Here is a 41,018-nt window from a genome sequence, read left to right as displayed (position 1 = left end):
CAGAATCGTCGTTGGTCTGGTAACTTGAGGCACTGATTGGCAAGTTGCCTAAAGTTGATACGATGAAGAAACTCTTGGAACAAAACGAGCCCGGCGTCATTTGAAAGTTGACCGCCGTCGGCGGTCACAGTCACATTGGTATTGCATTGCAGGGATAAGCTGGTTAAAGTTGAGATGGTGTGAAGCCTCGCTTTCGTGATGGTTTTTGTCGACTTAACCTTAGCATATAGGCGCACCCAATGGGTGAAACACCAAAGCAGCGCAGTCCCGTGTGAATCATGGGATTGCGCTGCTTTTTTGAAATTCTATGAATAATCCAGGATAAAATTGTTAAGACTATATAATAAAAGAAGTTCAATTCATCTTGTACTACTTGTACCACAGTTCCTAGCCCTTGCTGTATCAGCATTCTTCTAGTACAAGATGATGTTGTACCGGTACAAGATAGTATCTTGTACTTAGGCTATTTTGGTCACTATAAGCAACAATCAACGCTGATTTTATTCGTGATTTTACGAAAAAAGTAGCCTTTTTTCGTGATTTCACGACTTATTGCTTTGGCTTTCGGTTTTAACAAACACTTGGCGTTTCTTGTTGTCAATTTTCTGCTGTTTCGTTCTTAGCCCCTTTAGCCGACACACCTCACGACTAAAAACAATATTCGACAGTGATCTAACATTGTTATCTGCACACCAAACGGTATAAGCCAAATAACAGTCCTTTGTATTTTCATTGATGAACTTAGGCTCTTCGTTAAGGTAAAGAAGTAAAGGATTGTTCTCTTGGCTGTAGTCTTGTAATTGCGCATCGGAAACTTTGGACTTTGTAAACCGATGGTTATTAAGCAGCCTTTGTAATCCCTTCAACCCAAGCAACAACAGATAATCTAGTGACGCCTGTGTTTGAAGCTTTTCATCAATAAACGGATCATAGTCAGGATCATCTTCGCTGAATACGGCACGGAATGGGATAAACAATAGTCGCCGAGTCAATCCATTTGAATGATCGTTAATATGCGGTGTTTCATTCGCACTAAAAATCAGTTTTGCATGATTTTTGAAATCAAACGGGTCTTTACCTTTACGTTCGATATTTAGCGACTCGCCGGTAACAAGTTTCTTGAATGCACTATTGGTCTTGATATATTCATTTGAAATATCATCCCCGATATTCGCCAACTTGCCCACAAGTTCCGCAGGTTTAAAACGTGCGTCAAGATCCTTTAGTTCGACGGATGCAAAGTTCTCTTCACCCAACAACAATTTCAGCATATCTAGGAACGAGGATTTGCCATGGCCACCATCACCAGTAAGAATAGCCGCCTTACTGAACGAATTCTTACGAAACAAGGTGTACCCGACAAATTCCTCAATAACGGCACGCAACTGTCCATCTCCACAGGTGAGTTTATCCAACACCTTATCAGTTACTTCGTTGTAAGCGTCGGGGATGTAAGCAGCATGCACCTTATTAGTGATAACGATGTTTGGCGTGAATGGAATCAGCTTACACGTTTCGATATCAAAGACACCGTTAGCTACTAAAATATATTTACTATCCGATTCTTCTGCTTGCGGCGCCACGATATTCAAATAGCTTAGCACTTCGCGGCGTTTCGCCATCGTTAGACTTGATATATGCTTAATCATAACGTGCTCAATATCGTTAGGGTCACCGCTATAAACACCATCTTTGTATACGTGTAAAATGCCATCAATCTTCTTGATATGATGTTCATTTATCAAAAATTTAGCGAATTTGTCGTGTAGAAATCCACCGCTTTTACTGAAAAATGTTTGCTTCAGAAACGCTTCATCGCGGAGAATTGTTTCGACTTCCTTATCCGGCAACGGATCATCGAGAATAAACTTATTGACAATGCGGATGGTCTCGCGGATTTCCTCACGACTCAAGCCAGTCCTTTGCAGGGTCAGAATATAATTGAACAGACCTTGATTACGTTCACCATTGCTGATATCGTCAATCCCATTTTCATGGTTGCTAACCGGAATTAGCCACTTTGGCAATGAATCAAACGTCTTTGACTTGTGTAGCCAGTGGCGTGATTTACCGTCAATTCGTATTGGATCAGCGGTGTTTTTGATGCCCAATTTGAAATCTGCCTTTAATCCTATCGGGGTATACCAACCGATTTTGTTGGTGGAGAGGGTATAACCTTTGAAATAAAAATGCATCCCGTGATTAGTCTGCAAGATTGAACATTGTATCCTAGAATCCGTTACGATTTTGTATAGCTTCTTGGCTTCACTCATATCATCTAGATCTACCATGATATAGTCATCGCTAAGTACGCCGACAACATTAGGTTCAGTCGTTGCTGATTTTAGCGTTTCCCAGCTAAGCAATCTAGAGTTGATGACTTTGGTGCTAGCATGCTTACCATCCCCGCGTAAATAGCCTTTATACATTGAGATTTGTATTCACCACCGTTCTTCTTGAAATGAGCTGCTGCTTTGTTCATAAGACACCACCATTCGCATTATTTACACGGTGATAACGAGCCAACGCAGTGTCGAGTTTTTCAACCCACTGACGTGCTACCTGGTCAGTGATCGCACCATAAACCGTCGCGTTAATGACCGTTCCGCCATCCAAGTTAAGATTGTCCGCTATACCACGGCCGATAGCCGCAAACGTCTTATCGTTCAAAGGAATTACACCCTCTGGCCCAGCTTCGCCAACACCATGTAAACCACTTGGCGTATTAAATAACGTTGGCTTGTTAAAAATACCACCGGCAGCATGCCAAGAAATAGACAAATGAGGGATGGAACCTTTGAGCAGGTCACCGATTTTCCACCCACTTGGGCTGATGCCAAAAGATGGCATCGGGATATGCGGCCAGCTAATATGAAAGTTAAAGAAACCTTTGATGGCATTAATGGCACGTTGTACAATCGACTTTGCCGCATTGATTGGTGTCGAGATAGCATTTTTAATACCATTCCACACACTCGATGTGACTGACTTAATCGCGTTCCATGCGCTTGAAACAGCAGATTTGACACCATTGACAGCCCTAGAAACAGTAGATTTAATACCGTTCCACACGCTTGAAGCAATGGACTTAATCGCGTTAAATACCGATGACGTAATGGATTTAATACCATTCCATGCTGATGTGACAACAGATTTTGCAGCATTTACAGCACTAGTGACTGCCGACTTAATACTTTTCCAGACTGATGAAATAAATGACTTAACCGCATTAAAGACAGAGGTTGTTACTGACTTGATCGCGTTCCAAACGTTCGTGATAACGGTCTTGATGCCGTTAATAATTGGTGTAATAGCAGCCTTGATCGCATTCCATACTGTGGTCAAAAATGACTTTATCGCAATAAAAACCGTTGTCGTGAATGTCTGAATTTTTTTCCATGCCGCCGAAATTACGTTACCGATAGCGGCCAGAATTGGCCCAAAGAAAGATTTAATCGCATTCCAAACCGTCGTGATAACAGTTTTGATTAAGTTCATGGCCGTCGTGATGATTGTCTTCCAGATCTCGATTTGAGTCCCAATGATCACGGCAATTGCGGTAATCGCAACGGTGAAGATAACTTTTATACCATCCCAGATAGCGCTAAAGAAAGTTTTTAAACCATTCCATACCGTCTTGATGACATTTATCGTTGCATCAAACGCGGGCTGCAAATAGTTTACAATCCCCGTCACGGCGCTAGTAAAAATGTTTTGTATTCCAGTCCAAAGATTAGTAAAGAAAGTCGACACACCAGTCCATACCGATGTTATAAACGCAGATATGGCAGTCATTGATGTGGTAAACACGTTTTGAATACCCGTCCATAATCCACTGAAAAAACTAGTAATGCCGTTCCATACACCCTTGAGCCAATTTACTATGTCGCCCCAGTGCGTCACCGCCATTACGATCAACGCAACACCTGCAGCTACACCAGCCGCAACCAGACTAATAGTCGTGTCCATCGTCACAAACGTTGCAATGATCGGAGCTAAAATGCCAAGAACCGCAGTCACACCACCGAGAATAATGATGAACTGCCGTACTGGGCCAGGCAGTGACAAAAAGCCATCAACTAAATCTTTGATGAATTTCGCGAATTCCGTCATTGCAGGCGCAACTTGCTCAAGAATTTCACCACCGATTTTGGCCATCGATTGCTGAAACTTTTTGGATGCTTGATTGGCTTTATCGATCGGGTCTAGTGTCTGATTAAATGTCTTGTTTACTGTGCCACCAGTATTACCGGCCGCCTTACTCAAATCATCAAGACTGACCTTACCATCACGGATCGCCTGAGCCATTTGTGGTCCAGACTTAGCACCAAAAGTCTCAATAGCGATATTAAACGCATCTTGATCTGTCTTAGCATTTTTGATGCCGTTAAAAGCATCGGCAATGCCTTTTTTAAAACCTCCGGCAGAATCTTTGGTTGCTGAAAATGCCTTCTGCATCCCTTTGAGCACTGTGGATGAGTCAATCCCTGACTTCGACCACGCGGCCAGCATCGGAATGCCATCAGTCAAGCTGATACCCAACTGCTTAAAAGCTGGGTATGCCTTACTTACCGATTGCTCAAGGTCGGCAACTGGTACCCCAGTCGCCTGGCTAGCAGCAGTAAATGCATCCAGAACGGCAGGAATTTCTTTTGCCGATACATTAAATTGAGCCATTGAAGTGTGTAAAGCATCAACAGCATCAGTGCCTGATTGACCAGTTACAGCGCTGAACTTAGCCACCGCCTCAGATGTTGACTCCAAAGCTTTACCACTAAGTCCAAACTGCGAGTATAGCGCAGCCATCGTGCCAGAAAGGTCTTCCGACTCCATCTGAGAGCCAGCCATTGAAGCTTCAACTTTTTCATAAGCTTCACTCAGTTGATTAGCTGCCTCACCGGTAGCACCGGTCTTTGACGTCAGATTATCAACGGCATCATCCATCTCTGACCATGAATCAACAGCTTTTTCACCAAACTCTTGAACCTTTGCACCGGCGTCAGACAACCCATCACCAATGTTTTGCAGTTTTTCACTCAAGGTGTTTTTCGAGATCTCATCGAGGGCATCATCGGCTTGATGCGATTTAGCCTCAAGGTCTGTCAGGTCATTTTTCAGAGCATCGATTGAGCCACCATCATCAATTTTTTTCAGCGACGCACTAAACTGATTAAAGTCTTCTTCGTTATCAGTCACTGTGCGACCGATTTTATTGATAGCTTCGTTGAGTTGAGTGCTTGAAGCTCGACCTTCTTTAATCGCTGAAGTTAAGCGTGGCCCCAAAATGTCAGCATAGTCATCAACAGACTTTCCTGATGCTTCAAAATAGGCACCCAGTTGCTTAGTTGACGACTCTAATGCAGCTTGAGACGTCTTGCTGGCCGATAACTGACCTTGATAAGACTTGAGTTTACCCTCAGTCGCAACAACTTCGCGCTGAAACGATCGATACTCTTCTTCGCCCAGATCACCAGATTTAAATTGCGCATCAACTTGCGCTTGGACTTGCTTTAAAGTGCCCAAACGTTCGCTGGTATTTTGGATCTGTTTTGCCAAAAGCTGTTGTTTTTGCGCAATCAGATCAGTATTCCCTGGATTAAACTTCAGCAAACTATCGACTTGCCGTAACTCCTTATTGACGTTGTTAGTCTGCTTATCGACATCACTTAAGGCTTTATCAAGCTTGGTGGTGTTGCCATCAAAATCAATCGTGATACCTTTAATGTTACCTTTTGCCATGGTTTACCTCCTATGATTTTTGTTTGTAAAAAGCGGGGTTGCATAAACGTGCTGAATCAGTACTGGCAAAATATCAACCATTTCCACAAGTGGGAATTCGTCAAAATCATCCAGCCACTTACTAAGGTTTTTAATGCCGCCGTTTGCACTTTTGGCAAATACCCAACTCATCCGATAAACCAACTGCATATCGGGTGATTTTGGATCGATTTTAGATATCCGCATCACATCACGCAAGAAGTCAGCATTAAATGCTGCGTGATAGATATAAGGTGTCCGCCCGTTGGCAGCCAGATCTATCGTACGTTTATCTTTTAAGACGATTGTTTTTCTCATTAAGATCACCTCCTTTCAAATTTGAATCACTGAAATTCACAATTTCATTAGCTTTTTGATTAAGGTCCCCAATGCGATCTTCCACAACTGTTAACAGTGCCCTTAGAATTGGCGCAGTCATCGTCATTGAGCATGCGACTCTATCTGCGTTACATCTTTGATTGTGATAAAGCGTCAGATCTTCGTTAATGCTGTCGAGTTCATGGAGCGCAGCAATTACTAGGTTTTTTGTGTCGCATGTATCCGCGAATACTTCGTAGAATCTGTTCTGTAAATCAATAACGGTATCCATTATGAAAGTCCCCCAAATAATTAGTTGTTTGCAAATTTTGTATATAAGCGTAGATGCTAGACTGTCGTGCACAGGGGTTTAACGCTAAGCGAATCTCACCTCACGCCAGAGCTTTGAGATTCCTTTTCTTTGCCGCTGCATTCCATCCACATTTCGAAAACGCAGCCTAGCAAGAACGCCAGTAGCAGCCCCGCGCAAGTTGGCCCGTGGGTGATGATCCAATAGGCGAAGCCAGCCAATAAGTCAGCCATGGCGCTCGCCTCCGCCCCACAAAGGTAAATCTGCTAGTACCAGCGACAATTCATCGCCAGCCTCATGCACTTGGCGTAACAGTGTGCGCGGCACTTCTACCACGTCCGCCGGTTCGCCTTGCGCATCCCATTCAACTTCTGCGCCCAATTCCAGTTCATCGGCTGCGTCGTGCAACTGCTGCCAGATGCCCGCGCGTACCGGGTCACCGTTAGCGTCTGTGAGGCTTTCGGGGATGGCCTTAGATAGAATCACTAGGCCGGTGAAATACTCGCCTAATGTCGCCTTATTCAGCATTACATTCAGTCCTTTCCTGTTTGCCCGCCGTCGATCCTGGCGGCTTGCCTATTCTTGTTTCGACATGTGAGGCTGATTGGCCTCGATGGTTTATCCCTGCCCGCAAGACTCGGATTAATATTGATGTGACAGAAGCCAGCTATCGACTTCTGATTTTTTGAACATGGTCAGACTGTCTACAGTGATAGTGGGCATCCCCAACCGCACTAACTTTGAAACCGTCCCGCCACTGCATCCTAGATAGGCAGCGCAGCGGGTGGCATTCATGTACTCACTAAACGCATGCTTACCCGCGACAGATTGAAATGCCTCAATAGCTGCCGCGCGCATCTCCTGCTTTAGTCCTTCCTCGAACTCATCGGGGACGGGTAGCGTGATTGTTTTTGGCATGTTGCATCACCTTCTTTTTCTTGAACTGATTGGTGCCATCATTAGTCCTGTAATCAAGCATCTTTTACCTCCTTGGCGATATCAGCGAAGTGATCTCGCATGAAACTACTAAACGCCGTTGGTTCAAACCGCCAACCGATACGGCCCTGATAGTTGAAAGCAAATCCGTCGAGCATCTTTTGAAATTTCGGAACGCTTAGGATATTCGCCGACAGCCAGGTTGGTGTAATACCGTAACGCTCCTGGACTTCACTTGCTGACCACCAGCACCGATAATCTGTGCTGACTTTCTGTTCACGCTCTTCCAGTTGTCTGTCTACTTCCGCTTTGACTAGTGGTGCCAGAATGTCAGATAGAGTAGCAGACAGAATGTCGTCGATATTTTTAGCCATGCTTTCATCCTTTCTTTGACGCTTATCCCCAAGGCTTTATACATGCTGGTAAAGCCACGACGATTCGCCTTGCTTTTCCAGTTATCGTCATGCGAGTTGGTATTGCGCCAGATACTTCTGAATCTTACGATATGTCTCACCTCGAACAATTCGCTGTTTACCACGCATGATCTGTGCAAGAGTAAATCGGTTAACACCGACTGCTTGTGCTAGATCGTCCATTGTTTGCATTCCCTTGCTTTGATTGAGTTGCGCAATTGCTGATTGATCAAGTATTTCCATGAGTAATCCTCCTTGTATATCTAATTTTCTTAGATTTAATGGTGCAAGCATATCATCTAAGTTTCTTAGACGCAAGCATAAATCTAAAAAAATTAGATATTAATTTCCCAACGTGCTAAACTAGCATCAACAAAGAGGTGGTGAGTTAATGACAAATAGAATTAAAGAATTACGAAACAGGAAGGGTTACACCCTAGATGACCTTGCCAAATTAACAGATATAAAGCGCGGGACTCTGAACAACTATGAGAATGAAAAGACTGAGCCTAAACTAGAAACTTGGCAAAAATTAGCTGAAGCTCTTGATGTTTCCGTTCCATACCTACAAGGAATAAGCAACGCGCCATCCGATAACCCAACATCAGGTGATTTGTTAAGATGGGATCAAGAGCTTTCAGAATCACAAGCCAAAGAAGCTATGCGAATTTTTGAAGCAATTCAACCTAAGGCCATGAGTTCACTTGATGCAGAGGATCGTGGCAATCTACTTGGTGTTTTGAGTGAGGCTTTAGCGTACAGTCAGTCTCATCCCGCAGACGCGTTGGATTTATTAATCCTACTGGCTAATCTGAACAGTTCCGACGACGCGACTGAATATCCATCTCCAGATGTATCAGAGAGCTTTAAGAATCGCGTGTTGAAAGCTTTAGGATAGAGATACGGCCCCGCCCGTGTTGAACGAGCGGTGTTACACCTTATGGTCGAGTAATCGACCGCCATTGAACCAAACTACCCTGCCCGCAAGCTGGTACGGAGGGAAAACAATGGCATATATTACTGATTACAAGAACGCGAAGGGTAAGACGCTGTATGATGCACGCGTATACCTGGGCCGCGATGAATTGACTGGCACTAAGAAGTATTGGCATAAGCGTGGCTTTACAAGTAAAAAAGAGGCCACCCTAGCAGCTTCCAGACTGACCCTGGATGCTGACAAGGATGACCTTACCAAACGGAAACGCATTAAGTTTAAGACGGTGTACGAAGCCTGGTACACCGGTTATATCAACACCGTGCGCGAATCAACTTACGCACGCACGGCGGGGATGTTCGACAATCATATCTTACCTTACTTGAAAGACAAACGGGTAGATGAGATTACCGTAGCGCAGCTACAACGGATCGTTAACGCCTGGGCCAAAGAAGCCACGCGAAACTATAAGCGCTGGTTCAACTATGTTATTAGCGTGCTAGACTACGCGAAGCAGCAAGGGTATATCGGCGAGAACCCCGCCGAGAAAGTGATTGTACCCAAGCGCCAGGCGACTGCTGGGGATGAGCCTGAAAACTTCTGGGATAAGAACGAACTGGCACAGTTCTTTAGCTATATTGATCCGCGACGTGAACCAGAAAAGTATACGCTGTTCCGCATCCTGGCCTTTGGTGGGTTACGGCGTGGCGAGTGTCTCGCACTGACCTGGGCGGATGTGTCGTTCACTAACAACACCGTGCGGATTAATAAGACGCTCACGCAAGGCTTGAAGGGCCGCCAGATTGTCCAGGCACCAAAGACTGAAAAAGGGCGCCGCACTGTGCCGCTTGATCTGGCTACCATGAACGCGCTGAAACATTGGCGAATCGCTCAAATGCAGAAGTATATGGCGCTGGGGATCAACACAAACACGCCTGAACAACTTGTATTCGCTACTCGGAACAATACACACAAGTATCTGAACCAGCCTGAGAAGTGGCTTAAAGCCATTGAGGATGAAGACGAAGCCAGCGGTAAGGCCAAGTTGCCGCACCGGATTACCGTTCACGGTTTCCGCCACAGCCATGCCAGTGCGCTATTCGCCGCTGGGGTGTCGATCAAGGAAGCCCAGGAACGGCTGGGGCATGAGGATGCACAGACCACGTTAAACGTCTATGCGCACGTGACGAAGTTCCAGAATGAAGAAGCTGCCGATAAGGTGGCGGGTTACCTTGGATTTTAATGTTCGTGTTCTAAACTGGTCGATTTCGACTAGTTTAGAATTGAAGGTGTGGATAAGAATGAACCTGTTTTTGGTAATCCAGGGATGACCAGAGATGACCACGGATTACCAGAAAAATACGGCCAAAAGTCGTGATTCTGAGAAAAGATGACCAAAAGGATGACCAAAGACCCATTTTAGGCCTTGTGAAATGGCGCTGAACCGCGTCACTACGGTGTTCTGGTGTTAGATGGGTGCAAACCCCTGACCACCCATCAAAGGTTTACCCAAAAAGCCGTCACAAATTGTGACGGCTTTTTGTTTTGCTATTGATTAAAGAACGAATCCGCTTTACCGCGAGTGATGATCTGTGCCAAAGTGCCATCCATCATCAATTCAGCCTTGCGGATCATCGACTCTTGCGATTCTTGCAAGTCCGCCACCAGCCACTGGGTCACTTGCGCGGTGATCGCCCACCCATAGAAGTTGGTGATCGCTGCGCGCACCCGCGGCGGCGTCTGCGGATCAATGCTGGACACCACCATGTCCACCATTTCTGCGGCGTGTTGATACAACAAATCGTCCAACACATCGCGATTCAACGAGTGGAACGTGTTCAAGCAGAACTGCTGATGCGCGGCGATATACGAAAGCATCAGCTGATAGGCTTCTTGCCAATGCTTGATGTCGCTGCGCTGCTTTAAGGCTTCGACCACATCTTGTTCATACACCCACGCCAACAGCGAATGAATGTCGGCGAAGTGGTAGTAGAAGGTGTTGCGGTTGATATGCGCCGCTTCAGCCAGCCGATCGATCGTGATATGATCCAGGCTGGTCGTTTGCATCAAGTCTTTGAGCGTCTGTGCAAGCACATGTTTCGTGTCAGGGCTGGTCATCGTGTCACCTCCGAAGATATCTTCAGTATACCGCGTTTGCCGCCATGATCGCCAAGCATCGACTGCGCCCTTGTGGCACAAGGCTTTGGGCCAATTGTTTCACGTGAAACATTATTAGTGCCGTCGCAGGTGCGCGCTTGTTTGTCACTCAACCGGTTGCATCTGCGCAAGCTGTTTCTTTACAGCCGCGTATTTCTGCCACACCCCAGCGTCTGAGTCGGGATGCTGGTATTCGGCCCCGTCGTCAGTCCCTCGGATCGTGCCTTGACCATACAAATAAGTCCCATTCTTCTGGAATAATTGCATTGTCTTTGGAAAAGGCGTTGCGCTGAGCCGCTCATATCTGCCATCATGTACGTTAGCATATAACTTGCCGCGCTTCGTATAGGTCAGATTGATCCGTTTGTTTGCGGCATCGATATCATAAGTGCCTTCCGCAAGCGCCGCGCTGATTTTAGAACCATCACTGGTTATTTTCTGTAACACGTCATAGAACTTGCCATTGCGAAAAAGCAGATCCTCAGTGACGTTTCCGTCTGCGATTGGGTAGGCGGTGGCGCTGAAACGTTTGCCTGAGATCAGTGCTTCAGCATGGCGGCGCTGTACCGCGTTCTTCTGCACCACTGACCACGTTCCGCCGCCAATGACAACAATTAAGCTCACAAGAATGCCGATCAACCAGAACCGGCGGCGGTGAGTCGGCCGCTGTTTCTGCTGCAATTGCGCTTCTAACGCTTTGATTTGTGCTTGAAGCGCCGTTTGATCCGCTGATTGTGTGGTTTGCGCCTCTAACGACTTGGCGAGTTGCTTGATTGCTTCATCATTTGGCACTTGATGCTCACTCATTATGATCCTCCATTAGTTTAACGCTGCCTTGTGTGATCATTGATCGTTAAGGCAATCCTTCTTTAATCCATGGCAAACAAAAAGACCGGCCGTTACCACAAGTGGTAATTCGAGAACCGCTCAGCGCCTTTGCATATTTGCAAAAGCGGATTTGAGCGAACATCTCGAAGCGATCGGCCGATCTCTTTTTTCGAAATATTTGGCATTGATTGGTTATCATTATGCCTGAATAAGCCTTTAGCGTCAAGGTTTGACAAGGATTAAGCTAACGGCTGCTGCCATATAAATTAAGCACCACGACGCCGGCCATAATCAGCGCGATCCCCAACACGCTGGCTGAATTCAGCGGCTCTTTCCACACCGTCACAGCAATCAGCGTGGTCAACAACACGCCAAGCCCCGCCCATAACGCATAAGCGACACTTAAGTTGATCGTCTTCAAAGCCAACGACAAGCAGTAGAAGCACACCAGATATGCCAGCAGCGAGCCAAGCGTTGGCCACAGCACCGTAAACCCATTTGCCGCTTTCAACAAATTGGTCCCAATCAACTCACCAACAATGGCTAACATCAAGAATACATATCCCATGCAATTTGCTCCTTCTTCAACAACAGTGAAAACAAAAAACCGCCACCCACTCGGGATGACGGTTACTATTCTGGGTGGTCAGGGGATCGAACCCTGGACCCACGGATTAAGAGTCCGTTGCTCTGCCAGCTGAGCTAACCACCCATGCTTGCTTGTCGCCTTGACGACTTAAATATCATAGCATGCGGGGCTTACTCGCGCAAGGGTTTTGCACAAAAAAATCCCAACCGTGTTTTGCACAAAAAAATCCCAACCGCAGCCGGGATTTCCGAAGATATGAGCACAATGATGCGTGCTTTGTGCAACATTTGTTAATTCATTTCAAAACCTTCATGGCGCAATCGATAATTGGAGGCTAGGTGTTGCGTAGGCGCGTGGGGAAAGCGGCGGTCAGGCCGTGAAAAGTGTGGCGTCTAGCAAGACTCGCTTCGACGCAAGCGCAGCGCCGCTAGAGGCGAGTCTTGCTAGACGCCACACGCGGCAAGTTTAAAGACCGCGTTGAGCGCAGCGATACGGGCTTTAAACTTAGGCGGAAACCGCGCTGCACTTTGCGCGGTTGAAGCCGGCCGCACCGCCTGCGCCGCCGCTTTCCCCGCGCGCCGGAGCAACACCTGGCCGGGCCTGACAAAGAAAGACCAAGTCCCCGCTTGTTACGCTGTGGTCTTCGTCGAGCTGCGCAAAGCAACGCGGGTACAATTAGCTACGCCCCCGCACTCGCGGCAAAATACGCCGCAAGTACGAGGGCTAGGCTAATTGACCCGCTAAATACGCTTTGCTCCGCTCTGGGTTTCTTCGTCGAGCTGCGTGGCGCAACGCGGCGTGATATAAGTCGTGACGCCACTTGGGCAAAGAACGCCCAAATGTCATCCCGCCTTATATCCACCGCTAAGAGCGCGCCACTCCGCTCTGGTTTAATCTAAATCAAACAACGGATGAATCGACTGGTTCGTGGCGATCAATTGGATCGCTTGGCCGATCATCGGGCCGACAGACAGGATCTGCATGTTTGGCAGACGCTTGGCGGCAGGCATTTCGATCGTATCAGTCAACACGATCTGCTTCAGCGGCAGCTTGCTCAAACGCGTTGCGGCGCCTTGGGACAACACCGCATGGGTAGCAGCAGCGTAAATATCTTTGACCCCAGCATCTTGCAAAGCTTCAACTGATTCCGCCACCCGCGAACCGGTGTCGATCATGTCGTCAACCACGATCGCATGCTTACCGACGACATCCCCGATCACGCCGCTGTGGGTGTTGACTTGACGCTTGTCGACAATGGCGATTGGCAAACCCAACAGCTCTGCAAGCTGGCGCGCATGCTTGGTGCCGGAATGATCCGGCGCCACCACCACCGTGTCATCGCCAAGGCGCAAGTTGCGGAAATAGCGGCCAAACAGCGCCACTGACTTGAGGTGATCCACCGGAACATCGAAGAAGCCTTGCAGCTGGTCGGCATGCAAGTCGACAGTCACGATACGATCAATGCCGTCCATTTGCAACAAGTTGGCCACCAACTTGGCAGTGATCGGTTCCCGCGAGCGCGCTTTGCGATCGGCCCGAGCATAACCATAATACGGCACCACCACGTTGATGTGGTGTGCTGAAGCGCGGCGCAAAGCGTCGATCATGATCATCAATTCCATGAAGTTCTCATTGACCGGATCAGACACTGGCTGGATCACGTACACATCCGCCCCGCGCACTGAGTCATCTAAATCGATTTGAATCTCGCCGTCTGCAAAGTGCTTCACCGAAGCCGGTGACAGCGGCAAGCCTAACTCCGCTGCGATTCGTTGCGCCAGTGGCTTATTGCCATTCAATGTGAAAAGTTTCAGTCCCGCCATGATGATCTCCTTAAATTTTGCCTGTGTTGCCTTTATTATACGCAACTTCGCGCCTGGTGAAAACTCTTGGCGTAAACAAACGTGTATAATAAAGACAAATCATTCGGAGGTGGACTATGAACCCGCAACGCCTGTTACCCATTCCCCATGCCATCAATTTGCGCGAACTCGGCGGCTACCCCACTGTGGATGGCCAATATATTGCTTGGAAGAAACTGCTGCGTTCAGGCTCCTTAGGCCATTTGCGTCCGGAAGGCAGCGCGATGCTTGCCGAATACGGCGTGATTTTTGATATCGACTTGCGTTCTGATAACGAAGTGGCTAACCGGCGCGACCGCTTGCCGCAAGGGATCGCTTATCAGAACTTATCGGTATACCCTTTTGTCGATCGCACCAGCTTGTTTACCAAGCTGCGTCAGAAACTGCGCGGTTCAAGCATCGAAGACACCATGGCTGACACCTATTGCCAAATGCTGACAGACAGCCACGCCAACGGGGTTTATCGCCAGCTGTTTGACATTCTGTTAAGCAATACGCACCCAGATGAGTCGGTGCTTTTTCACTGCACCGCCGGCAAAGACCGCACCGGCGTTGGCGCAATGATGATCGAAGGCGCGCTTGGTGTGCCTGAAGCCACCATTCGAGAAGATTACCTGCTCACCAACTTGGTGTTGGAAGACCCGCAACAAATGGCGCATGCTGATTTGCGCCATGGCGCCGACGCCTTCGTCAACCAAATGAACGCCCACCAAGCCGAAATCAGCAACTACGACGCCATCAAACGGCTTGTCACCAACACTTATGGCGATTGGGCAGGCTATTTGACCAAGCAGCTGCGCTTATCTGCTGGCGACTTGGCCGATTTGCACAAACTATATCTCACCGATTCCCCAACTTATCAAGGAGGCCAAGCATGAAGAAACGTCGCCTCGTCGGCTTCTCACTGCCGATCTTACTCACCGCCGGCACCATGGCCGCCGCTGAAGCCTTATATACCTACGCTTTCAAGCGCATCAACTATGTCCCAGACGCCAGCGACGCCATGCAGAAATACGCCGATGATTACTACTATCACGTCGATTGGGTCGAACACCAGCATCCAGACGTGTGGCATTTGGACACGCCTGATGATCAGCACCTGGCCGGCTTGTGGCTAAAGCACCCCAATTCCAACAAGGCGGTGATCATCGGCCACGGCTACAAAGGCACCGGCATCACCATGAGCAATTATGCCCACATGTTCTATGACATGGGCTTTTCCGTGTTGTTGCCTGACGATCGCGGCCATGGCCGCTCTGATGGGACTTACATCAGTTTCGGCTGGCTGGATCGGCTGGACTACCTGCAATGGCTGCAGCAAATGATCGCTTATTTAGGTGACGATTGTGAACTGTTGTTATTTGGCACCTCAATGGGCGGCGCCACCGTCAGCCTCGTCGCTGGCGAAGCCACTTTGCCTAAACAAGTCAAAGCCGTGGTAGAAGATTGCGGCTACACCAGCTTGGATGATGAAGTAACCTATTTGATGAAACAGATCTTTCACATGCCTAAGCGGCCCTTGGTGCCGCTGGCCAGCTTTATTAATTACCGCCGCTTAGGCTTTCGCATCGGCCAAGTCGATGTCCAAGCCGCCTTGCGCAAAAATACTCGCCCGATCCTGGTGATCCACGGCGCCAAAGACGTTTACGTGCCCACTTGGATGGGCGAAGCCAACTACCGCGCTGCCAATGCGCCTAAAGCTTTGTGGCTGGTCCCTAACGCGATCCACGCCGAAAGTTATTGGGTAGATCCAGCGGCATACGCCAAGCATATCCACGACTTCATCGCGCCATATTTTCATTAAGCTCCAACCGCTGATTAAACGCTCTATCCCGCGTCACTGTTGGGTTTAGATCATGTCGCTAGCAAAAGTTTGCGTAAGCGCTATCGCCATGCTATATTATCCTTGCAACCTGCAGTGGGGTGTTGAGACTGGCAAAGTACAAGTTGGTCTGTACCCGGCATCCCTACACGAGCTGATCTGAGGGTGTCATGTGTAACGGCATGCACCGCGGCTCGTGCGTTCAAAGCGCCAGAGCGCCATGAAGCCCAATGTCCGCAGTCTTGGGCAATGCCAGGACGTTATCAGATTGCACCACGACCACCCCAGCGCACGTAGGCTTACGGTGCTGGGTACTTAACTGAATACCAGAGCGGAGCAAAGCGTATTTAGCGATGTGTATAAGACAGCCTGAGTCAATGGCGGTCTTGGCCATGGACTCGGGATGGCTTATACGCAATCGCGTTGCTTTGCGCAGCTCGACGAAACCAGAGCGAAGCAGCCCGCACTTATATCACGCCGCGTTGGGCTGCGCAGCTCGACGCCGAGGCCAGAGCGAAGTGGCGCGCATTTAGCGGGTCGGGTAGCCTAGCCATTGTGCGTAAGGCGATCTTTGCCACAAGTGCAATGGCGTAGCTAGCCGCACCCGCGTTGCGCCATGCAGCTCGCCGAAGCCCAACGGGCAGAGCCTAACATAGCCTGTTGCGACAAATACACGATAGCGAATACGCTGATCGTTTATTTGTCGTGTCTGGCAGCTCAGTCGCGGTATCGCAGAAGTGTTAATCGGTAACACAAATACCCCTGCCGTCCTGACCAGATCGGTCAAACGGCAGGGGTATGATACGTTAAAATAACAAAATCACGTGATGACTTTTCACAATAATGGTCGCAATCAACCCTGTTCTTTAGTATCATCATTACTGGTAAGGAAAAGCCGGATGGTGGCTAGCTGCTTTCACAAAGAAGGGAGTGATGCCTATGGTTTTGGTTGTCGCTCTGAAAGGAGCCAACATGAGCGTTTTTGAAACGCTGTCCTTGATGATTGCCTTTGGCAGTCTGATCGTGGCGATCATGAAAGACCAAAATAAATAACCGTCCACGCTTGGCGGCCGAGACGGTTATCTCTGCGTAACTTAGTCTAAAGCTGGCCACCGGATAATCCGGCCTTGCCTTGCCGGTGGTGCATTTGCGCCATCGGCCTTTTATATGTTCAGTATACAGGGAAATCTGTCCGCCTGCAATCCAACCACACAACGGATTGTCGGCATAAAAAGCGGATCATGAAAGACCAAAATAAATAACCGTCCATGCTTTCGCCGGCTCGACGGTTATCTCTGTGTAACTTAGTCTAAAGCTGGCCACCGGATAATCCGGCCTTGCCTTGCCGGTGGTGCATTTGCGCCATCGACCTTTTATATGTTCAGTATACAGACAAACCCGTTTTCCTGCAATCACACCGAGTTGCGGGTGGACCATGCTGCTTGGCAGGATTTTTTGTGGATACCGGTAATACCGCTTGCATCAGTTTGCTGCGAATTGCATACTATTTGCGAGCTGGTGACCACCATTTACCACACAAGCAAAACCTCGTGATCGCTTGTACGGTGTTGGCAGCGTTTGGGACCGTGCGCAAAAGCGGTCAAACATGCCGCTTTTGCAACACGGTTCACAATAAAGTTAGCCCTTGGCTGATCTTGGAGGTGCCCAAATGGATCCATTCACAATTACCAATGCTGACAAGCAGCATTGGCCGCTGGTCGTGAGTCTGCCGCATAGTGGCACGGCAATTCCCGAGGAAATGCGCCAAGCACTGATTGCAGGCGTGCTGATGCCGAATACCGATTGGTTCTTGCCCGACCTGTATGCTTTCTTGCCGGAACTTGGCGTCACCATGATCGAAAATCGCATGAGCCGCTATGTCGCCGATCCCAATCGCGAAACCAAAGAAGCGGCTGACGGCAACTATCTCGGCAGCGTCGTTTACCAGCAAAATACCTGGCGGCGGCCGCTTTATGCCAAACCGCTGACGGCAGCACAAATCCAAGCGCGCCTGACCAAATATTACTGGCCGTATCATCAAGCGTTGACCGAATTACTCGCTGCCAAAGTTGCACAGTTTGGTCACTGTGTGCTGATCGACTTGCACAGCTTTGCCGAATACACGCATACTGATGGCGCAAGCCTTGTCAGGTGGTGCTAGGCAACCGCAATGATACTGCCAGCCCCAGGGATTTGCGAAAGACCGCAGCTGAGCAATTTAAGGCTCAAGGCTTTACTGTTGAGCACAATTTCCCGTTTCCCGGCGGCTATATTACTCGACATTTTGGCGCTGACGAGCACATTGCGGCACTGCAAATCGAACTGCGCTACAACGCTTATATCGACCAGCGCTTTTTTGGCGAGGAAGAATTGCAAGCCCCGAATCCGGCTGTCTTTAACTCTACCCAGAAACAGCTGCAAAAGGTGTGGCGGCCATTGTTAACTGCATTAGCCTGACCTGCCGAAAAAATACCCCTGCTGTACGACTGGTTCAGTCGCACAACAGGGGCATTATTGATTAACGCTGCTTTGATTCGACGCTGGCTTTGACTTCAGCGATCAAGTCTTCGTCTTTCAAGCCGGTAACTTCTTTGATCACATCGACCAAAGGCTTCTCTTTCAACAAAGCTTGCAGCTTCACGGATTCGTCGTCGGCAGGTTCGTCGTAAGCGAAGATCATGCCAACCGTATCCAGCAAAGTCTTGTAGCTTAAGCCATGCGCCTTGAGTTCGCGAATTGGGCGAATGAAGCGTTCGTTAAAGCCTAACTTGCGAATTGGCGTGCGGGCCACGCGAGAAATATCATCGGAGATGTATGGGTTCTTGAAGCGATTAAGGACGCTTTCCTGATACTGCGTCAATTCAGCTTCAGTGAAGTTCTTGAATTGGGCCAACAACAAGGAGCGCGTTTCGGCCAAAGCACCTTGGGCTTGCTTGAAGACTTTCTCGTCTTTAACCGCATCGCCAATGGTGGTGTAGCCTAAATACTTGCCAGTGTAAGCCGTGGTAGCATGGCCGGTGTTAACAGAGAAGAGCTTGCGTTCGATGTATGGTTCCAGATCCGGTACATAATGGACAGAATCCAAGTGCACGGCATGGTTCTTCATTTGTGAGGAATCAATGACCCATTCCTTGAAGTCTTCAACGGATACCGCCAGCGGATCGTCATGGTGTTGGATCGGCACGATACGGTCAACGGCGGCGTTAGGGAAGCCGATGTATTCATCAGCATAAGCCTTGTCAGCGTCAGCCAGCTTGCCATAAACTTGTTCCTTCAAGAACTGGGAACCGCCGATCATGTTCTCGCAAGCCACAACATCAAGCGGGGCCTTCAAGCCGGCTGCTTGGCGAGCTTGGATACCTTGGGCGATCAGTGGTGCGATGAAAGGCAAGATCTTTGGGCCGATGGCAGTGGTGACCAAGTCAGCTTTGGTGATGGCTTTGACGACAGCTTCTGGATCCTTGCCGTTGTTGATACCGTCAACGTTTTCGACATGGATCTTGGCTTCGCCAGGCGCGGCCAAGGTGATGGTATATTCACCGCGTTGGTTTAACGCATCGATGATGGTTTCGTTGACATCTACGAAATTGATCTTAAAGCCGTTAGCAGCTAAAGTTTCCCCAATAAAGCCGCGACCAATGTTACCTGCACCAAAATGTACTGCTTCCACGTTACTCAACCTCTTTCAATAAGTTAATGACTTCTTGAGCCGACTGTGCGTCAGCCAACTTCTGCACGTTCTCGACATCGCTGCAATAAAGGGCGATCTGCGACAGCAGTTGCAGATGTTCGCCGTTTAACCCAGCGATCCCAAAGACGACAGTGACTAAATTCTCTTGGGCCGGATCGTCAGAGAAATCAACACCCCATGGGTATTGGGCAATGGCGATACCGGTTTTTTTGATATATTTCATCCCGTCTTCTTGACCATGCGGGATCGCGATGAAGTTGCCCATATAGACGGACACGTCGCGGTTTCTGGCGATCATGGAATCGATGTATTCCGGTTCCACGTTGCCGTTGTCAACTAACAACTGGCCGACTTGGCGGATCGCTTCTTCTTTGGTTTTAGCTTGTTGGTTCAAGGCAATGGTTTTCACATCTAGTGCCTTCATGTCGTCACCTTCGATCGATTTTTTGGATTTCTTTAAGCATTGCGTCTGTGATCAATGGATAGATCTGGCTGTAGTTGCCGGATTCAAAGCTGCGCAATGACTGTTCATCTTGGACCATCATGGCGCTGACTGCCGATAGCAGCTGCAAAGCGCTGCTAGGCGTTGCCGCCGGCGTCAGCAATAACAACACCCGGCGTAATTGGATCTGTTTCATGTCCATGGCTGCCAGCTCAACTGGTTCAGCAAGGTCAAACACCCCGATAAACGGTTGGCTGACGCCGGCATTGGCGGTATGGATCAGCGCCAAGCTCGTATCTGGGATCCCCACCGGCGCTAGCGCCAAGCGTTTCAATAAGGCGCTCAACACCGCGGTTTTGTCTTTAACCACTTGCGGAAGCTCCGCCAGAATGGCTTTCAGCGCTTCTTGGATCGTGGCGTCTACCGGCGTCACTGCATAGGTATCAAAGCCTTTCAACAAGGCGCTGGCCGCCGAAACCATACTGTGCAGTGCTTCAAAAGTCGTCACCGACTGATCAAGCGCCCGCGTATCCCGCGCGGCTTTGGCCGGATGGGACTGCTTCAAGGCGCGGCGCACGGCATTGAGTTCAGCCGGTGTCATCAAGGGGCTGACCACCAAGTATTGGTGAGCGAACCCTGGCAGCTGCACCGTGGACAAGATCAAGGCATATTTATCAAAGTCGATCGTCGGCAAATCAGCGATGCGCACCGTGTACACATCTTGGATCATCGGCAAGGCTTGCTTGAGCTTCTCAGCCACCAGCCTGCCGGTGCCCGGCCCGTCAGTTGTAACCAACAAGACCTTCGCTGCCAACTGAACGTCGCCGCCATTGACCTTCGAGGCAAAATACAACACCAGATACGCCAGCTCGTTGCCGACAAACGCGCCTTGCCCAAAAACTTGATCCGCCGCATTCTTCACCGCTTGATAAAGCTTGGGATAGTCGGCCCCTAAGTGATCCAACACTGGATTGGCCAATTCAGGTGCCGCAGTCCCGGCAGTGGCGCGCTGGATATGCGCCAGCAGCGACGTATACAGCGACCCTTGCGCAGAGAAGGGATAATCGACTTGCGCTTCGACGGCGCGGATCAAAGATTGCACCTGCAAGTTTACCGTCAAGTCGAACAAGTCGACCCGTTCGCCCACCAGGCCCCCCCGGATCCCGTTGAGCTGCACCGCCAAGAATTGATAGTCGCCGACGCGCACCTGCGTCCGCACAGCGGCATCCATCTCAGCAAAGAACTGTAAGGCTAATTGTTGATCTTGAAACAGGCGTTCTTGATTGAAGTCCCGCAACGGCTGCACATGATAACCGGCTAACACCCGCATCGCATGCACCGTCACGGTCAACAACAGCGTTTTGCGCTGATTGTCAGAGAAGTTGGCCAGACTGGTGGTCCGTTTGAACACCACATTAGCCGCTTGTAATTCATGTTGCGGCAATTGGTCATAGAAGTAGCGCCACACCGGATCAAAAGTCGTTTCATCGCGGTCTTGTAAGGCTTTGAAGAACAAATACGGATTCAATGCACTGGCGAAAATGCCCACCAACACACGGCGAATGTCGCGCTCTTTGCCTGACACCCAAATACCGGTGGCTTTCTGGCGGTTCAACACCAGATGCGACGCGGTCAACGCCGGGGTGATCAAGTCGAGATCTTGTTTGATGGTCGTCACGCTGACGACTAACTCATCAGCCAAACTGCTCATGGTTTGCGGCACGCTTGACATCAACAAGCGGATCAGCAAGGCATTCTGGCGCTGCGTTTGGTCAAAAGCGATATCCGGCACATCCGGGGTAAGGCTGGCGCGCAATTGTTCCAGCGCCCCAGCCTCTCCGATAATGCGATACGCCCCTTGGGCACTTTTGTCTAAGCGCAGTTGTAATTGATGGATATCGTCTTCTAATTGGGCAAGCTCACGGTAGATTGTGCGCCGCGACACGTTGAGCTGTTTGGTCAGCTCGTCACGGCTCACCCCATCGGGCTGACTCAGGATGGTTTTGATGATTTGTTGTTCACGATTGGTAAGAATCATGATCGTTATCTCTCTTTATAATTATTGTAATTTCGAGATAAGTTTATCATAATTCGTCGCGTTCAATAGACCGTCGACCACATAAATCTGAACTGCTGCAAATTGTAACTTCAAGCGCCGAGCGGTTTCTTTAGAAGCCACGACCATGACGCTCTTGTCATCCTTGACTTCACCGACTGTTAAGTTCTCAACCGTGATGTCTTTGCCCAGCTTGTGTAATTCGCTGCGGAACGTGGCTTGTGCCATCGTCGCAGAGCCGACGTTCTGATCGTGATGCATGAAGACAATTTCTTTAACTGCGGCAAAATCAAGATTGTCGTTAGTGTCTTCAGGTGCTGCTTCTGTCTTGGCAGCCGCTGATTCTTCTGGCGCATCATTGCCGCCGGAAACTGCTTCGGTCTTCAAGCTGGCGATGATCTCGTCATACTTTGGACTGTTCAAGAAGTTGGTAACCGCCACGTGCATCGCATTAGGCGTTTGCTTCAAAGCCCGATCAGCTAATTCTTCTTGAGTAACAACTAATAATCCTGGTTGATCTTGTAAATTAGAAATCGCGGTGTTGGTGACAGACAGGTCTAAGCCAGCCTTCTTCACCTTGTCACGTAAGATGGAAGCCCCCATAGCGGAAGAACCCATGCCGGCATCGCAAGCGAAGATGATATGATCAACACCTTTGACATCGGACATGATGGCTTTAGCAGAAGCGGCTTGTTGGCCTTTGGCTTCGGCCTTCATGGCAGCCATTTGATCTGCGGCAGCTTCTAAGCCGTCACCGTCCATGGACTTGTCACGCTTCAAGATCACAGAAGAGATCAAGAAGGAAACGATCGTGGCGCCGGTGACCCCAATGATCAAGCCCAGATAGTTCATTGGATCTTTCGGACTCATCAGTAATAAGGAAATGATGGAACCAGGAGATGGTGAACTCTTCAAGCCAACTCCTAAGATGGAGAATAAAGTCGTACCCGTGACACCGCCTGCGATAACAGATAAGAACAAAGCAGGCTTCATCAGGATATATGGGAAGTAAATTTCATGGATCCCACCAAAGAAGTGAATGATGATGGCACTTGGCGCAGAACCCTTAGCCGCACCTTTGCCAAACAAGGCGAAGGCCAGCAAGACGCCAAGCCCTGGACCTGGATCTGGTTCAAGCAAGAACAGAATGGACTTGCCAGCTGCCCCAGCGGCTTGTTGAATCCCTAATGGGGTCAAGATGCCTTGGTTGATCGCGTTGTTTAAGAACAAGATCTTGGCTGGTTCGATGAAAATGTTGGCCAACCACAACAAGCTGTGGTTGATCATCCAGTTAACACCGGTAGCCATAATCGTGGTGAACGCGGAAATGATCGGTCCCATTAAGAAGAAACCAATGATGGCCAATAACATGCCGATGATGCCGGCAGAGAAGTTGTTGACGAGCATTTCAAAGCCTTGTTTGATCTTCGGCTGAACGGCGTCGTCCCACTTCTTAATGCACCAGCCCCCCAATGGGCCCATGATCATGGCCCCAATGAACATTGGCACGTTGGTACCGACGATGACCCCCATCGTGGCGATGGCCCCAACGACCCCGCCGCGATGCTTGGCGATCGCTGCCCCACCGGAATAAGCGATGAGCAGTGGTAGTAAATATGTCTTCATCGGGTCGATCAATTTCGCTAATTGGGCATTTGGCAGCCAACCATCTTTTAAGAAGATGGCGGTGATCAAACCCCAAGCGATGAAGGCGCCGATGTTTGGTAGCACCATGCCAGAAAGCTTGGTCCCAAAGCTTTGCATTGCGGCTTTAAGGCCCTTCTTGGCAGGTTTGCTTGCGGATTTATCCATGACAAGCGCTCCTTTCCCCCAACCGAGTCTTGCTCGGTTCGTGTTTGCTCTTGATTACGTAAATTAGTGTAACCGGTTGCTGGTAGTGCTTGCAAAAGCAGCTTTGGCACAGAGCGGTGTGCCAAAATCGAAAAACTGTTCTATTCACGTTTTCAAACTGTTTTCATTAGCTAAAAATGTAACCGGATTCATTTTTGACACTCCTGATGCTTCGGCCCTTTGTCGCGCTCAAGATGAACAACTTTCACAGCGAAAAATTTGTGTTATTGGCGTCAACGCGTCTATATATTAAGTGTAGGTGTTGACATCGGCCTAGACCGATGTTATATTGGACTAGACCAAGAGAGGGAGGAATTTTCAAATGGACGTCAAAGTATTTGATAACGATGTTGAAGCAGGCAAGGCCGCATTCGAAATCATCAAGGCAGGTATGGATAAAGGTGCTAAGACCTTAGGGTTGGCTACTGGCAGCACGCCTGTAGAAATGTACAAGGCGATGGTCGCCAGCGACGTTGACTTCTCCAACATGACTTCCGTGAACTTAGACGAGTATGTTGGCATGGCACCAGACAACAAGCAAAGCTACCGTTACTTCATGCAAAGCCACCTGTTCGACGCGAAGCCTTTCAAAGAAACTTTCGTGCCAAATGGTTTGGCTGCAGATCCAGACGAAGAAACTAAGCGTTACAACAAAGTAATCGCTGACCACCCGATCGATATTCAAGTGCTGGGCATCGGCCGCAACGGCCATATCGGCTTCAACGAACCAGGTTCCCCGTTTGATGCCGAAACCCGCAAAGTGCCATTAACGCAATCCACCATCGACGCTAACGCCCGCTTCTTCGAACATGAAGAAGACGTACCGCGCTTCGCTTACTCCATGGGGATCGCTTCTATCCTGAAGAGCAAGAAGATCTTGCTGTTGGCCTTTGGTGAAGACAAAGCCGACGCCATCCAGAAGATGGTCGAAGGCCCTGTCACTAACCACGTGCCAGCTTCCGTCTTGCAAAACCATCCCGATGTGACTGTGATCATCGACAAGGCTGCTGCAAGCAAGCTCAGCAAGTAATCCATTCAAAAGAAGCCGTCTCGGTTAATGCCGAGGCGGCTTCTTTTAGTGTAGTACAGTGACTTGATATGCCACAAACTGTGCTAGCGGAAAATCACTGATAATTTATCGTTTCTCAACCGCAAAACATCCCTTGTGCAATCAGCTTGCACAAGGGATGTTTGTTTATAGTTCGGCTTCGATCGCCGCTTGGGTTTCATGGATCGCTTGAATAAACTGATCCCGGCGCTTAGGCGTGATGCGATACTTCGGCGTGCTAACGGAAAAGGCACCGATGATGTTGTCTTTGCGCTTCAACACCGCACCAATGCAGTAAACATCTTGCTCGGTTTCTTCATTGTCGATTCCGACGCCGGTAGCTGCCACATTCTGCAAGTCGGCTTTTAACGCGGCTTGCGAAGTCACCGTATGTGGGGTGACTTTGACTAAGGCGTGATGGGCGAAATAATTATCCAGCAGCGGCGCAGAATATTCAGCCAATACCGCCTTGCCCATTGCCGAACAATACAGGTGCATCGTGCCGCCGATCACCGACCGCAACTTGATGGAGTTGGGGCTTTCCAGCTTCTCGATCAGCACGATATGGCCTTCTGAAACCACGCCTAAGTTAACCGTTTCCCCTGTCACATCCCGCAGGCGGCTGAGTTGCGGCCGCGCCACGCTGGTGATGTCAAAAGAATCCGCCGCTTTCTCGCCGTAATTAAGCATTTGCGTGCCAAGATAATACCGCTTCGTCTCAGGCTCGCGCCGCACCAGCTGTAAGGCCACTAAAGTCGTCAACAACTTCAACGTGGTCGGCTTGGAGGCATCGGTTCCAGCCGTGATCTCTGCCAAAGTCGGCGCATGATCACACCCTAGAATATAGTCCAAGATCGCCTTGCCTTTGATCAAGGCAGTCCCATACAACTTGTCTTCCATCTTTCCTGACGCCTCCGCGTTTACGATATAGAAATCTTGTTTCTAGTTTACCTTAGAATGCCCTTTCACACAATGCATCCAGCCGCAAAAATGCACCCTTGCCAAAAAAACTCCCATACCTTGGGAGGCATGGGAGTCGCAAACGCTCAAATTTGCTTTTGTGGAAAGGTATGACCAGCCGCGTGAAGCGGTTTTTCGTCGAGCTGCGCAGCCCAACGCGATTGCGTGTAAGTCATGACGCCGCTTGGGCATAAACCGCCCAAACGTCATCCTGTCTTACACACATCGCTAAGTGCGGGCTGCTCCGCTCTGGGGTGCTTCGTCGAGCTCCGTGGCGCATCGTGGATGCGGTTAGCTACGTAATCGTACTCGAGGCAAAGTGCGCCTCAAGTACGATTACTAGGCTACCCGACCCACTCAAGCGCGCCACTGCGCTCTGGGTTTTTTCGTCGAGCTGCGCAAATTAACGCGGCGTGAGATAAGTCGTGACGTCAATTGGGCCAAAACCGCCCAACTGCCATCCCGCCTTATCTCCACCGCTAAACCCGCTTTGCTGCGCTCTGGGTTCGATTAACGAACTAAGTAGCCACCGTCAACGGCAAGGATGTGGCCGGAAACATAGTCAGCAGCCTTGGATGCTAAGAATACGGCAACACCCATCAATTCAGAAGGTTCTGCCCAGTGACCTGCAGGGATACGGTCGAGGATTTCCTTGTTACGAGCCTTGTCAGCACGGATAGGTGCCGTGTTGGCAGTCTTGATGTAGCCTGGGGCAATCGCGTTAACTTGGACGTTGTAAGCACCCATTTCAGAAGCGAAGGCCTTAGTCAAGCCGGCAACACCATGCTTGGAGGCAGTGTAAGAAGGAATGAACTTGCCGCCTTGGAAGGAAAGCATGGAACCGATGTTGATGATCTTACCGGACTTTTGCTTAGCAAATTCCTTAGAAGCAGCCATGGACATGTGGTAAACGGCGTTCAAGTTGATGTTGATGACGCGATCCCAGTCGGAATCCTTGGATTCAAGCAATGGGTTGCGTTTGATCATGCCGGCGTTGTTAACCAAGATGTCGATGTGGCCAAACTTAGCAATGGCGTTAGCAATAACCTTGTCGGCGATCCCAGGTTGAGTCAAGTCAACATCTTCGAATTCAACCTTACGGCCGCGCTTTTCGATCATTTCACGGGTGTTGTCCCATTCATCTTTACCAAAAGTCGGGATGTAAATGTCGGCGCCAGCTTCAGCCATCGCAACGGCATAGCCTTGGCCCAAGCCAGTGTTACCACCAGTGATAACGGCAACCTTGCCTTTAAGACTGAAGAAGTCCATCTTAAATTGATCCAATGCGGCTTCGTTTGCTGCGATTTCTTCTGCAGATTGATTAAGAACCATATTAGTATTCTCTCCTTTTGAGTTAAATTCTCAGAGTGACATCATCGCCTAGCGAAAATCGTTTCTTTATTGGAAACTGTATTTCCTCTAAGTAAATTACGTATATAATATATCGCCTTCCAAGGAATTAATCAACCGCTTTCGCGAAATTTTTGGAAATTGTTTTCCCAAGCAGCTGGTAAAAGCAACGACCAAGCGCGATCACTGTCGAAGAAATCGGTATCCCTTGCTTGACGTTGGCTGTCAGTCCCTTATAATCAACCAATATTGAAAGCAGGTGGGACATCGTGAATTATTGGTTACTGGCGCTGACGTTTCTCAGCGTCAACCTCGACTTCTTCTTCATGCTCTTATTTCTATTGAAACAATTCCGCCTTCGCCAAGTCATGCTGGGCTACTTGCTAGGCACATTGTTCCTATTAACGGTGAGTTTCGCCGTGGGCAAGGTGTTGGCAACGATTCTGCCAGAATGGCTGTTAGGCGTACTAGGCGTGTTGCCAATTTATATGGCGTTGCACGACGATGATGATGATGACCCCACCACGACCCATGGCAATCCGGTATGGACGGTGTTTGTCACGTATCTTTCGGTATGTGCCGGGTGCAACTTGTCGATCTTCTTGCCGGTGCTGGCTGGTGAAACTCTGCCGCATTTCGGCATCACCTTGCTGTTTATCGGCGTCTTGACACTGATCGTGGTGTATTTGATCCACTTGGTTGCCGACATCCCTGTCGTGTCTAAAGTGATGGACCGCTTCGGCGAGCGCTTAATGAAAGTCTGCTACATCTTGATCGGGGTGTATGTTTTCTTCGATAGCGGCTTGATCAGCCACGTGCTAAGCTGGCTGTGAGCCAACGAAGGACCTGCGAAAATTCGCAGGTCCTTCGTTGTTGTGTTTAAATTAACGGTTAACGCCGCCGGCAGATTGCATGGTGCCTAAGACGTCTTTTTCAGTCACGATGTTCAAGTCCCCGCTGACTGTCAGCTTCAAAGCACTGGCTGTGTCGGCGAAATTGATCAAAGCTTGTGGATCGTAGCCATGGATCAAGCCATGAACCAAGCCGGCGCCGAAAGCATCGCCGGAAGCGACCCCTTCAAACACGTGCATATCATACACTGGGCCTTGATAGATCTTGCCATCTTGCCATAACAAGGCAGTGCACTTGTGGTTTTCAACCGAGTGGATGTTGCGCACGACACTGGCGATGGTGTGGATGTTTGGATACTTCTCGGCAACTTTTTGCATGGTGGCTTTGAAGGAATCCAACTGATCGATGCCGCGGCTCATATCGCCGTCAAAAGCGGCCATACCCAGCGATGCTTCGTAGTCTTCATCGTTAGCTAAGAAAATGTCCACGTAAGGCATGATTTGGCTGACCACGCTTTGGGCCTTCTCAGGGGTCCACATCTTGCCGCGATAGTTGGCATCGAAGCAAACCTTAATGCCATGCGCGTGGGCGTACTTAACGGCTTCGATCAAAGCATCGGCGATTTCGTCGTTTAACGCTGGGGTCACGCCTGAGAAGTAGAAATAATCCACCCCGTCTAATAACTTAGCCCAGTCGAATTCGCTCTTCTTGATCGTGGCAAAAGAACTGCCGGCGCGATCGTAAACCACGTTGGTGCTGCGAATCGAAGCACCTTTCTCAAAGAAGTAAATGCCCAACCGCGGGCCGCCGACCATCACCTTGCTGGTGTCGACACCATATTGGCGCAGCGTACCAGTGGCCATTTGGCCCAAAGCGTTGTCTGGGACTTTGCTTAAATATTGCGCATCATCGCCAAATAACGATAAGGACACGGCGACGTTGGCTTCAGAGCCGCCATAATTGGCCTCGAAGGTGTTTGCTTGTAAGATGCGTTGGTGATCTTGAGGCTTGAGCCGCAACATCATTTCCCCAACAGTCAGAACTTTAGTCATGGATATGTCTCCTTTTCGTATTTTCGCGTAAGCGTTGTTTTTGCATTCAGCTTATTCTAACATATTTTTCGGTAAACGGTTTCCCTTTTAATAAAAAAGTGTATAATGAATGCTGTAAGAATCTGTAGACATACATGAAGGAGCGTACACATGCAAAAAGTAGAGAACTTGTTGCGGTTACAAAAAGCCGGCGTCGTCGCCGTTGTCCGCGATAACAACCCTGAAGGGGCCTTGAAGCAAAGTGATGCTGTCATCGCCGGTGGCGTTACCGCTATCGAATTAACTTTCACCGTGCCGCAAGCCGACAAAGTGATCGCTGAATTGACCAAGAAATATGCTGATGACAAGGCTGTCATCATCGGGGCCGGCACCGTATTGGACCCTGTGACTGCCCGTTTGGCAATCATGGCCGGTGCAGAATTCATCGTTAGCCCATCTTTCAACAAGGAAGTTGCTACGATCTGTAACTTGTACAGCATCCCTTACACCCCTGGCTGCATGACCCCAACCGAAATCCAACGCGCTTTGGAAACCGGTTGCGATTTGATCAAGCTGTTCCCAGGTTCAGCAATGCACCCAGGCATGGTCAAAGCCGTCAAGGCACCGTTCCCACAACTGTCCATCATGCCAACTGGCGGCGTGTCCTTGGACAACATGGCCGAATGGTTTGCTGCAGGCGTCTCCTTAGTTGGCGCCGGCTCCAACTTGACTGCCAAGGCCAAGACTGGCGACTACGCTGGTGTGACCGAAACTGCCAAGGCTTACAAGAAAGAACTCGACCGTATCCGCGGTTAATGCTCATTGACTCAAAGAAAGCGGCGCCTTCATTGCGAAGGCGCCGCTTTTTGCATGTCGTCAAATTTTTCAATGTCGACCAGCCACTTGCAGCTTGAGTGGTTGCAGCGAGGTTTTGTTTAAGTCGCATGTACCATGCCCAATAATCAATAACCGTCTCAACGGATTCATCATTGCATCGACGTACAAAAATATGCAAAGATTTCCTGATTGCCAAGTGAAAAAGTGCTGCTGCACCTCAACCAACTGCGGTTGAAATCCAGCAGCACCTTTAATTTTGATCAAGCGTTCTCAGCAATAAATGCCTTCAATTCATCTTGCGTCGGATAGCCGTCGTTATCGCCAGGATGTTGCACGGCAATGGCGCCCACGGCATTGGCCCGCTGCACGGCTTTGGCCAGCGGCAAGTCTTCCAACAAACCAGTGATCAACCCTAAAGCAAACCCATCTCCGGCACCGACAGTATCGACGACTTTGGCAGCTTTGAAGCCGGGCACGGTAAACGTTTGCCCATCGCGGGTCTTCACGAACGCGCCTTTAGGGCCGACCTTGACGACAACTGCTTTGGTGTACTTGCCTTGATTCAAGTAGAAGTCAGCGATCTTCTCCGGATCGCGTGTGCCAACCAGCTGCTCGCCTTCGCCAATCCCTGGCAAAACGATCGTCGCTTCGCGGGCTAACATATTCAAAGTCGACACCATGGTACTTTCGTTGGCCCACAAGGACTTGCGGATGTTGGGATCGAAGGTGAATTCGATTTGGTGTTCATGCAGCAAGAACATGAACTGTTGCACCGCCGCCAACGCCTTGTACGAAATCGCCGGGAAAATGCCGGTGATATGCGCCCACTTCACGCCGTCAAAATTGATTTGGTCCAAGCCCGCAGGATTAAGATGCGCCGCCGCCGACCCGCGCCGAAAGTAGGCGGTATCCGGATCGCCATGGCTGACTTGATTCTTAAACTGCAACCCAGTCCAATGTTCTGGAGTAGAAGCCAGATAAGTGGTGCCCACGTGGTTTTGTTGTAACTGCTGGCGAATAAAATCACCAAACGCATCTTGGCCAACTTGCGAAATGTATTCGACACTATGGCCTAAGCGCGCTGTCCCCACTGACACATTGACTTCGGCCCCGGCCAAGTACTTGCGGAAGTGCTCAGCGTCGGTCAAGCTCGCATCGAGGTCCGTTGAAGCAAACAAGGTGATCGGTTCACCGATCGTCAATAATTCACTCATCATCATCCATCCTTTCATTGCAACCGATTACATTAATTGTCTTAAAAACATCCCGACCCTACGGAAAGCCGGGACACGTGTTGTGCATGTGTGAAATGGTCGAGAAGATTTTTAATACCGAATCCGTTTCGGGAAATCGGTTTCCTCAACAATTTAACTATAAGCCGATGACGAAAAATTGTCAATAATAAACCGCTTGTCGGCAAGCAACCTCTGCAACAAATTTTAGCAAAAACCGCCTCGTGCGCGCATGTTCCCGCCAAATCACTGGTCGCGGCCATATTGTTTTACATATCAATCGACTTCTGATTGGGGGGTGGTATACTTGCGGCAAGGAGGCGCATGGCCATGAAAAGTCCTTGGGGTTATCTGATAGTAATACTTCTTTGCAACGTTTCCATCATGTTATGCCTGATTTTCAGCACGAAGCGTTCCGCCATGACGTTCGTCTTAACGTCGATATTTGTCGTTGCAAACGGCATGTATCGACTTGCCATCAATCAACGCCGACAGTCGAAAGACAAGGTTGCGACCTTACACAAGTAGTCCAGTTTACAAAAGCCCACTAACCCGGCATTCCCGGCTAGTGAGCTTTTTTAGTGACGTGTGTTCGCCTCACCATTTGCAGGCACGGCACGATTAATAGAGCGACTAATAACCAGCAAGCTGTTATCAAACAGACGGAACTCTGATAACACCCTTGTACAGTGACTTGATACCAATCCTCTAACTTAGCATTGCGTGATATTTGCCCATGCTTTGCTGAATCGGAACCAACCTGCAATTGCGCTGTGTCGACTTCCGTTGACCAGGCTGCTCAATATCCTGATTCCAATACAGGAGGACAGGCGTTGCGGAGGCGCGCGGCAAGCGTCGGTCAGGCCGTGAAACGATCAGCGTCGTGAGACAAGCGGTTTGTGCTTGGCTCGCGTCGCTGATCGCGGCAAGAATTTAGACGTGCACGTGAGCAAAGCGAACGCACGGCTAAATTCTTAGGCGTAAAACACGCGCACTTTGCGTGGTTGAAGCCGGCCGCACAGCCTGCGCCGACGCTTGCCGCGCGCCGCAAAGCAACGCGATTGTGTATAAGCCGTGACGCCGCCAAGGCAAAGAACGCCTTTGCGTCATCCCGTCTTATACACATCGCTAAAACCGCTTTGCTCCGCTCTGGTTTATAGCGACGCTCTAACGTGTACTTCAGCTGGGATCTCGGTGCGGCTGATTGGGACTTCTTTGCCTTCGATCAGCTTCTCCAAACGCATCGCGACTTCGCGGCCGATTTTTTCTGGATTCTGATTCACCACCGACAACGGCGGGTTGGCTAACTCACCCCAGTTCCAGTCATCGTAGCCGCACAATCCTACTGAATCCGGCACAGCCACGTGGTTGGCTTGCAGCCAGCGCAAACTGGCCATCAACAAATTACCATTAGCCGCAAAAATCACCGACTTGCGCACGCCGACGCCATCATGCCAATCAGCGATGCCGGACACGTCTTCATGGTCTTCCACTTCTAACAAGGTGATCGGAATGTTGGCGTTCTTGCAAATCGCCGCAAAAGCCCGGTAGCGTTCATAACGCACCGTCGCTTGATCAACCGGGTTGGAAATCACCAACACACTTTGGTAACCTTTCTCCAACACGGCTTGAGCCAACACTTTGCCTGATGCTGTGTCGTTTGACGTGACGCACGGAAACAACAGCGGCCGGGTCAAACGGTCCACCAGCACCACTGGAATGCCGGAATCTTTGAGGAATTCGTATGCCGACGCATCCGGTTGCGCCGGTTGCAGCACGATGCCGTCAACATTTTGCGAAATCAAATTCTTCAATGCCGTGGCTTCTTGGGTGGTATCTTCACCGCCATCTGCGATCAAGATCTGATCTTGGCGCGTACGGGTAATGCCAGAGATTCCTTTGATCAAGAAGGTGGAATAAACATTAGAAACATCGCCCACGACCACGCCGATTTGGTGTGAACGCTTGGACTTTAACGCACTGGCGTTGTAGTTAGGCACATAGCCGAGTTCGGCGATCACGCCTTTGATCTTGCGGCGCGTCGCCAAGGACATGCGCTCAAAGCGCCCATTGAGGTATCGGGAAACGGTTGCCTTGGAAACGCCTGCCTCTTTCGCGACATCGTTGATCGTATATTTTGCCATTTGCGGACCTCATTTCGGATAGATGATGGTTCTATTGTACTCTTTTTATCGTGAGTTATGAAACCGATACCCTTGTGTCTGATCGGCGGGTCACGTACAGTATGAAAGGAAGGATGTGAGCCCATGACTTATGGATATATCAAGATGATCCGCGGCTTGGTCGGCCACACGCCGATCATCTTAAACTGCGCCGGCGGGGTCTTACTCAATGACCAGCAAGAAGTTCTGTTGAACCTGCGCACAGACACGCACAACTGGAGCCTGCCAGGCGGCTACCTTGAATACGGGGAAACGTTTGCCGAAGCCATCATCCGCGAATACAAGGAAGATAGCGGCTTAGATGTGGAAATCGTGCGGCCATTGAAGCTGTTTGATAAAGGCGAAACGGTTTACCCCAACGGCGATCGCGCCCAAACCATCGCCATGCTGTATCTGGTCAAGCCTGTTGGCGGCAAGATCTTGACGTCAGCCACCGATGAGACACTTGCCCTTAAATTCTGGCCGTTTGACGATCTGCCACCATTGTTGAATCAACAGAACGCGGAAATGTTGGCCTACGCTGCCACGATACCGGAAGTTACCATAAGTTAGCTGTGCCATATATTGAGCGTTCGTTCAAACTTGAATAAACGTATTAGGAGACGTGAAATCTGTAATTAAGATTTCACGTTTTTTGTTATTAATGCCTGTTTATAGGCATTAAAGCAGAGAAATTATTTTTAGGAATCACTAAAATAGGGTTTACTTATGAATAATTTCGGTTAAACTAAAAGTGATTTCAGAAAGGAGATTGTTCAAATTGAAAGATCGAAACAATGCGCAAAAAAAGCATAAGCTCATTGAATATGCGAACGGCCCATCGCTGGAAGAAATCAACGGCACAGTCGAGGTGCCAAAAGGCAAAGGCTTCTGGCGAACCTTATTCGCCTACTCAGGCCCAGGTGCGTTAGTCGCCGTCGGTTACATGGATCCGGGCAACTGGTCGACTTCGATCACCGGCGGGCAGAACTTCCAATACTTATTGATGTCTATCATCTTGATTTCCAGTTTAATCGCCATGCTCCTGCAGTACATGGCGGCTAAACTGGGCATTGTTACCCAAATGGACCTCGCTCAGGCGATTCGCGCCCGGACGAGCAAGACCCTAGGCATCATTCTCTGGCTCATGACTGAATTTGCCATCATGGCAACTGATATTGCGGAAGTGATTGGCGCGGCGATCGCGTTATACCTGCTATTCCATATTCCCTTGGTCATCGCCGTTTTCATCACGGTTTTTGACGTTTTGCTATTATTACTGTTAACCAAAATCGGTTTCCGCAAAATTGAAGCCCTTGTGGTTTGCTTGATCCTGGTGATCTTGTTGGTTTTCGCCTATCAAGTCGCCTTATCCGATCCTGATTGGGGCGGCGTGATCAAAGGCCTGATCCCAAGCGCTGCCACAATCGCATCCCATCCCGACGTGGCGGGGATGAATCCATTGTCTGGGGCCTTAGGGATCATCGGTGCCACCGTGATGCCGCATAACCTGTATCTGCATTCTGCAATTTCACAAACTCGCAAGATCAATCACGATGATGAAGAAGAAGTCGCCCAATCCGTCCGCTTCTCCGCATGGGACTCCAACATCCAGTTGTCACTGGCGTTTGTTGTCAACTCCTTGCTGTTGATCATGGGGGTTGCAGTGTTCAAGTCCGGCGCCGTGAAGGATCCGTCTTTCTTCGGCTTGTATGAGGCCTTGTCCAACACTTCCATGCTTTCCAACGGCCTCTTGATTTCCGTGGCCAAATCCGGCGTCTTATCAGTCTTGTTCGGGGTCGCCTTGCTGGCCAGTGGTCAGAACTCCACCATCACCGGGACTTTAACCGGTCAAGTCATCATGGAAGGCTTCGTCCATATGCGCATGCCGCTGTGGGCGCGGCGCTTAGTCACCCGGCTGCTTTCTGTCATCCCTGTGTTGATCTGCGTGGGCACCACCTCACACTTAAGCGTCATTGACCAACACACCGCCTTGAACAATCTGATGAATAATTCGCAGGTTTTCTTGGCCTTTGCCTTGCCGTTTTCGATGTTGCCGCTGCTCATGATGACTGACTCTAAGGCGGAAATGAGCGAACGGTTCAAGAACGTCCTTTGGGTTAAGATCTGTGGCTGGATCTCCGTCATTGGCTTGACCTACCTGAACTTGATCGGATTGCCAGATTCCTTCGCCGGCTTCTTAGGCGATCACGCTTCTGCCAGCGAAATCAATATGGCCCACATCGCAGCTTACATTTCGATCGTCTTAGTGCTCGCCTTGCTGGCATGGTGCACTTGGGATTTGTATCGCGGCGACAAGCGGCTGCGTGAGCTGCAAGAAACCAATGGTGAGACCCGCGCGATCCCAAGTTATGAAGGGGGTCAAAGCAAATGAGCGCCTACTTTGACCAAACATTTAATCAACTCGCTGACGCACTGGCCAAACTTGGCGCCGCCTTGTATCACGACCAAAGCGGCCTGCCGCTTATCACTGGGGCCTTTGCTGCTGCGCATGACCTCGATCAAGGGAGGTGCGACTAATGGCTGCTCAAGATTTTAAGAAGATCCTCGTTGGGGTCGATAGCTCCGCTGACGCACTGGCTGCTTTCCGCTACGCGATCCATCGCGCCAAAACTGACAACGCAGCGCTGATCATCACCACCATCTTGGAATCCGATGATTATAACGTTTATCAGGCCTTGGACAAAGACTATGTGCATGGCGAAGCCGCAGAATTGGAGAATCACATCCACGCTTATCAACAGCTGGCACAACAAGCCGGGATCCATGATGTACGGGCCGTTATCGGCGAAGGTGATCCAGGCGAAACCATTGTCAAAACGTTGATCCCGCAATATCAGCCGGATCTGCTCATCATCGGCGCCCAAGCCAAGCAAGGCCTCGCCAAACATTTTGGCAGCCAAGCTTCTTACATGGCCAAACACGCCCCCATATCGGTGCTGGTCATTCGCGAGTAAGGTCATGCAGGGAGGCTTTCATGATGATCAATCACGGTCAACGACGCGCGCAGATCTTGACGACTGCCCAACAGCTTTTCGCTGAACACGGCTTCGCCAGCACCACAACGCGCCAATTAAACCAAACCGTCGGCATCGCCGATGGCCTGCTTTACTACTATTTTCCTCAAGGCAAACAACAATTGCTCGACACCATCGTGGCCCAAGGCGTCACCGCCCACCGTGCCGCCATCGACTTATCGCTGGCTGGCGTCGCCGATTTGCCTGCGCTGGAAGCACGCTTGGTGGCAATCATGCAACAACTGTGGGACTTGCTGACCAGTCCTGAAGGCTATCAAGTTTTTGTCATTACCATCCGCGAACGGCCGCGGCTTTCACAAGCCGCCGCAGACTGGCTGCCTAAAGTGATGACACAAGGGCGCAAGCGGCTGATGACTGCTTTGAATCAACTGGCATGGCTCAAATTAGACCCTGCCGACAGCAAGCAGCTCGCCACCACCATCTTTGCGGTTTTCCAAGCGACGCTGTACTCAGCCTTGTTGATCAATGATCAGCGGGAGTTGACTGCCGCTGTCAGCGATCAGTTGCACGCACAGCTGCATTTTCTCTTGACGAAGGTTACTGCCTAAACATCACAAATGCGCCAGCACCCGATTAGGGATGCTGGCGCGTTTGTGTTTAATTAATCTTCATCATCGTCTTCTTCAACCAAGTCTTCCCAGGCGGTCTTGCCTAAGAATGCCTGCAGCTGCCGGATGTTGCGGTTGTTTTCGCCGCGCAGCTTGGTGAGATACGCCGCCATGGCTGGACGCGCTTCGCGCTGGGCCAGTTTGATGGCGCGGTCGATAAACATATTGGCAAAAGTCAGATCATGTGCAGTGGTATCGACCATCTCAGCGGCATCGGTGTACTTCAAGCGGCCGTCTTCTTCGATCTTAGTATAGCGGGTGTATTCGTCGACGGTAGATGGCGGCAGCTGGTTTTCATCCAGCAGCACGGCGCCTAATTCGTCAAGCTGGGCGCGGTTTTGTGCGATCAAGTCGCGATACAGCGCCTGCACCGCCAAGCTCTGCGGGCCTTTGGCAAACCAGAGGAACTGGTGGTATTTCACATCCAGATACCACATATTCGCCACGATATGGCCGGTCATCGCCCCGGCAGTAGGCTTGTGGTGATCAAGATCAGCTTGTTTAACTTCGGCTTGGTACTTGGCTTCGATTGCTTCGTTCATGAGGGTTCCTCCTATTATAAGGCTTTGACTTTGGCCGACTTGACTTCATAACCGAGCTTAGTCACCACATTCTCCAGGGTGTCGGCAGAAACTTGGCTGTCATCGAATTCAGCCTTGACCTTGGCGGCATTGAACAAAACTTTGACATTGGCCACACCAGGCTGATTCTTAACGGCTGTTTCGATTTTGGTCAAGCAAGACGGGCAGGTCAATTCATCTAATTGCATCGTGATTTTTGCACTCATGTTAAGCACCTCTTTCTCTTATTTACAAATACAGTATATCGACGCTGGGCCATTAAGAACTTGACGCAGATCAAGTTTTGCCAGATTGTTTTGACAAAATCTGGCCAAAACGCCACACTAGATACAACGATCTCATCACAAAGGAAGTATTCTCATGAACCCAAGCCTTGATCACATCGCCATTTCCGGTATTCGCCGCTTCAACGACGCCGTCGCCGGCATCCCTGACATGCTGCGCCTGACGCTAGGCGAACCTGATTTCACCACCCCGCAGCACATTAAAGATGCCGCCATTGCCGCCATCAACGAAGATTATTCGCATTACACGCCTAACGCCGGCGATCCGGCCTTGCGCCAAGCCGTCGCTGATACTTGGCACGCCAAATACGGCGTCGACTATGACCCAGCCGATGAGATCTTGGTGACTGTCGGCGCCACTGAAGCCATCGCTATCGCCATTCAAGGTTTGTTTGCGCCAGGCGACGCGGTGTTGGTGCCGGCCCCGGTATATCCCGGCTATGTGCCGCTGATGACGCTGAATCATATCACCCCGATCATCATTGACACCAGTGCGCATGCCTTCGAATTGACACCGGCGATGATCGATGCCGCCATCGCCGCGCATCCAGACCAGCACATCGCCGGGATCATTCTGAATTATCCTAACAACCCCACCGGCATCACTTACCGCAAAGCGCAACTGCAAGCCTTGGCGCAAACTTGTGTGGCACATGACTTAATGATCGTTGCCGATGAGATCTATGCAGAATTGACCTATGGCGCAGCACATGTGTCTATCGCCAGCTTTGCCAAAGATCATACGGTGATCATCTCCGGGTTGTCCAAGTCGCATGCGATGACCGGCTGGCGCATCGGCTTCTTGCTGGCGCCTAAAGCGATCACCCAAGCGCTGAAGAAGATCCACCAATACACCGTCACCGCTGCCACCACCATCGCCCAGCGCGCCGGTATCGAAGCACTGGTGAACGGAGCAGATGATGGGGCCAGAATGCGTGACGTTTACCAGCAGCGCCGCGATTACTTGCTAGGCGAGCTCACCAAGTTAGGCTTTGACGCCGTTGATCCGCAAGGCGCCTTCTACTTATTTGCCAAGCTGCCAAAGCGGTTTGCCAAAGATGCTGAGCAATTCTGCACCGACTTGGCGCATGCCGATCACTTGGCGATCATTCCCGGTACGGCTTTTGGTGCGCAAGGTTACGTGCGCTTAAGCTACGCCGCCAGTCTCGCCGATTTGCATGAAGCAGTGGCGCGGCTGGGCCACTATTGCGCCACACATTGAATTGCCTGAGTCATTGGCGCATACTTAATTTATCAATTACGAGTGCGATGTGAGGCTGCGGCCTTGCGTCGCCTTTTATTGCAAGGGAGGTCATATACATTGGATGAAGCACAGCGCGAAAGCGGCCCGTGGCGCAAGAACTTGTATGTCTTGTGGTTTTGTACATTCGTGGCCGGCATCGCCTTCAGTGAGATCATGCCGTTTCTGTCGCTTTATGTCAGTCAAATGGGCGATTTCTCCAAACAACAGCTGACATTCTGGTCTGGGGCGATTTACGCGGTGACGTTTCTGATCACCGCCATTGTTTCGCCGCTATGGGGCAACTTGGCCGACCGCACCGGGCGCAAAGTGATGCTGATCCGAGCCAGCCTCGGCATTGCCGTGTCAATGGTGTTGATGGGCTTATGCACCAATGTCTGGGCGCTGTTTGCCTGCCGCTTCTTCCAAGGCTTCTTCTCCGGCTACATCCCTAACGCCCAAGCCTTAGTTGCTTCCCAAACGCCTAAAAAAAATGCCGGCGTCGCTTTGGGCACCTTAGTCACCGGCTCTGTTTCTGGGACGCTGTTTGGCCCGATCATCGGCGGGATCTTGGCGCAGATCTTCTCTATTCGCAACACCTTCTTCATCACCGCCGGCTTGCTGGTCGTGGTGTGCTTGATGTCGGCCTTTCTGGTCACTGAATCCTTCACCCCGGTGGTGCGCAAACCCGGCGAAGCCAGGCACGGTTTATTGGCGCAAGTCGCCGATCCGAAGCTGATCGTAATCTTGTTAGTATCGACCATGATCGTGCAAACCGGCAATGCGTCCATCTCCCCGATCATCGCCTTATACATCAAAGAATTGATGCATGGCGCCGGCGGAGTCACCGTCGTCGCCGGCATCATCGCCGCTTTGCCTGGGATCTCAAATATCTTAGCGGCGCCGCGCTTAGGCCGTTATGGCGACAAACACGGCAGCGGCCGCGTGCTGATCGGCTGTTACCTGTTCGCGGTGGTGGTGTACTTCCCGCAAGGCTTCATCGGCAGCATCGTCGGCTTAGGCATCTTGCGCCTGTTTGTCGGCGTGTCTGACGCCGGCTTGTTCCCGACGATCCAAACCTTGTTGACCAAGAACACGCCTTCCAGCATCACCAGCGCGGTGTTCAGCTGGAACCAGTCTTTCCAAGCCCTAGGCAACATGCTCGGTGCATTGTTAGGCGGTGCCATTGCCGGGGTATTCGACTACAATGTGGTGTTTATCTCCACCGCGTCATTATTGTTGATCAACTTATTGGTGTTGCGCTTTGCCGAACCACAGTTGTTAAAGCGCGTCTGACGACGATGCGCTGCTCAATCAGAAAGCACCACAAGGCTGAGACGCAGCGCGATTTTAGCCTATAACGCAAGCGGCTATACCCCACGATTCATCTTGAATCACGGGGCATAGCCGTTTGCGTTACTTTGTGCAACACAATTGTAGGAATTATATCTGGTTCCAGTCGTACATTTTTTGGTTAAAGCCACTTGGATCAGTACCAGGTTATCAAAGGTAATGCTTGATCCACCACGTTCAGATGCGGCAAGTGAATTTCGGCTTGTAATGCCTGCCGACAATTGTTCTTGCGTCAAATTTCGTTCGATGCGAAGTTTTTTAATTAATCCCCCGTGCCGCAATATCAACATCTCCAACGTATATTGAAAAAATACTGTTATTTAAATGTCCCGCGTTTTACAATCAAGTTAGCCACTATCGTTAGCACTCAGACAAAATAAAAAACACCAAGTCGATACGACCTGTTATCATTAAAGTTCCTACACAATTAATGAAAGAGGTATCGTCTTGATGCA

At 49.9% G+C, this 41,018-nt stretch carries 40 protein-coding genes, 1 tRNA gene and 1 pseudogene; 16 read left to right on the top strand and 26 right to left on the bottom strand.

Features of this window, described 5'->3' with window-relative positions; translation table 11 throughout:
* Window positions 1-542 precede the first annotated feature (542 nt).
* The 9 genes from ACGG90_RS12630 to ACGG90_RS12590 form a co-directional block, all read right to left on the bottom strand.
* Window positions 543-2,429 carry a phage/plasmid primase, P4 family gene (locus tag ACGG90_RS12630; RefSeq protein WP_390409934.1) on the bottom strand — a complete coding sequence of 629 codons (1,887 nt, stop codon included), beginning with the start codon at window positions 2,427-2,429 and terminating at the stop codon, window positions 543-545.
* A gap of 49 nt (window positions 2,430-2,478) precedes the next feature.
* Window positions 2,479-5,739: a phage tail tape measure protein gene (locus ACGG90_RS12625; protein WP_390409932.1), complete on the bottom strand. Its 3,261-nt coding sequence runs from the start codon at window positions 5,737-5,739 to the stop codon at window positions 2,479-2,481.
* Window positions 5,740-5,742: 3 nt separating this feature from the next.
* Window positions 5,743-6,075 (bottom strand): hypothetical protein, encoded by a 333-nt coding sequence (locus tag ACGG90_RS12620; protein ID WP_390409930.1) that lies wholly within the window; start codon window positions 6,073-6,075, stop codon window positions 5,743-5,745.
* Window positions 6,047-6,367 (bottom strand): hypothetical protein, encoded by a 321-nt coding sequence (locus tag ACGG90_RS12615; RefSeq protein WP_390409928.1) that lies wholly within the window; start codon window positions 6,365-6,367, stop codon window positions 6,047-6,049. Before ACGG90_RS12615 ends, ACGG90_RS12620 begins: the two co-directional genes overlap by 29 nt.
* 95 nt (window positions 6,368-6,462) lie before the next feature.
* The gene (locus ACGG90_RS12610; protein ID WP_390409926.1) at window positions 6,463-6,618 is read right to left on the bottom strand and encodes a hypothetical protein; all 156 of its coding nucleotides are present in this window, start codon (window positions 6,616-6,618) and stop codon (window positions 6,463-6,465) included.
* Window positions 6,611-6,913 carry a hypothetical protein gene (locus tag ACGG90_RS12605; protein WP_390409924.1) on the bottom strand — a complete coding sequence of 101 codons (303 nt, stop codon included), beginning with the start codon at window positions 6,911-6,913 and terminating at the stop codon, window positions 6,611-6,613. Before ACGG90_RS12605 ends, ACGG90_RS12610 begins: the two co-directional genes overlap by 8 nt.
* A 114-nt stretch (window positions 6,914-7,027) precedes the next feature.
* A complete protein-coding gene (locus ACGG90_RS12600) occupies window positions 7,028-7,303 on the bottom strand; it encodes a DNA-binding protein (protein WP_390409922.1) in 276 nt (91 codons plus the stop codon).
* 53 nt (window positions 7,304-7,356) lie between these two features.
* The gene (locus tag ACGG90_RS12595) at window positions 7,357-7,695 is read right to left on the bottom strand and encodes a DUF771 domain-containing protein (RefSeq protein WP_390409920.1); all 339 of its coding nucleotides are present in this window, start codon (window positions 7,693-7,695) and stop codon (window positions 7,357-7,359) included.
* Window positions 7,696-7,782: 87 nt separating this feature from the next.
* Entirely contained in the window at window positions 7,783-7,977 is a 195-nt protein-coding gene (locus tag ACGG90_RS12590) for a hypothetical protein (RefSeq protein WP_390409918.1), read from the bottom strand.
* A gap of 148 nt (window positions 7,978-8,125) precedes the next feature.
* On the opposite strand from ACGG90_RS12590, the gene ACGG90_RS12585 reads away from it, so the two are divergent.
* Both ACGG90_RS12585 and ACGG90_RS12580 read left to right on the top strand, forming a co-directional pair.
* The gene (locus tag ACGG90_RS12585; protein ID WP_390409916.1) at window positions 8,126-8,632 is read left to right on the top strand and encodes a helix-turn-helix domain-containing protein; all 507 of its coding nucleotides are present in this window, start codon (window positions 8,126-8,128) and stop codon (window positions 8,630-8,632) included.
* A gap of 109 nt (window positions 8,633-8,741) precedes the next feature.
* The gene (locus ACGG90_RS12580; protein WP_390409914.1) at window positions 8,742-9,911 is read left to right on the top strand and encodes a tyrosine-type recombinase/integrase; all 1,170 of its coding nucleotides are present in this window, start codon (window positions 8,742-8,744) and stop codon (window positions 9,909-9,911) included.
* Between the two features lie 305 nt (window positions 9,912-10,216).
* Here the strand turns inward: ACGG90_RS12580 and ACGG90_RS12575 are convergent, their stop codons facing one another.
* From ACGG90_RS12575 to ACGG90_RS12555, 5 genes are all read right to left on the bottom strand, one after another.
* Complete coding sequence (locus ACGG90_RS12575; RefSeq protein WP_390409912.1) at window positions 10,217-10,786, bottom strand: TetR/AcrR family transcriptional regulator C-terminal domain-containing protein; 570 nt, start codon at window positions 10,784-10,786, stop codon at window positions 10,217-10,219.
* A 144-nt stretch (window positions 10,787-10,930) separates the two neighbouring features.
* Entirely contained in the window at window positions 10,931-11,632 is a 702-nt protein-coding gene (locus ACGG90_RS12570) for a hypothetical protein (protein WP_390409910.1), read from the bottom strand.
* A gap of 265 nt (window positions 11,633-11,897) precedes the next feature.
* Window positions 11,898-12,221, bottom strand: coding sequence for a DMT family transporter (locus ACGG90_RS12565; RefSeq protein WP_390409908.1), 324 nt, complete (start codon window positions 12,219-12,221; stop codon window positions 11,898-11,900).
* Between the two features lie 71 nt (window positions 12,222-12,292).
* Window positions 12,293-12,365: transfer RNA gene (locus ACGG90_RS12560), tRNA-Lys, on the bottom strand.
* A gap of 767 nt (window positions 12,366-13,132) precedes the next feature.
* Window positions 13,133-14,065, bottom strand: a complete 933-nt coding sequence (locus ACGG90_RS12555) for a ribose-phosphate diphosphokinase (RefSeq protein ID WP_390409906.1) — start codon at window positions 14,063-14,065, stop codon at window positions 13,133-13,135.
* A gap of 116 nt (window positions 14,066-14,181) precedes the next feature.
* Between ACGG90_RS12555 and ACGG90_RS12550 the strand changes: the two genes are divergently transcribed.
* The 4 genes and pseudogenes from ACGG90_RS12550 to ACGG90_RS12535 all read left to right on the top strand — a co-directional run bounded on the left by ACGG90_RS12550 (window position 14,182) and on the right by ACGG90_RS12535 (window position 18,383).
* Window positions 14,182-14,982, top strand: coding sequence for a tyrosine-protein phosphatase (locus tag ACGG90_RS12550; RefSeq protein WP_390409904.1), 801 nt, complete (start codon window positions 14,182-14,184; stop codon window positions 14,980-14,982).
* A complete protein-coding gene (locus tag ACGG90_RS12545) occupies window positions 14,979-15,908 on the top strand; it encodes an alpha/beta hydrolase (RefSeq protein ID WP_390409902.1) in 930 nt (309 codons plus the stop codon). The genes ACGG90_RS12550 and ACGG90_RS12545 overlap by 4 nt, the downstream gene beginning before the upstream one ends.
* 957 nt (window positions 15,909-16,865) lie before the next feature.
* The gene (locus ACGG90_RS12540) at window positions 16,866-16,979 is read left to right on the top strand and encodes a putative holin-like toxin (protein WP_390409900.1); all 114 of its coding nucleotides are present in this window, start codon (window positions 16,866-16,868) and stop codon (window positions 16,977-16,979) included.
* A 616-nt stretch (window positions 16,980-17,595) separates the two neighbouring features.
* Window positions 17,596-18,383: pseudogene (locus tag ACGG90_RS12535) on the top strand (N-formylglutamate amidohydrolase).
* A gap of 61 nt (window positions 18,384-18,444) precedes the next feature.
* Here ACGG90_RS12535 and ACGG90_RS12530 read toward each other — a convergent pair.
* From ACGG90_RS12530 to ACGG90_RS12515, 4 genes are read right to left on the bottom strand one after another with little or no spacing between them, the layout of a single operon-like run.
* The gene (locus tag ACGG90_RS12530; RefSeq protein WP_390409898.1) at window positions 18,445-19,596 is read right to left on the bottom strand and encodes a mannitol-1-phosphate 5-dehydrogenase; all 1,152 of its coding nucleotides are present in this window, start codon (window positions 19,594-19,596) and stop codon (window positions 18,445-18,447) included.
* A gap of 1 nt (window position 19,597) precedes the next feature.
* On the bottom strand, window positions 19,598-20,041 hold the full coding sequence (locus ACGG90_RS12525; RefSeq protein ID WP_390409896.1) for a PTS sugar transporter subunit IIA: 444 nt from the start codon (window positions 20,039-20,041) through the stop codon (window positions 19,598-19,600).
* Window positions 20,042-20,045: 4 nt separating this feature from the next.
* The gene (locus ACGG90_RS12520) at window positions 20,046-22,097 is read right to left on the bottom strand and encodes a BglG family transcription antiterminator (protein WP_390409894.1); all 2,052 of its coding nucleotides are present in this window, start codon (window positions 22,095-22,097) and stop codon (window positions 20,046-20,048) included.
* A gap of 21 nt (window positions 22,098-22,118) precedes the next feature.
* The gene (locus ACGG90_RS12515) at window positions 22,119-23,927 is read right to left on the bottom strand and encodes a PTS mannitol transporter subunit IICBA (protein ID WP_390409892.1); all 1,809 of its coding nucleotides are present in this window, start codon (window positions 23,925-23,927) and stop codon (window positions 22,119-22,121) included.
* 361 nt (window positions 23,928-24,288) lie between these two features.
* Here ACGG90_RS12515 and ACGG90_RS12510 point away from each other — a divergent pair, with 361 nt between their 5' ends.
* On the top strand, window positions 24,289-24,996 hold the full coding sequence (locus ACGG90_RS12510; RefSeq protein WP_390409890.1) for a glucosamine-6-phosphate deaminase: 708 nt from the start codon (window positions 24,289-24,291) through the stop codon (window positions 24,994-24,996).
* A gap of 165 nt (window positions 24,997-25,161) precedes the next feature.
* On the opposite strand, the gene ACGG90_RS12505 is transcribed toward ACGG90_RS12510, so the two are convergent.
* Together ACGG90_RS12505 and kduD are read right to left on the bottom strand one after the other, a co-directional pair.
* Window positions 25,162-25,914, bottom strand: coding sequence for an IclR family transcriptional regulator (locus ACGG90_RS12505; RefSeq protein ID WP_390409889.1), 753 nt, complete (start codon window positions 25,912-25,914; stop codon window positions 25,162-25,164).
* 570 nt (window positions 25,915-26,484) lie between these two features.
* The gene (gene kduD, locus ACGG90_RS12500) at window positions 26,485-27,306 is read right to left on the bottom strand and encodes a 2-dehydro-3-deoxy-D-gluconate 5-dehydrogenase KduD (RefSeq protein ID WP_390409887.1); all 822 of its coding nucleotides are present in this window, start codon (window positions 27,304-27,306) and stop codon (window positions 26,485-26,487) included.
* Window positions 27,307-27,593: 287 nt separating this feature from the next.
* Here kduD and ACGG90_RS12495 point away from each other — a divergent pair, with 287 nt between their 5' ends.
* Window positions 27,594-28,157, top strand: a complete 564-nt coding sequence (locus ACGG90_RS12495; RefSeq protein ID WP_390409886.1) for a cadmium resistance transporter — start codon at window positions 27,594-27,596, stop codon at window positions 28,155-28,157.
* Between the two features lie 51 nt (window positions 28,158-28,208).
* On the opposite strand, the gene ACGG90_RS12490 is transcribed toward ACGG90_RS12495, so the two are convergent.
* The gene (locus tag ACGG90_RS12490; RefSeq protein WP_390409884.1) at window positions 28,209-29,228 is read right to left on the bottom strand and encodes a PfkB family carbohydrate kinase; all 1,020 of its coding nucleotides are present in this window, start codon (window positions 29,226-29,228) and stop codon (window positions 28,209-28,211) included.
* A gap of 150 nt (window positions 29,229-29,378) precedes the next feature.
* Here ACGG90_RS12490 and ACGG90_RS12485 point away from each other — a divergent pair, with 150 nt between their 5' ends.
* Window positions 29,379-30,023 carry a bifunctional 4-hydroxy-2-oxoglutarate aldolase/2-dehydro-3-deoxy-phosphogluconate aldolase gene (locus ACGG90_RS12485; protein ID WP_390409882.1) on the top strand — a complete coding sequence of 215 codons (645 nt, stop codon included), beginning with the start codon at window positions 29,379-29,381 and terminating at the stop codon, window positions 30,021-30,023.
* A 281-nt stretch (window positions 30,024-30,304) separates the two neighbouring features.
* Here ACGG90_RS12485 and ACGG90_RS12480 read toward each other — a convergent pair whose 3' ends face one another.
* Window positions 30,305-31,258, bottom strand: coding sequence for a sugar kinase (locus ACGG90_RS12480; RefSeq protein WP_390409880.1), 954 nt, complete (start codon window positions 31,256-31,258; stop codon window positions 30,305-30,307).
* A 1,172-nt stretch (window positions 31,259-32,430) separates the two neighbouring features.
* Window positions 32,431-33,420 carry a LacI family DNA-binding transcriptional regulator gene (locus ACGG90_RS12475; protein ID WP_390409879.1) on the bottom strand — a complete coding sequence of 330 codons (990 nt, stop codon included), beginning with the start codon at window positions 33,418-33,420 and terminating at the stop codon, window positions 32,431-32,433.
* Between the two features lie 123 nt (window positions 33,421-33,543).
* Between ACGG90_RS12475 and ACGG90_RS12470 the strand changes: the two genes are divergently transcribed.
* The 5 genes from ACGG90_RS12470 to ACGG90_RS12450 all read left to right on the top strand — a co-directional run bounded on the left by ACGG90_RS12470 (window position 33,544) and on the right by ACGG90_RS12450 (window position 37,045).
* Entirely contained in the window at window positions 33,544-34,011 is a 468-nt protein-coding gene (locus tag ACGG90_RS12470) for an NUDIX hydrolase (protein WP_390409877.1), read from the top strand.
* A gap of 208 nt (window positions 34,012-34,219) precedes the next feature.
* Window positions 34,220-35,833 (top strand): Nramp family divalent metal transporter, encoded by a 1,614-nt coding sequence (locus ACGG90_RS12465; RefSeq protein WP_390409876.1) that lies wholly within the window; start codon window positions 34,220-34,222, stop codon window positions 35,831-35,833.
* Entirely contained in the window at window positions 35,830-35,979 is a 150-nt protein-coding gene (locus ACGG90_RS12460; RefSeq protein WP_390409874.1) for a hypothetical protein, read from the top strand. Before ACGG90_RS12465 ends, ACGG90_RS12460 begins: the two co-directional genes overlap by 4 nt.
* Complete coding sequence (locus ACGG90_RS12455; RefSeq protein ID WP_390409872.1) at window positions 35,979-36,416, top strand: universal stress protein; 438 nt, start codon at window positions 35,979-35,981, stop codon at window positions 36,414-36,416. The genes ACGG90_RS12460 and ACGG90_RS12455 overlap by 1 nt, the downstream gene beginning before the upstream one ends.
* A gap of 20 nt (window positions 36,417-36,436) precedes the next feature.
* Window positions 36,437-37,045, top strand: coding sequence for a TetR/AcrR family transcriptional regulator (locus tag ACGG90_RS12450; protein WP_390409870.1), 609 nt, complete (start codon window positions 36,437-36,439; stop codon window positions 37,043-37,045).
* A gap of 53 nt (window positions 37,046-37,098) precedes the next feature.
* Here the strand turns inward: ACGG90_RS12450 and ACGG90_RS12445 are convergent, their stop codons facing one another.
* Complete coding sequence (locus ACGG90_RS12445; RefSeq protein ID WP_390409869.1) at window positions 37,099-37,647, bottom strand: ferritin-like domain-containing protein; 549 nt, start codon at window positions 37,645-37,647, stop codon at window positions 37,099-37,101.
* A 14-nt stretch (window positions 37,648-37,661) separates the two neighbouring features.
* Window positions 37,662-37,892: a heavy-metal-associated domain-containing protein gene (locus ACGG90_RS12440; RefSeq protein ID WP_390409867.1), complete on the bottom strand. Its 231-nt coding sequence runs from the start codon at window positions 37,890-37,892 to the stop codon at window positions 37,662-37,664.
* A gap of 154 nt (window positions 37,893-38,046) precedes the next feature.
* Between ACGG90_RS12440 and ACGG90_RS12435 the strand changes: the two genes are divergently transcribed.
* Together ACGG90_RS12435 and ACGG90_RS12430 are read left to right on the top strand one after the other, a co-directional pair.
* Window positions 38,047-39,192 (top strand): aminotransferase class I/II-fold pyridoxal phosphate-dependent enzyme, encoded by a 1,146-nt coding sequence (locus ACGG90_RS12435; RefSeq protein WP_390409865.1) that lies wholly within the window; start codon window positions 38,047-38,049, stop codon window positions 39,190-39,192.
* A gap of 99 nt (window positions 39,193-39,291) precedes the next feature.
* On the top strand, window positions 39,292-40,506 hold the full coding sequence (locus ACGG90_RS12430) for an MFS transporter (protein WP_390409863.1): 1,215 nt from the start codon (window positions 39,292-39,294) through the stop codon (window positions 40,504-40,506).
* Between the two features lie 98 nt (window positions 40,507-40,604).
* Here ACGG90_RS12430 and ACGG90_RS12425 read toward each other — a convergent pair whose 3' ends face one another.
* The gene (locus ACGG90_RS12425) at window positions 40,605-40,853 is read right to left on the bottom strand and encodes a helix-turn-helix domain-containing protein (protein ID WP_390409861.1); all 249 of its coding nucleotides are present in this window, start codon (window positions 40,851-40,853) and stop codon (window positions 40,605-40,607) included.
* Between the last annotated feature and the right edge of the window lie 165 nt (window positions 40,854-41,018).

Source organism: Lacticaseibacillus jixiensis, assembly GCF_042847315.1.
Classification (GTDB): Bacteria; Bacillota; Bacilli; order Lactobacillales; family Lactobacillaceae; genus Lacticaseibacillus; species Lacticaseibacillus jixiensis.
This window is presented reverse-complemented; position numbering and strand designations above follow the sequence as displayed.

Bases quoted from the DNA above. Each gene is read 5' to 3' on its own strand.
- ACGG90_RS12630 (WP_390409934.1), bottom strand. From the start codon at position 2,429: ATGTATAAAGGCTATTTACGCGGGGATGGTAAGCATGCTAGCACCAAA.
- ACGG90_RS12625 (WP_390409932.1), bottom strand. From the start codon at position 5,739: ATGGCAAAAGGTAACATTAAAGGTATCACGATTGATTTTGATGGCAAC.
- ACGG90_RS12620 (WP_390409930.1), bottom strand. From the start codon at position 6,075: ATGAGAAAAACAATCGTCTTAAAAGATAAACGTACGATAGATCTGGCT.
- ACGG90_RS12615 (WP_390409928.1), bottom strand. From the start codon at position 6,367: ATGGATACCGTTATTGATTTACAGAACAGATTCTACGAAGTATTCGCG.
- ACGG90_RS12610 (WP_390409926.1), bottom strand. From the start codon at position 6,618: ATGGCTGACTTATTGGCTGGCTTCGCCTATTGGATCATCACCCACGGG.
- ACGG90_RS12605 (WP_390409924.1), bottom strand. From the start codon at position 6,913: ATGCTGAATAAGGCGACATTAGGCGAGTATTTCACCGGCCTAGTGATT.
- ACGG90_RS12600 (WP_390409922.1), bottom strand. From the start codon at position 7,303: ATGCCAAAAACAATCACGCTACCCGTCCCCGATGAGTTCGAGGAAGGA.
- ACGG90_RS12595 (WP_390409920.1), bottom strand. From the start codon at position 7,695: ATGGCTAAAAATATCGACGACATTCTGTCTGCTACTCTATCTGACATT.
- ACGG90_RS12590 (WP_390409918.1), bottom strand. From the start codon at position 7,977: ATGGAAATACTTGATCAATCAGCAATTGCGCAACTCAATCAAAGCAAG.
- ACGG90_RS12585 (WP_390409916.1), top strand. From the start codon at position 8,126: ATGACAAATAGAATTAAAGAATTACGAAACAGGAAGGGTTACACCCTA.
- ACGG90_RS12580 (WP_390409914.1), top strand. From the start codon at position 8,742: ATGGCATATATTACTGATTACAAGAACGCGAAGGGTAAGACGCTGTAT.
- ACGG90_RS12575 (WP_390409912.1), bottom strand. From the start codon at position 10,786: ATGACCAGCCCTGACACGAAACATGTGCTTGCACAGACGCTCAAAGAC.
- ACGG90_RS12570 (WP_390409910.1), bottom strand. From the start codon at position 11,632: ATGAGTGAGCATCAAGTGCCAAATGATGAAGCAATCAAGCAACTCGCC.
- ACGG90_RS12565 (WP_390409908.1), bottom strand. From the start codon at position 12,221: ATGGGATATGTATTCTTGATGTTAGCCATTGTTGGTGAGTTGATTGGG.
- ACGG90_RS12555 (WP_390409906.1), bottom strand. From the start codon at position 14,065: ATGGCGGGACTGAAACTTTTCACATTGAATGGCAATAAGCCACTGGCG.
- ACGG90_RS12550 (WP_390409904.1), top strand. From the start codon at position 14,182: ATGAACCCGCAACGCCTGTTACCCATTCCCCATGCCATCAATTTGCGC.
- ACGG90_RS12545 (WP_390409902.1), top strand. From the start codon at position 14,979: ATGAAGAAACGTCGCCTCGTCGGCTTCTCACTGCCGATCTTACTCACC.
- ACGG90_RS12540 (WP_390409900.1), top strand. From the start codon at position 16,866: ATGGTTTTGGTTGTCGCTCTGAAAGGAGCCAACATGAGCGTTTTTGAA.
- ACGG90_RS12525 (WP_390409896.1), bottom strand. From the start codon at position 20,041: ATGAAGGCACTAGATGTGAAAACCATTGCCTTGAACCAACAAGCTAAA.
- ACGG90_RS12520 (WP_390409894.1), bottom strand. From the start codon at position 22,097: ATGATTCTTACCAATCGTGAACAACAAATCATCAAAACCATCCTGAGT.
- ACGG90_RS12515 (WP_390409892.1), bottom strand. From the start codon at position 23,927: ATGGATAAATCCGCAAGCAAACCTGCCAAGAAGGGCCTTAAAGCCGCA.
- ACGG90_RS12510 (WP_390409890.1), top strand. From the start codon at position 24,289: ATGGACGTCAAAGTATTTGATAACGATGTTGAAGCAGGCAAGGCCGCA.
- ACGG90_RS12505 (WP_390409889.1), bottom strand. From the start codon at position 25,914: ATGGAAGACAAGTTGTATGGGACTGCCTTGATCAAAGGCAAGGCGATC.
- kduD (WP_390409887.1), bottom strand. From the start codon at position 27,306: ATGGTTCTTAATCAATCTGCAGAAGAAATCGCAGCAAACGAAGCCGCA.
- ACGG90_RS12490 (WP_390409884.1), bottom strand. From the start codon at position 29,228: ATGACTAAAGTTCTGACTGTTGGGGAAATGATGTTGCGGCTCAAGCCT.
- ACGG90_RS12485 (WP_390409882.1), top strand. From the start codon at position 29,379: ATGCAAAAAGTAGAGAACTTGTTGCGGTTACAAAAAGCCGGCGTCGTC.
- ACGG90_RS12480 (WP_390409880.1), bottom strand. From the start codon at position 31,258: ATGAGTGAATTATTGACGATCGGTGAACCGATCACCTTGTTTGCTTCA.
- ACGG90_RS12475 (WP_390409879.1), bottom strand. From the start codon at position 33,420: ATGGCAAAATATACGATCAACGATGTCGCGAAAGAGGCAGGCGTTTCC.
- ACGG90_RS12470 (WP_390409877.1), top strand. From the start codon at position 33,544: ATGACTTATGGATATATCAAGATGATCCGCGGCTTGGTCGGCCACACG.
- ACGG90_RS12460 (WP_390409874.1), top strand. From the start codon at position 35,830: ATGAGCGCCTACTTTGACCAAACATTTAATCAACTCGCTGACGCACTG.
- ACGG90_RS12455 (WP_390409872.1), top strand. From the start codon at position 35,979: ATGGCTGCTCAAGATTTTAAGAAGATCCTCGTTGGGGTCGATAGCTCC.
- ACGG90_RS12450 (WP_390409870.1), top strand. From the start codon at position 36,437: ATGATGATCAATCACGGTCAACGACGCGCGCAGATCTTGACGACTGCC.
- ACGG90_RS12445 (WP_390409869.1), bottom strand. From the start codon at position 37,647: ATGAACGAAGCAATCGAAGCCAAGTACCAAGCCGAAGTTAAACAAGCT.
- ACGG90_RS12440 (WP_390409867.1), bottom strand. From the start codon at position 37,892: ATGAGTGCAAAAATCACGATGCAATTAGATGAATTGACCTGCCCGTCT.
- ACGG90_RS12435 (WP_390409865.1), top strand. From the start codon at position 38,047: ATGAACCCAAGCCTTGATCACATCGCCATTTCCGGTATTCGCCGCTTC.
- ACGG90_RS12425 (WP_390409861.1), bottom strand. From the start codon at position 40,853: ATGTTGATATTGCGGCACGGGGGATTAATTAAAAAACTTCGCATCGAA.